Origin of the sequence: Lentzea rhizosphaerae (genome assembly GCF_042649515.1) — a bacterium.
Classification (GTDB): domain Bacteria; phylum Actinomycetota; class Actinomycetes; order Mycobacteriales; family Pseudonocardiaceae; genus Lentzea; species Lentzea aerocolonigenes.
The window spans coordinates 1-52,470 of sequence record NZ_JBHRZI010000025.1 but is presented as its reverse complement, the minus strand read 5'-3'; the positions used below and the strand labels follow the sequence as shown (position 1 = coordinate 52,470).

Genomic DNA, 52,470 nt, shown 5'->3' with positions numbered 1-52,470 from the left:
CGCGGTGACCTTGTGGCCGCGCAGCTTCCGGCCGAAACCGGCGTCGAGGCCGAGACCGCCGCCGAGGTGCACCTGGAAGCCCTCGACCTGGTTGCCCTGGTCGTCCGTGACGATCTGGCCCTTGAGCCCGATGTCCGCGGTCTGGATGCGGGCGCAGGAGTTGGGGCAGCCGTTGATGTGCACGGTGATCGGCGCGGTGACGCCGTCGACGATGTCCTTGAGGTTGGCTTCGAGCTGCGTGACGAGCTCGTTGGCGCGGGCCTTGGTCTCGACGATCGCGAGCTTGCAGAACTCGATGCCGGTGCAGGCCATGATGCCCCGGCGCCACGGCGACGGTTCGACCTGCAGACCCAGCTTGGCGAGGTTGCTCTTCAGCGTGGAGACCTCGGCCTCCGGCACGTCCAGCACGATGATCTTCTGCTGCGGCGTGAACCGGACGCGCTGCGACCCGGCCTGCTCGGCGATCTTCGCGACCTCGACCAGGATCGAGCCGGACACGCGGCCCGCGACCGGCGCGGCACCGACGTAGAACAGGCCGTCCTTCTGCTTGTTCACGCCGATGTGGTCGAGCTGCTGGTCGAGGACCTCGGGCGCCGGGCCGTCGATCATCTTGCGCTTGAGGTACTCGTCCTCCATGACCTGGCGGAACTTCTCGGGGCCCCAGTCGGCGACGAGGAACTTGATGCGCGCGCGGTGACGCAGGCGGCGGTAGCCGTAGTCGCGGAAGACGCTGATGACGGCTTCCCACACGTCGGGCACCTCGTCGAGCGGCACCCAGGCGCCGAGTCGCTTGCCCAGCATGGGGTTCGTCGACAGGCCGCCGCCGACCCAGAGGTCGAAACCGGGACCGTGCTCGGGGTGGTTCACGCCGACGAACGCGACGTCGTGGATCTCGTGCGCGACGTCCTGCAGGCCGGAGATGGCGGTCTTGAACTTGCGCGGCAGGTTCGAGAACCGCGGGTCGCCGATGTAGCGCTCGAGGATGGTGTCGATCGCCGGCTGCCCGTTGATCACCTCGTCCTGGGCGATGCCCGCGACCGGCGAGCCGAGGATGACGCGGGGGCTGTCGCCGCACGCCTCCATCGTCGTGAGCCCGACCGCTTCGAGCTTCTGCCAGATCGTGGGAACGTCCTCGATCTGGATCCAGTGGTACTGGATGTTCTGGCGGTCGGTGATGTCGGCGGTGTCCCGCGCGTACGTCTGCGAGATCTCGCCGAGGACCTTCAGTTGCTGCGTGGACAGCGCACCGCCGTCGCTGCGGACGCGCATCATGAAGTACTCGTCGTCGAGCTCTTCGGGCTCGAGCGTGGCCGTGCGGCCGCCGTCGATCCCGGGCTTGCGCTGCGTGTACAGGCCGTACCAGCGGAACCGGCCGCGCAGGTCAGCGGGGTCGATCGAGTCGAAACCGCGGTGGGCGTAGATGCCCTCGATGCGGGCGCGGACGTTGAGCGGGTTGTCGTCCTTCTTGCTCCGCTCGTTGGGGTTCAGCGGCTCTCGGTAGCCGAGCGCCCACTGTCCCTCGCCGCGACGCTGCTTGGCGCGCGGTGACGTCTGCGGCGGGACCATCGCCATCCTCCGGGTTTTCGAGGCGCTTCGTGCGCGTGCGAGCCCAGAGGTGCTTGTGGTGGGGGTCTCGTCAGCGCACCAAGCGCCGACGGGAACAAATCAGCGCGAGGTCATGCCGAACGACGGCACATCGCGCTGGAGACACGACGGAAGTCGACGTGGCGGCGGGCCACGAGGCGGACTCCGGTCGAATGCATGACCTCAGTGTGCCTGCCGTCCACGGCATGGTCCACCGCCAACCGCATGCTGGGATTTTGCTGGGGAAGTTGACATTCTCGGCCGGTTTCGCAGCGTAGTACTTCTGTCACAGACAGAGATGTGTCCTGGCTGGGCACCGCCGTTCGGGGCCCGTGGTGGACACTGAGCGTCATGCCCTCCGCTCTGCCCGAAGGCGAGCCCGCGCCCGCCGACGGTTCGCTCCCCGCTTCTTCGCTGTCCGGCCTCGGCTCCCGCCCGTTCGGCATCTACGTGCACGTGCCGTTCTGCGCGACGAGGTGCGGCTACTGCGACTTCAACACCTACACGCCCGGTGAGCTGGGTTCGTCGGCGTCGCCCGAGTCGTGGCTGGAGGGCCTGCGCCGCGAACTGGACCTGGCCGCGTCCGTCCTCGGGGCTCCTGTTCCTGCCTCCACGGTGTTCGTGGGCGGCGGCACGCCGTCGTTGCTGGGCGCCAAGGGGCTCAGCGATGTATTGGATGCGATACATCAGTCGTTCGGCCTAGCCCCCGGCGCCGAGGTGACGACGGAGTCGAACCCGGAGTCGACGTCCTCGGAGTTCTTCGCCGGTATACGGGATGCCGGCTACACCAGGGTGTCGCTCGGCATGCAGTCCGCAGCCCGTCACGTGCTGGCGGTGTTGGACCGCAAGCACACCCCCGGCCGTCCGGTGGACGCCGCCCGCGAGGCCCGCGCGGCAGGCTTCGAGCACGTGAACCTGGACCTGATCTACGGCACCCCGGGGGAACGCCCGTCGGACCTGGCCGCGTCCCTCGACGCCGTGCTGGAAGCGGGCGTCGACCACGTCTCCGCCTACGCGTTGATCGTGGAGGACGGCACGGGCCTGGCCCGGCGCATCCGCCGCGGCGACCTGCCGATGCCGGATGACGACGTGCTCGCCTCGTCCTACGAGATGGTCGACACGGTGTTGTCCGGTGCCGGCTTCTCCTGGTACGAGGTGTCGAACTGGGCGACGTCCGTCGAGGCGCAGTGCCGGCACAACGTCCTGTACTGGAAGGGCGCCGACTGGTGGGGCTTCGGACCGGGCGCGCACAGCCACGTGGGCGGCGTGCGGTTCTGGAACGTGAAGCACCCGGCGCGCTACTCGTCGCTGCTGGCGGAGGGTCAGTCGCCTGCAGCCGGACGTGAGGTGCTGTCGGAGGAGGACCGCCGGGTCGAGCGGGTGCTGCTGGAGCTGCGCCTGGCCGAGGGGCTGCCGGTCGACGTGCTGGACGAGGCAGGGCGTGAGGAAGCGAAGCGGGCGGTCGCCGACGGCTTGCTCGAACCGCTCGACGACCGTTGTGTGCTGACGGATCGGGGACGGTTGCTCGCGGACGCGGTGGTGCGGCGGTTGCTGCCGTGATCAGCGGGCGCGCACGTCGTGCTGGCTGCGCTCCTCGGTGACGACCTCACCGTTCTTGCGGTACGTGACGCTGGCCCACCACAGGCCGTCCGGGCGTCTCACCGGCTCCCAGACCAGCGTGCCTTCCCACCACTCGTCATCGCTGTGCACCAGGCACGGTTTCTCCTCCGGTGACGGCCCGTCGTCGGGTGGCCGGAGCCACCTCACGTTGTCCACGTTTGGACCCTAGCGACCTGCACCGACAAAAACGCGGGGCCGAACGGCTGACCAGCGGCTCGCATCCCGCTGGAGCGGACACCGGGCACGAAACCGGCTGGGTAAACTCGGGAGTAGCGGACACGGAGGTGAGCAGCGGTGAACGCCGATGAGCGTCGGTTCGAGGTCTTGCGCGCCATCGTTGCCGACTACGTGTCCAACCAGGAGCCCGTCGGGTCGAAGGCGCTGGTCGAGCGGCACAACCTGGGTGTGTCGAGTGCGACCGTGCGCAACGACATGGCTGCCCTGGAGGACGAGGGCTACATCGCCCAGCCCCACACCAGTGCCGGTCGCGTGCCGACGGACAAGGGCTACCGGCTCTTCGTCGACAAGCTCAGCGAGATCAAGCCGCTCTCGCAGGCCGAGAAGCGGGCCATCCGGAGCTTCCTCGACGGGGCGCTCGACCTCGACGACGTGATGCGCCGCAGCGTGCGGTTGCTCGCGCAGCTCACCAGGCAGGTCGCGGTGATCCAGGTGCCGACCCTGTCCCGCGCGGCCGTGCGGCACCTCGAGGTGCTGCCGATCACGCCGTCGCGGCTGATGCTCGTGCTGATCACCGACACCGGTCGCGTCGATCAGCGGATCGTCGAGCTCGGTGACGTGATCAGCGAGGAGCACACGGCCCAGCTGCGCGGCGTGCTGAACCAGGCGATGGCGGGCCAGCGCCTGGCCGACGCCTCGGCCAAGGTCGCCGAGCTGCCGGAGGAGGTTCCGTCGAACCTGCGCGATCCGATGCTGAGAGTCGCTACCGTGCTCATCGAGACGCTCGTCGAGCACCCCGAGGAACGGCTCGTGCTCGGCGGCACCGCGAACCTCACGCGCAACGTCGCCGACTTCCCGGGCTCGCTGCGGCAGGTGCTGGAGGCGTTGGAGGAACAGGTCGTCGTGCTCAAGCTGCTCGCCGCCTCCCGCGACCCCGGTCGCGTGCTGGTGCGCATCGGCGAGGAGAACGAGGCCGCTGAGATGCGCAGCACGTCCGTGGTGTCGATCGGCTACGGCAGCCGTGACAATCTGCTCGGGGGCCTCGGGGTCGTCGGACCGACGCGCATGGACTACCCCGGAACCATGGCGGCCGTCCGCGCGGTCGCCAACTACGTCGGTGAGATCCTGACCGGTCGTTGAAACCAGGAACTTTGCTCTGAAAGATGAACACGAAAGCGAACAAGGTGGCCAGGGATTACTACGGCATCCTCGGTGTTGCGCAGAACGCGACACAGGATGAGATCAAGCGCGCCTATCGCAAGCTCGCCAGGCAGCTGCACCCGGACGTCAATCCCAACGAGGAGGCCCGCTTCAAGGAGGTGACGGCCGCCTACGAGGTGTTGTCGAACCCCGAGAAGCGCCGCGTCGTCGACCTGGGCGGCGACCCGCTCGACTCCGGCGGCGGTGGCCGCGCGGGCGGTGACCCGTTCGCGGGCTTCGGCCTCGGCGACATCATGGACGCCTTCTTCGGCGCCACGTCCGGTGGCGGGCGTGGTCCGCGCAGCCGCGTGCAGCCCGGCTCCGACGCGTTGATCCGGCTCGACATGACGCTGGAGGAGTGCGCGGCGGGTGCTACCCGTGAGCTGACCGTCGACACGGCGATCCTGTGCGACCGCTGCCACGGCGCCGGTACCCAGAACAACTCCAAGCCCGTCCAGTGCGACACGTGCCACGGCCGCGGCGAGGTCCAGTCCGTGCAGCGCTCGTTCCTGGGCCAGGTCGTGACGTCACGTCCGTGCCCGGTGTGCCGCGGCTTCGGCGAGGTCATCCCCGACCCGTGCCAGCAGTGCGCCGGTGACGGCCGCACGCGGTCGCGCCGCACGATCTCCGTGAACATCCCCGCCGGTGTCGCCGAGGGCATGCGCGTGCGTCTCGCGGGCCAGGGCGAGGTCGGCCCCGGTGGTGGTCCGGCAGGCGACCTCTACGTCGAGGTCGAGGAGCACCCGCACGAGATCTTCGAACGCGACGGCGCCGACCTGCACTGCGTGGTGCAGATCCCGATGACCACGGCCGCGCTGGGCGCGACCCTGCCGTTGAAGACGCTCGACGGCGAGGAAGAGCTGCAGATCGACCCCGGCACGCAGCCGAACACGCAGCTCGTGCTGACGGGCCGCGGCATGCCGAAGCTGCGCTCCACCGGCCGCGTCGACGGCCGCGGCGACCTGCACGTGCACCTCGAGGTCGTCGTGCCCACCAAGCTCGACGCCGCCCAGTCCGCGTTGCTGCGCGACCTGGCCGAGATGCGCGGTGAGAGCGAGCCCTCGTTGTCCCACAACGGCAAGGGCGGCGGCGGGCTGTTCTCACGTCTGCGCGCCTCGCGCGGCAACCGGTGACCCTGCCGGTCTTCCTCGTCCCGGCGTTGCCGCCGGGCGAGGAGTTCGTGCTGGACGGACCGGAAGGCCGCCACGCCGCGACGGTGAAGCGGTTGCGCGTGGGCGAGGAGCTCGTGCTGTCCGACGGTTCCGGCGCCCAGGTGCGCTGTGCCGTCGTGGCGGTGGAGCGCGACGCCCTGTCGCTGCGGGCGGTCGAACGCTGGGTGGAGCCAGAGCAGACGCCCCGCGTGGTGCTCGCCCAGGCGTTGGTGAAGGGCGACCGCGGCGAGCTCGCGGTCGAGCTCGCCACCGAGGCCGGTGTGGACGGTGTGGTGCCGTGGCGCGCCGCCCGGTGCATCACCAAGTGGGAGGACGGCCCGCGCGGCGCGAAAGCGTTGGGGCGCTGGCGATCCACGGTTCGAGAGGCAGCGAAGCAGGCCCGGCGCTCGCGCGTGCCGTTCGTCGACGAACCGGTCTCGACCGCCCAGCTCGCCCAGCGCGTGTCGTCGTCGGCGCTGACGCTCGTGTTGCACGAAAGCGCGACGGAACGCCTCGCGGACGTCGAACTGCCGACCGCCGGGGACGTGCTGCTCGTCGTCGGTCCAGAAGGCGGAATCTCGCCGGAGGAACTCGACGCTCTGCGATCTTCGGGTGCCCGGATCGTCCGATTGGGCCCAACCGTTCTGCGTGCATCTACCGCCGCCGCGGTTGCTCTTGGTGCGCTGGGGGTACTCACCACCCGGTGGTGACCCCAGTCACTCGGAAGATGAACGGCTGATGGATTGGCTTGACGCAAGTTGTAGCGAATCCCAGGCAGTTGGGGTTACCCTTGCTACAGAGGGGCTCAATTGGTCTAGCCGTAAACGGAGTAGACGATTAGGCTCTTCTGACCAAAGGACTCGCCGGACACCTCCCCCCTCGGTCCGGCGTCGGCGCCTCGTGGCGAAGCGACCCCCAGGCTTCGGACCGCGAGGCGCCCCTTTTGGTTTTGGCCCTGGGTGCTCGGCGCTGGCGCGCCTTCGCTGCCTGGCCCAAAAGCGTGTCTTGTGGGGGCCGAGCCCCCACACCCCACGCCGGGGGCAAGCCCCCGGACCCCCGGCCGCCTCGCCTTCGGCATCGGCAGGCCCAATTCGAGTTGTCGGCTGGGTCCTCCCTCGTCTGTTCTCTCCGCGCTCGTCGTTGTGCCGGTGTTTTCGTTGTGTCGCGTAGGTTCTGCGTGTGCAGCGAATTGCTTACGGTGATCACGCCAGTCAGTTCGGCGAGCTTTACCTTCCTGAGGGTGTTACGCAGGGTGCTGTCGTTGTCATTCACGGTGGTTTTTGGCACCAGCGGTACGGACTGGAGCTGGGCCGGCCACTCGCGGATGTGCTGGTGGCTGACGGATTCGCCGTGTGGAACATCGAGTACCGGCGCGTGACCGGCGGTGGCGGGTGGCCGCAGACGGGCGAAGACGTTCTCGCGGCCATCGACGCCGTCGACATCGGTCCCGTGGTGACGCTGGGACACAGCGCCGGTGGTCATCTCGCCGTGTGGGCGGCCAAGCACAGTGCGCGAGTGGTGGGAGCCGTGGCGCAGGCGGCGGTGCTGGACTTCACGAAGCACATCACGCACCGGGCGTTGGAGCTGTGCACCGAAGAGCAGTTCGCGGACGCTTCGCCTGCTGCGCTGGTGCCGATCGGCAAGCCGGTGATCTGCGTGCACGGGGATCGGGACGAGGACGTGCCGGTCGAGCAGAGCACCGGGTTCTGCGCCGTGGAGCCGCAGGCCGAGCTCGTCGTGGTGGAAGGCGGCGGGCACATGGACGTGATCACGCCGGGCACCGAGTCGTGGGAGAGGTGTCGCGCGGCTGTCGGACGGCTTGCGCGCGGCTGCTAGAAAGGGCCGGTGCCGAAGGTTGTCGACCACGAGGAACGTCGTCGCGAGCTCGCCGAAGCGGTGTGGCGCATCGTGCAGCGCGACGGGATCGACCACGCGTCCGTGCGCGCGGTCGCGGCCGAGTCCGGGTGGTCGAGCGGGTCGTTGCGCCACTACTTCCCTACGCAGGACGCGTTGCTGGGCTTCGCGATGGAGCTCGCGTACCGGCGGTTCCTCACGCGACTGGAGAAGATCGGCACCCCGGTCGGCAACCGGGAACTGGTGAAGGCCATCGCGCACGAGATGCTGGCGCTGGACGACGAACGCCGGGTCGAGGCCGCGGTGCTGCTGTCGTTCCTGCCGCGGGCGATGGTCGAACCGTCGTTGCACGAGCTGGAGCGCTACGGCACGCGTCAGCTGTACGGCGAGGTGGCCCGCATTCTCGCTGCCGCCCAAGCGGCGGGGGAGCTGCGGGAGGGCGTCGTGCCGATGAAGGCGGCGCGGCGGCTCATCGTTCTGGTCGACGGGCTCAACATCCACCACGGGCTCGGGCCCGACGAGCTCACGGCCGACGACATGGTCGAGGCCGTCGACGAGCAGCTGGACGCCCTTTTCGCTTAGCTTGGGGCATGTCCTGCTTGTTCTGCCGGATCGTCGACGGTGAGATTCCCGCGACGATCGTGCACGAGACCAAGACGACGCTCGCGTTCCGCGACATCCACCCCAAGGCGCCGGTGCACGTGCTGATCATCCCGCGCGAGCACGTGCCCAACGCCGTCGACCTCGACGGTGCCCAGCTCGGCGACCTCTTCGCCGCCGCGAAGGAGATCGCAGAGGCCGAGGGCGTCTCGGCGAGCGGGTACCGGCTGCTGTTCAACACCGGGCCGGACAGTGGGCAGGAGGTCTTCCACGCTCACCTGCACCTGCTGGGCGGCCAGCGCCTTCAGCCCAGCGCCTGCAACAGCGGAGCGCGGTAACGGGTGCGGTCGCCTGGCAGTTGCTCGGCGCCCCGAACCATCCAGGTTGGCCGGCCCCACGACTCCAGTCCGTGCTCGCGGACGAACGCGATCAGCTCCGGGTCGTGCACGTCCACCCGCACGCTCGGGTTGCCGGCCGCGCAGTCGGCGATGAGGGCGCACGCGTCGGCGGGCGTGTCCGCGATGACCGGGCCGATGAGCATCCGCTCGTCGCGGACCTGCCACGAGCCCGCGACGCCGTGGTCGGAGATCCGCACGGTTCCCATCGCGAGCAACGACTCCCACAGGTACGGCCGCGTGATGCCGGTGACCTTGGTGTCGAGCGCGACGAGGTCGTCGAGGTCCGCAGCCGTCGCGATATCCGATATATCGGATGCGGGCCCGGTGAACCGGCCGGCGTGGATGTCGGTGAAGCCGACGGCGCGGAACCCCAGCTGTTCGTACAACGGCCGGCCCATCTCCGTCGCGAACAACGTCGACACACCGGTATCCAGTACATGGGACACGAGCCGGCGGGCGTGGCCCCGGCGTTCGGCGCGTTCGGCCACCAGCACCATGCTGACCGAGGCCAGTTCCGGGTAGCGCGTCACGATCGTCGTGCCCACGAGCCCTTGCTCGTCGAACAGTCCCCAGCCCTCGCCGTGCGCGAGCAGGAACTCCCACTTCTTCTCCTCGCGCGGCCACGACCGGCTCTCGGCCAGGTCGGAGCACGCGGAGATGTCGTCCAACGTCAGTCGTCGCAGTTCCACGTTTCCCCCAGAAATCTCATCCCAGAAAACACAAAACAGCAATCTCATCCCAGCGCGAGCGACGCGGGCGCGAAGTAGCGTGACCGGTCACCCGGCAACGTCTTCGCGCCGTGCACCATCACCGCGCAGCCGTAGCGCATCTCGAACCCGTTGTCCTTCAGGAAGGCGGCGACGTCCGCGTCGACGGTGTCGACGCGGAACGACCCCCGTCCCGCGACCACGTCGGAGATCATCGCGCACGCGTCGGCCGCGGTGGGCGCGATGAGCGGGCCCACCGCGGGACCGTTCGCGAGCTCGCGCGTGCCGATCAGGCCCAGCCCGCCTTCGAACTCCGCCGTGTGCAACGAGTACTGGGAAGGCGCGAAGTCCCAGAACCCGTCGCGTGAATAGCCGCTGACCTCGTGGTCCAACGCCCGGATCGCGGGCAGGTCGGCCGCGGTGACCGGACGTGTCACGCCGGCGGGTGTCCCGGTGAACACGCCGTGGAACTCACTGGTCGCCCCGACCGGGTGAAAGCCGAGCTTCGCGTACATCGGCTCACCCGCGGGTGTCGCGTACAGCACGGACACAGCCGACTCTCTGATATCCAATATGTTGGACATCAGTGCAGTCGCGACACCTCGGCGTTCGGCCCAGGTGCCGACCAGCACGCCGCTGATCGCCTGCGCCTCGGGATACGGCGTCGACAGCGCCGTGCCCAGGATCGTGCCGTGGTCAAAAGCGCCGAGGCCTGGACCGAGCGAGAGCAGGAGCTTCCACTGCTCAGGACGCCACGTCCAGTTCCGGTCCGTGATGAGCTTCATGCACTCGGGTATGTCGTCGACACCAAGCCTGCGGATCTCCACAGTTCGTGAGCACACACCGTGAGCAATCCGGTAGCCACTCATTTTCGGCCGGACTAGCATCGACGGCACCAGATCCGAGCGACAGGAAGCAGGCCGGGGCCACGTGGCCGAAGAAACACAGCAGAGCAACAAGGAAGGTCAGTCCCGGTTCGCCGTGCCCGATGGTGCGGTGCTCAGCCTGCTGGGGTCGCGCGACGAGAACCTCCGGCTCGCCGAGGAACTGCTCGACGCCGACGTCCACGTGCGCGGGAACGAGATCACCTTGTCCGGCGACCCCGCCGACGTGGCTTTCGCGGAACGCGTCTTCTCCGAGCTCGTCACCCTCGCCGCCCGCGGCCAGGCCGTCGACCAGAACACCGTCCGCCGCACCGTGGCGATGCTGAGCTCGAACACCGACGAGTCGCCCGCCGAGGTGCTCAGCCTGGACATCATCAGCCGCCGCGGCCGCACGATCCGGCCGAAGACGCTGAACCAGAAGCACTACGTGGACGCGATCGACAAGAACACCGTCGTGTTCGGCATCGGCCCCGCCGGCACCGGCAAGACCTACCTCGCCATGGCCAAGGCCGTGCAGGCGTTGCAGGCCAAGCAGGTCAACCGCATCATCCTCACCCGCCCGGCCGTCGAGGCCGGCGAGCGGCTCGGCTACCTGCCCGGCACGCTCTACGAGAAGATCGACCCGTACCTGCGCCCGCTCTACGACGCGCTGCACGACATGGTCGACCCGGAGTCGATCCCGCGCCTGACGCAGGCGGGGACGATCGAGGTCGCGCCACTCGCATATATGCGTGGAAGAACGCTTAATGACGCGTTCATCATCCTCGACGAGGCGCAGAACACCACGCCCGAGCAGATGAAGATGTTCCTCACCCGCCTGGGCTTCGGCTCCAAGATCGTCGTGACCGGTGACATCACCCAGGTCGACCTCCCCGGCGGCCAGCGCAGCGGTCTGAAGGTCGTCAAGGACATCCTCGAAGGTGTCGACGACGTGCACTTCTCGGTGCTGACCAGCCAGGACGTGGTGCGCCACCGCCTGGTCGGCGACATCGTCGACGCCTACGAGAAGTGGCAGGTCGAGCAGGACGTCATCGACCAGAACGGGCGACACCCTGGACCCGGTGCACGCCGGGGGAACCAGCGCCGGGGACGATAGGCGCCGTGAGCATCGAGATCGCCAACGAGTCGGGTGTCGGAGTCGACGAGGGTTCCATCGTCTCCGCCGCCCGCTTCGCGCTGGACCGCATGGGTGTGAGCCCGCTGGCCGAGCTGTCCGTCCTGCTCGTCGAGCTGGACGTGATGGCCGACCTGCACGAGCGCTGGATGGACCTGCCCGGTCCCACGGACGTCATGGCCTTCCCCATGGACGAGCTGGACTCGGCGCGCCGGCCCGACGCCGCGGGGCTCGGTCCCGCGCTGCTCGGGGACATCGTGCTGTGCCCGGCGTTCGCCAAGGACCAGGCCAAGAAGGCGGGCCACGGCCTGCTGGACGAGCTGCACCTGCTGACCGTGCACGGCGTGCTGCACCTGCTCGGCTACGACCACGCCGAGCCCGCCGAGGAGCGTGAGATGTTCACGCTGCAGAACCGCATCCTCGCGGACTTCCGCAACGCGCGCGACGAGGCCGAACGGGCCGCGCTCCAGCGCAGCACGGACGACAAGGTGCTCGGCGCCGTTGGCCTGGACGAGCAGAAGCCTGCCCAGCATCCCGAAGAAGACTGACGCTCATGAGCGAGAACCCAGCCAGTGTGATCGTGCTGGCCGTTCTGCTCGTGCTCGCTGCCGGCGTCTTCGCGTGTGTGGACGCCGCCCTCGGCACCGTGTCACGCGCACGGGTCGAGGCGCTGCAACGGCAGGGGCGCTGGGGCACCGGGCAGCTGCTGCAGGTCCTCAACGACCGTCCGCGGCACGTCAACCTGTTGCTGCTGCTGCGCCTGTTCTGCGAGCTGTCGGCGACGGTGCTCGTCACGGGCGTGTACCTGCAGTACGTGGACCAGGACTGGCTCGCCGTCCTGTACTCCTGCCTGAGCATGCTCGTCGTGTCGTACGTGCTCGTCGGCGTTGGACCGCGCACCATCGGCCGTCAGCACCCGTACGGCGTGAGCCTGCTGGCCGCGGGCACCGTGCGGCAGCTCGGCCGCGTGCTCGGGCCGCTCAGCAAGCTCCTGATCCTCATCGGTAACGCGATCACGCCCGGCAAGGGCTTCCGCGAGGGTCCGTTCAGCTCCGAGGTGGAGCTGCGCGAGCTGGTCGACATGGCCCAGGAACGCGGCGTCGTCGACGAGGGCGAGCGCGAGATGATCCACTCGGTGTTCGAGCTGGGGGACACGATCGCGCGCGAGATCATGGTGCCGCGCACCGAGATCGTGTGGATCGAGCAGACCAAGTCGCTGCGGCAGGCGCTCGCGCTGTCGTTGCGCACCGGCTACACCCGCGTCCCGGTGATCGGCGAGAGCGTCGACGACGTGCTCGGCGTGGTGAACCTCAAGGACCTCATGCGGGCCACGCTCGCCGAGGACGAGGACCCGAAGAGCGTCTCCGAGCTGATGCGCCCGACGAGCTTCATCCCGGACTCGAAACCGATCGCGGACCTCCTGCGCGAGATGCAGCTGTCGCGCAAGCACATGGCGATCGTGGTCGACGAGTACGGCGGCACCGCCGGCCTGCTGACCATCGAGGACATCCTCGAGGAGATCGTCGGCGAGATCACCGACGAGTCCGACACCGACGACCGCCCGCCCGTCGAGCACCTGGAGGACGGTGCGGTGCGGGTCAGCGCGCGGTTGCCGGTCGACGACCTCGACGCGCTGTTCGGCACCGAGCTCGACGACCACGAGGTCGAGACCGTCGGCGGCCTGCTCGCGCAACGGCTCGGGCGCGTGCCGCTGCCCGGCACCGAGGCCGAGATCGCGGGCCTGCGCATGCGTGCGGAGGGCGGCAAGGACGAACGTGGCCGCATCCGCGTGACGACCGTGCTCGTGCGCCCTGTGCAGAAGGAGAGCGAAGAGGATGACTGATGTGAACCCCGAGGACGCCAAGCTCGTGACGCTCGCGCGGTCAGTCCGCGCGCGCAACGGTGCCGCGGAGGGTGCGGCCGTGCGCGACCTCGACGGCCGCACGTACAACGCGTCCACCGTCGCGTTGCCGTCGCTGAAGCTGACCGCGCTCCAGGCCGCCGTCGCCGCCGCGGTGTCGAGCGGGGCGGAGGGCCTGGAGGCGGCGGTCGTCGTCACCGAGGCTGCGGATGCGGACGCGGCGTCGCTGGCCGCCGTGCGCGACCTCACGTCGTCCGCTCCGGTGTTCCTCGCGGACGCCTCCGGAGAGATCCGGAAACAGCTCTAGGCAGAGGCGCCCATCAGGCCGAGCTGCATCATCATGCCCGCGGCGTCCGGGTGGGTGTGGAACTCGGTGATCTTGCCGTTCTCGCACTTCATGAAGTAGGTCCCGCGGCTGGTCACGGCCTTGCCGGTCGCGGGGATCTCCATCCCGCCCATCGCGAGCGTGCCGGTGTTGGTGCCGGTGAACTCGAGCTCGCAGGCCATCTGGTCGTCGGCACAGACCTGGTTGGTCGTGCGGATGTGCATGTCCGGGAACGCGGTGAACCAGGCCTGGGTGTAGGCGCGGGCCTGGTCTCGTGTGCGCATCGGCTCCGGTGTGGTGTCGTCGATCCAGACGAAGTCGTCCGCGAGCAGCTTCACGAAGCCGTCGGGGTCGTGGCGGTCCCACGCGCCGATGCCTTCGTCGTTCAGGCGCTCCAGCTCTTCTCTTGACATGTCGCACTCTCCTTGTGCGCGAGGTACGAAGGGACGCGGGGGACGCGGCGGTCAGCCTGCGCCCGCCTCACCCGTCCGGACCAGTGCCGGAAGACCCCACGAAAGGCCCTATTCCGTGCGACCCAAAATGGGAAATCGCGGAGTGATCTGAATGCGCGATTGACCGTGCGCGCAATTCAGTCCTAGGTTCGGTCGCGGGGAGAAATTCGCGACCAACCCGAGGATGGTCATGAAAAAGCTCAGATCTGTTCTCGTCGTGCTGTCGTTGTTGTTCGCCGGTGTCGTCGCGGCGGCGCCGGCTCAGGCCGAAGTCCGGGCGGGAGCCACCACCGACCGCCTCACCGGCATGATCGTCGGCCATGAACGCGGTCTCACCACGCAGGCCTGGTCGGGCTGGGAGTCGCTGGGCGGCTACCTGATCTCGGCCCCTGCGGTCTCGTCCTGGGCGCCGGGCAGGCTCGACGTGTTCGCCGTCGGTCAGGACCACGCCCTGTGGCACAAGTGGTACGACGGCGGCTGGTCCGGCTGGGAGTCGCTCGGCGGCTATTTGACGTCCGCACCCGCGGCTGTTTCGTGGAGCAACGGAAGAATTGACGTCTTCGGCCGCGGCAGCGACAACTCGCTGTACCACAAATGGTTCCAGAACGGCTGGTCCGGTTGGGAATCACTCGGCGGCTATCTGACGTCGGCTCCCGGTGCTTCTTCGTGGAGCGCCGGACGACTCGACGTGTTCGGGCGCGGCAGTGACAACGCGCTGTGGCACAAGTGGTACCAGAACGGCTGGTCGGGCTGGGAGTCGCTGGGCGGCGTCCTGAGCACCTACCCGGCGGCCGTCTCGTGGGGTTCCGGACGCATCGACGTGTTCGCCGGCGGCACCGACTACGCGCTGTACCACCTGTGGTTCCAGAACGGCTGGTCCGCGTGGGAGTCGCTCGGCGGCACCGTCACCTCGGGTCCTGGCGCCTCGTCGTGGGCCTCCGGACGGCTCGACATCTTCGTCCGCGGCACGGACAACGCGATGCACCACAAGTGGTTCCAGAACGGCTGGTCCGGCTGGGAGTCGCTCGGTGGCGGGCTGATCAGCGGCCCAGCAGCGGTTTCGTGGTCGAACAACCGCATCGACACCTTCGTCGTGGGCACCGACAACGCGCTCTACCACAAGTGGTGGGCGTGATCGGCTAGCAGATTTCGGGACCGGCGACAACCTCGTCGCCGGTCCCAGGGACAATGGACTTCATGGATGGTTACCGCTCCGGGTTCGCGTGTTTCGTCGGACGCCCGAACGCAGGGAAGTCGACGCTGACGAACGCGCTGGTGGGCACGAAGGTCGCCATCACGTCGAACAAGCCGCAGACCACCCGCCACACGATCCGCGGCATCGTGCACCGCACCGACGGCCAGCTCGTGCTGGTCGACACGCCCGGTCTGCACCGGCCGCGCACGCTGCTCGGCCAGCGGCTCAACGACCTGGTGCGCGAGACGTGGTCGGAGGTCGACGTCGTCGGCTTCTGCGTGCCCGCCGACCAGAAGGTCGGTCCCGGCGACAAGTTCATCGCCGCCGAGCTCGAGAAGGTCGCCAAGCGCACGCCCGTGGTCGGCATCGTCACCAAGACCGATCTGGTGTCGCAGCAGCAGGTGATGGAGCAGCTGCTCGCGCTGCAGAAGGTCATGGAGTTCGCCGAGATCATCCCGGTCTCCGCGGTCGACGGCTTCCAGGTCGACAAGCTGAGCGACCTGTTGCTGCAGAAGCTGCCGGAGGGCCCGCAGCTGTTCCCGGACGGCGACCTGACCGACGAGCCCGAGCAGACGCTGGTCGCCGAGCTGATCCGCGAGGCCGCGCTCGAAGGCGTGCGTGACGAACTGCCGCACTCCATCGCCGTGGTGGTGGAGGAGATGCTTCCGCGCGAGGGCCGCGACGACCTGATGGACATCCACGCGTTCGTGTTCGTCGAACGGCCGTCGCAGAAGGCGATCATCCTGGGCCACCGGGGTGAGCGGCTCAAGCAGGTCGGCATGACGGCCCGCAAGCAGATCGAGGCGCTGCTGGGCACCCGCGTGTACCTGGACCTGCACATCAAGATCGCCAAGGACTGGCAGCGCGATCCGAAACAGTTGCGCCGCCTGGGGTTCTGATGGCGAACCTGTACCGCGACACCGGAATCGTGCTGCGCGTGCAGAAGCTCGGTGAAGCGGACCGGATCATCACGTTCCTGACGCAGCGGCACGGGAAGCTGAGAGCCGTCGCGAAGGGCGTGCGCAAGACGTCGTCGAAGTTCGGCGCGCGGCTGGAGCCGTTCTGCCACGTCGACGTGCAGTTCCACCCCGGCCGGTCGCTCGACATCATCACGCAGGTGCAGACGCTCGACGCGTTCGGCGTGGGGATCGTCAACGACTACCAGCGCTACACGGCCGCGTGCGCGATCGTCGAGACCGCCGACCGGCTCACGGCCGAAGAGGGCGAACCGGTCGTACGGCTCTATCTGCTCGTCACGGGTGCCTTGCGCGCGTTGTCCGCAGCAGAACGTGACCCGTCGCTGCTGCTGGACGCGTTCCTCATGCGTGCCATGGCATTCGCAGGGTGGGCGCCCGCGGTGAACGAGTGCGCCAAGTGCGGCACACCCGGCCCACACCGCGCGTTCAGCGTCCAGGCCGGCGGCACGTGCTGCCCGAACTGCCGCCCGCCCGGCTCCGCGTCGCCGTCCGCGGACACGCTGACGTTGCTCTCGGCGCTGCTGCACGGCCAGTGGGGCGTGGTCGACGAGATCCCGCACCTGGCCCGCCGGGACGCGAGTGGCCTGGTCGCGGCACACCTGCAGTGGCACCTCGAACGGCAGCTGCGATCGTTGCCCTTGGTCGAACGCAAGGCCAAGCCGGACGACGGCTAATCTGGCGGCCACCCGATCGCTGCCGAAAGGATGCCGAGCCTCATGCTGCGTCGCCGCCGCTCCGAACGCGAGAAGCGCGTCCCGCGCCCGCCGGAGCCGCACCCGTCCGGCGCGACGCCACCGGCGATCCCCGCCGAGTTCGTGCCGAAGCACATCGCGATCGTCATGGACGGCAACGGCCGCTGGGCCAACCAGCGCGGACTGTCGCGGGTCGAGGGCCACAAGCGCGGCGAGCAGGTCGTCGTCGAGGTCGCCAAGGGCGCCATCGAGATGGGCGTGAAGTGGCTGTCGCTGTACGCCTTCTCCACCGAGAACTGGCGCCGCAGCCCCGAAGAGGTCCGGTTCCTCATGGGCTTCTCGCGCGACGTCATCCACCACCGCACCGACGAGCTCGACGAGCTGGGTGTTCGCGTGCGCTGGGCGGGCCGCCGGCCGCGGTTGTGGCGCAGCGTCATCAAGGAGCTGGAGGTCGCGGAGGAGCGCACCCGCGACAACGACAAGCTCAACCTCGCGATGTGCATCAACTACGGCGGCCGCGCCGAGATCGGTGACGCCGCCCGCGAGATCGCCCGTCTCGCCGCCGCCGGCCAGCTCAACCCGGACAAGGTCGACGAGAAGACCATCGCGCGCTACCTCTACCAGCCCGAGATGCCGGACGTGGACCTGTTCATCCGGCCGTCCGGTGAGCAGCGCACCTCGAACTTCATGCTCTGGCAGTCCGCGTACGCCGAGCTGGTGTTCCAGGACATCCTGTGGCCGGACTTCGACCGCCGCGACATGTGGCGCGCCGTCGAGAAGTTCGCCGAGCGCGACCGCCGCTTCGGTGGTGCGATCGACAAGCCCGATTCGGAGGTGTCGTGAACGCGAGCGGTGAGGCTCTCGAGGCCGCGCGCAAGGCGCTGGAGCTGTTCCACGACGTTGCCGTGGACGACGACGGCGCACTGAGCTTCCGCCACGGCGACGTGCCGTGCGCGGTGCAGGGCATGGAGCTGTCCGAGGGCCTGACCGTGCTCTCGCTGACGTGCGTGGTCGCGTGGGACCTGCCGGGCGAGGCGGCGGTGTGGGTGGCCGAACGCGCCGGTCAGGGCCTGTTCGGCACGCTCGGTGTGATCGCTTCCGAACGTGGCACGGACGTGATGCTGCGGTACGCGTTCCCGGCGGACGGCCTCAAGCCGGAACCGCTGAGCACGTTGCTCATGCTGGTCGTGTCGACCGCCTCGCAGGTGCGCGGCGAGCTCCTCTCCCGCTTTTCCTAGAAAGGACCCCTCGATGGGTGGCGTGATCATTTACGAGCCGGAAGAGGACTCGGACGTCAACGAGTTCCCGTGGACCGTCACGTTCGAGCCGTCCGGCGGCGACGACTGGGACTCGTTCATCTGCGGCCCGTACGAGCGTGACCACGCCGTCGCGCTCGCCGAGGCAGTGGCTCTGGACGACGCCGAGGGCGGTGTGCTGGCCATCGTGAAGCCGATGCTGCCCGCGCTGTCGGCCGAGGACGTCTCGGCCACGATCGAGGAGCTCCGCGAGGCCGCCCTCGAAGAGGACGAAGAGGAGGAGACGGTCAACGGCACGCCCGTCGACTTCGACGACGAGGAAGACCTCGAAGAAGAAGAGGCCGAGTTCGCGGAGCCGCCGTCGCCCGAGGAGATCCGCGAGGGCATGGCGCGCACCTACCGCCGTCTGCTCGACCTGGACGCCGAATGACGATCACCGGCGAGATCCGGTCGTCGAAGCGGCGCTCAGGCCCGCCTCGTCTGAAGATCACGTCGTTGGAGGTGCTGTGCGGGATCCTCGTTCTCGCACTGCTCTTCCAGTCCAGGCTCGTCGACCTGCTCGACGTGCCGAAGCTGCGCACCGCGTCGACCGTGTTCGTGGCGATCTGCGTGCAGGCCATGCCGTTCCTGGTGCTGGGCGTGCTGATCTCCGGCGCGATCGCGGCGTTCGTGCCGGCGTCGGCACTGCGCCGGTTGCTGCCCTCGAAGACCGCTCTGGCCGTGCCCGTGGCAGGTGTCGCGGGTGTGGCCCTGCCCGGCTGCGAGTGCGCTTCGGTGCCCGTGGCGCGGCGGCTGATGCAGCAGGGCGTCGCGCCGGCGGTGGCGCTGACGTTCCTGCTGGCGGCGCCCGCGGTGAACCCGATCGTGCTGGTCTCGACGGCGGTGGCGTTCAACGACACCCCGATGATGGTCGTCGCGCGGTTCGTGGGGTCGTTGCTGACGGCGATGGTCATGGGCTGGCTGTGGGTGCGCTTCGGCAAGATGGAGTGGATCGCCGAACGTGCGTTGGCGCGCCTCGGTGACCACTCCGGCACGTCGAAGTGGGCGGTGTTCGCCGAGAGTGCGCGCCACGACCTCGTGGACGCCGGCGGGTTCCTGGTGCTGGGCGGGTTGTTCGCGGCGGCGTTCAAGACGTTCGTGCCGGTCGCGTGGATGCAGACTCTCGGCGGTCAGATCGTGCTGGGCGTGATCGTGATGGCGCTCCTGGCCGTGATCCTGGCGTTGTGCTCGGAGGCCGACGCGTTCGTGGCGGTGGCGTTCTCCGCGCTGCCGTTGCTGCCGCGGCTGGTCTTCCTGGTCGTGGGCCCCGCCGTCGACGTGAAGCTGATCGCGTTGCAGGCGGGTGCGTTCGGCAAGTCCTTCGCGTTCCGCTTCGCACCCGCTACCTTCGTGGTGGCGATCTTGTGCGCAGTCGTGACAGGGGTGGTGCTGTTGTGAGGCGGGAAACCCAGAACATCCTGCTGGTCCTGCTCGGCGGCGCGCTGCTGAAGATCAGCTTCTCGGGGCTGTACCTGCGCTACGTGCAGAAAGGCCTGCTGCCGCTGCTGATCGCGGCCGGGGTGATCATGATCGGGCTGGCGTTGTTCGCGATCATCCGCGACATCCGGCGCGGCAGGGCGGCCGACGAGCACGACCACGAGCACTCGCACTCGTCGCGCTCGACCTGGCTGATGCTGCTGCCGGTGATGGCGGTGTTCCTGATCTCGCCACCCGCGCTGGGCGGCGACGTCGTGAGCTCGGCCGCCGACACGAACCAGACGCAGCGGTCCCGCAACCTGCTGGGCGAGCTGCCGTCCGGCGACGTCATCCCGTTGTCCATGACGGAGTTCGTCACGCGCACGGCGTGGGACGAGTCCGGCACGCTGGACAACCGGCGCGTTCGCCTGACGGGGTTCCTCACGCGCGCGGAGGGCTCCACGTACGTGGCGAGGCTCGCGATCTCGTGCTGCGCCGCCGACGCACGGCCGTTGAAGGTCAAGCTGGCCGGAGACGTGCCGTCGCTGCCGGACGAGCAGTGGGTGGAGCTCAGCGGGCAGGTGGTGCCGAAGTCGGCGAACGAGAAGAACTCGTGGGTGCCGAGCTTCACGGTGGAGTCGTTCAACGCGGTGGCCGAACCGGCTGAGCCCTACGAGTCCTAGGAACCCCGATGCGCCACGGCGGCATGAGCTTCGGGCCGGGTGACGACGACTTCGGCTTTTTCGCGATCTTCGAGACGGGGTACCGGAACGCGGGCATCCACCCGGCGTGGATCCACGCCTTCCGGGAAACGAGGATCGTTCCGCGTTGGGACCTCAGCTTCCTCTCGGAGCCACAGCACCGCACGTGGCAGGACGCGGTCGACCAGTACATGCGGGACCACCCCGACGCGAGCCCGCCGGATCACCCGGACGAACTGGTGAAGTGGCGTGCGCACCAGATGCTGCAGCCGCTGCGGATGGCGGAGGCTGTGGACGACCCGGACGTGGTCGAGTGGATGCGGCAGCCGGAGGCGAACCACCGCAACCGCGGTCTCGCTCGTTTCCTCCTGGACACGAGGGAGGAACTGCTCGCCGAGTTCCGGACCGACGACCCGTTGCGACGCGGTGCCCTCGTGCTGGCGGAGCGCTGGGGAGGCCCGGAACTGGTGCGCGAGATCGAGGGCTGCCTGGACGTGGATGCCCCGGTCGGCCTCCCCGCGCTGACCGTCATCGCCGTCGCGCGGTTGCGGGTCAGGCCTGCTTGAGTTTCGCCGTGCACTCCGCGCACGTGCCGAAGATCTCGACGGTGTGGCTGACCTCGGAGAACCCGTTCTCGGCTGCCACCCGGTCCGCCCACTTCTCGACGGCGGGGCCCTCCACCTCCACCGTGCGGCCGCAGTGACGGCACACGAGGTGATGGTGGTGGTGGGCCGAGCAACGGCGGTAGATGGCCTCGCCCGAGTCGGTGCGCAGGACGTCGACCTGGCCCGCGTCCGCTAGAGACTGCAGGGTCCGGTAGACCGTCGTCAGGCCGATGCCCTCGCCGCGGCGGCGAAGTTCCTCGTGCAGTTCCTGGGCGCTGCGGAAGTCGTCCAGCTGGTCGAGCAGGTTCGACACCGCCGTGCGCTGCTTGGTGGACCTCAGTCCGGTCACAACTTCTCCTCGACGTGCGTCACAGCGTCCACGACGATGTGCGCCAAGTGTTCGTCTACCAGTCGGTACACGACCTCACGGCCATGTCGTTCGCCGTGCACCACGCCCGCGGACTTCAGCACGCGCAGGTGCTGGCTGATCAGCGGCTGGGCCACCCCGAGCGCCTCGACCAGTTCGTGCACGCAGCGGTCGTGTTCGCGCAGCTGCAGCACGATGGCGATGCGGACGGGGGCGGCGAGCGCGCGCAGCAGATCGCCGGCCTCGGCGAGGGTGCGGGCGGAGCGGGGTGGCGCGGGCGCGGGGGCCTCGCGTTCGGGGGAGTGCTCGCCGTGCAGTTGAGCAGTCATGGCGGCGCACCTCACCTGGTAGGGATTTTCACAACCAATTCTACGGTGATGATGACCAGTACCAGCAGGACCACCACGCGCAATGTGCGTTGAGCTGGGGAAAGCACCTTCCAGGTGGCCGCCAGGAGCACTCCTGCACCGATGATCAGCACGCCGAGCAGCGCCGCACCGACGGGGCCGCCGACTAAGACGCCCGTGATGAACAGACCGAGCACGAGCACGAACGCCACGACGGGGCGTACGCGCGCGAGTGGGCCGTCACCGGGCAGGAGAGGGCGCTTGGAGGTCACCGTGCCATCCTTGCACCGTGCTGCTGGTGTGCCGTTTCCGCGTATCCGACCCTGAGACGTTTACTGCCAGGGTCAAGCAGGCGTTAGAGCTTCTAACTGCCCAGAAGGGGTGTCACAAGGGCACGCTGGCGCGGTCCACCGACGAGGACGACCGGTGGGTGCTGACGGTCGAGTTCGAGTCCGTGGTGGCCTACCGGCGCGCGATGTCGCCGTTCCCCGTGCGCGAACACGTCATCCCGTTGCTGTCCGAGGCGCTGACCGACGAGCCCGCGATGTACGAGCCCACGCTGACCAGCGCCGGCGGCGAGGTCGAGGAGCACACGAGCCTGCTCGCCGAGGACGCGTTCACCGTGCGGCTCGGCGAGGCGGCCGGGCCTACGAACCCGCGGCGATAGCTTCCATCTCCTTGACCCACTCCTCGTGCGAGTCGTGGGGGAGGAGCTCCAGAGCCCTGCGCGCGGCCTCCGCGGCTTCCTCGGTGCGGCCCAGAGCGTGCAGCGTCTTGGCCTTGCCGCTCTCGGCGTAGGCCTCCGGCGTCTTCTCGAACGCCTCCAGCGCCTCGTCGAAGCGCCCGTTCTCGAAGTAGAACCAGCCGAGGTTGTTGTGCAGCGGACCGAGCCAGCGGCTGAGCTCGGGGTTCGCCTCGACCAGTTCGAGGCCCTGCTTCGTCCACTTCTCGGGGTCGTCGACCAGCGACGCCATGTGCGCGGCGTCGACGGCGAGCGACAGGTCACCGCGGGTCTTGGCCAGGATGAACGCCGCCACGAACAACGGCTGGGCGGCCTCGGGATCGCCGCCCGAGCGGTGCAGCCTGCCGCGTTCGAGCAGCACCCGCACCCGGCCCGTCGAGTCGGGCGCGACGAGCGCCTCCGCCTCGTCGACCAGGGCGTGACCAGCGGTGAAGTCGTCCCGCAGGCCCTCGACGCGGGCGAGCTGGGTCAGCACCTCCGCACGCTCGTCGTCGGTCTCCACGTTGGTCAGGAACGCGCGGAACCGCGCCTCGGTGCCGTCCAGGTCGGCGAAGTCCCACAGCTCTCGCAGCCGGTCTTCCATTCCTGCAGGGTAAGGCTCCGGTCGCCCGTTCGGGGCGCAACGTGACGGGCTAGGCTTGGGCCCCCGATTCTCATTCCCCCGATGGAGTTCCCCTTGCCCGCCGATCGCATCGAAACCGTTGTCAGCCTCTGCAAGCGCAGGGGGTTCGTCTACCCGTGCGGGGAGATCTACGGCGGCACCCGCTCGGCGTGGGACTACGGACCTCTCGGCGTGGAGCTCAAGGACAACATCAAGCGCCAGTGGTGGAACTTCATGGTCCGCGGCCGCGAGGACGTCGTGGGCCTGGACTCGTCGGTCATCCTGCCGCGTGACGTGTGGGTCGCCTCCGGTCACGTCGAGGCGTTCGTCGACCCGCTCGTCGAGTGCGAGTCGTGCCACAAGCGGTTCCGCGCGGACACGCTGTCCGAGGAGTACGCCGAGCGCACCGGCAAGGAGGTCGCGGAGGGCGACGTCTCGGACGTGCCGTGCCCGAACTGCGGCACGCGCGGCAAGTACACCGAGCCGAAGATGTTCAACGGCCTGCTCAAGACGCACCTCGGTCCGATCGAGACCGAGGAGGGCCTGCACTACCTGCGCCCGGAGACCGCGCAGGGCATCTTCACGAACTTCCTGAACGTGCAGACGACGTCGCGCAAGAAGCCGCCGTTCGGCATCGGCCAGATCGGCAAGTCGTTCCGCAACGAGATCACGCCGGGCAACTTCATCTTCCGCACCCGCGAGTTCGAGCAGATGGAGATGGAGTTCTTCGTCGAGCCGGGCACGGACGAAGAGTGGCACCAGTACTGGATCGACGAGCGCACCCGCTGGTACACGGACCTGGGCATCTCCAAGGAGAACCTGCGGCACTACGAGCACCCGAAGGAAAAGCTGTCGCACTACTCGAAGCGGACGGTCGACGTCGAGTACCGCTTCCAGTTCGGCGGCCAGGAGTGGGGTGAGCTCGAGGGCATCGCGAACCGCACGGACTTCGACCTCACCACGCACTCGAACCACTCGGGCGTCGACCTGTCGTACTTCGACCAGGCCACGAACTCGCGCTTCCGGCCGTTCGTCATCGAGCCGGCAGCCGGCGTCGGCCGCCCGATGATGGCGTTCCTGCTCGAGGCCTACACCGAGGACGAGGCCCCGAACGCCAAGGGCGGCGTGGACAAGCGCGTCGTGCTGAAGCTCGACCGCCGCCTGGCCCCGGTGAAGGTCGCCGTGCTGCCGCTGTCGCGCAACGCCGACCTCTCGCCCAAGGCCCGCGACCTCGCGACCGCGTTGCGCCGCAACTGGAACGTCGACTTCGACGACGCCGGTGCCATCGGCCGCCGCTACCGCCGTCAGGACGAGATCGGCACGCCGTTCTGCGTGACGGTCGACTTCGACACGCTCACCGACCTCGCCGTGACGGTGCGGGAGCGCGACACGATGTCGCAGGAGCGGGTGGCGATGGACCAGCTTGAGTCGTACCTGGCGGCTCGCCTGATCGGCTGCTGACAGGCGGTCCGCAGGCATCGGTGGGACGCTCGGCCGGTGATCGTCGTCGGCCGGGGCGAACCCCCGCAGTGGGTGTGGGTCTCGGCCGAGCGCGTTGAACGGATGCGTGCGCGCTCGGCAGTGGCCGGTCTGCCTGTGACCGGTCTGGCGTTGGTGAGCGGGATCGTGCTGGTCGCGGTGGGTCTCACGGTGCCGAGCGCCCGCAGCCCGATCAACGTCATCGGCGTCGTGGTGGCGGGGATCGGCGCGTTCTGGGTGCTGCTGTCCGGGTTGAGCCTGGTCAGCGCCCGGTCCTGTGCGCGGGACGCCTACGTCGACGTCAACGGGGTCCGGTTGGTCCGGCGCCTGCTCGGGGTGTGGTGGGGCGGTGCGATCTTCTGCGCGTTGGTTGCCGGGTTCGCCGAAGTGATGACGCTGAACGTGAAGACGCGGCCGGTGCCGTTCACGGTGGGGTCTGCGGTGTACCTCGCCCTGCTGGCCCTGCTCGTGGTGCTGGGCGGGGTCGCGTTCTTCACCGCGCGCCGGGTGCTGCGGGTGGGCTGAGGCAACATTTCGGGTCGTTTCTGCGTGTAAGAGGCATGAGGGGGATCCGGGGGCGCGGCTTCGTGCTGGCCGCGGTGGGGATGGTGCTCGCCGCCTGGGTGGTGGTGGTCGCGGCGACGGCCGACGTCGGGAACCCGCGAGTGCTCGTGGCCGCGGCGGTCTGCGGCGGGCTGGTCTGCCTGGGGCCGGTGGCGGGTGGCCTCGTGGCGGCGCGGATCGCCGACGTGGCGGCGGCTGGTCGGGTGCGGCACGTGTTCGTGGTGCTCGAAGGTGCCGCGCTGGCGATCTTCTTCCCGTTCTACTGGTTCACGTTCGGCGTCGAGCCCGTGGGGAAGCCGGGGGGCTTCCTGCTGGGGGTCGTGCTGGTGCTCGCGGTGCCGGTGGTCGCCGCGCTGCTGCTCACCACGTGGAGCAGCCGCACCGTGCACAGGATCGTCGTGGAGGACTCGGGGCCGATCGTGCCGGACTCCGGCGACGGTGCGCCGGCGCAGCGGGTGAGGGTTCTCGGCACCGTGCTCATCGTCGTGGGTGTCGTGCTGTCGGCCGGGGTGACCGCGGTGGCGTTCGCGGCGCCGTCGAACTGGTTGTTCCTGGAGATCTTCGGCCTGCTGGTGACGTTCACGCCGGTGTTGCTCGGGATCGCGCTGTCGCGGGTGAAGGACGTGTACTCGGCGCGGCGGCGCAACGTCGGCGCGTACTTCATCGTGCCGACCGCCAGCGGGTTCGCGGTGGCCAAGATCGGTTCCACGGGGGCGGAGCTCGGGATGCTGTTCGGCGCGCTGATCTTCGGCGCGGTCGTGCTGCTGGTGATCGCGCTCCTGGTGGTGCGGGAGTACACCGGCGAGTGGGACCGGCCGTGGCGTGAGCAGAGGCGGGCCGTCAGCCGTTGACGCCCATCTTGGTCAGGAGCGCCTTGGTGACGGCGTTGATCGACTGCCTGGCGGTGGTCCAGGAGCCGCTCGGGTTCGTGGTGAGCACGGCGACGGCGTAACGGTCGTCGAGGACACCCGCGCTGTGCAGGTAGACGTCGCTGGGCAGGTAGTACATCCAGCCCTGCTTGGCGTAGAAGCCGGTGACGCCGAGCAGGCCGAACGCCTGGTCGAAGCCGTCGGCTGCGGTGTCGGGGGCGGAGGACAGCGCCGCGACGATCGTGTCCCGCTCCGGTGAGCCGAGGATGTACTGGTAGAGCCGGACCATGTCGTTCGCGGTGATGACGACCTCTCCCCACTGCGACGGGTCGTCCGGCGCGTGGGTGCCGGTGAGGCCCGCTTCGGCGGCGACCCGGCCGATGGCGTCCATGCCGTCGAACCTCGTCCACAGCACGTCCATGGCGTCGTCGTCGCTGACGCTCAACGCGCGGTGGATCAGGTCGAGGTCATCATCGGACAACGGCTGTTGCAGCGCGTCGACGGCGAGGATCAGCTTCGACAGCGACGCCGAGTAGAACGGCTGGTCGCCCTGCTGCGAGACGACCTGACCGGTCTCCAGGTCCATCACCGCGACGCCGACGTCGGAGTTGCCGCCCGCCGCGGCGATATCCGATATATCAGCAGCTGATATATCGGATACGGCGGAAGGCTCGCCGGTAACCGATATATCAGGACTGGTATGCGATATATCGCCTTCGGGGGCGTCTGCAGCGGCGTCATCGGTGGGGTCGCCCGTATCCACTACATCGGGGCCACGCGATACATCAGTGGCCGACGACCTCGCGTGCGCGTTGCACGGCGAGGCGTCCGGGACCACGAAAACGGCCGCCGTGAGGAGGAGGATCAGAGCCCAGCGCACACATCCAAGGTCCGTCTCACAGGAGCCGGGTGTCGAGCTTTTCCTCCTGAGCGGTTGCTGAAGAATCCTCCCTGACCACCACGTATGCGCCGGAACCCCGCCGTTCCGTCACCGCCTCGACGAGCTCGGTGCCCCGGTACAGCAGGCCGACGCCGTCGTCGGTGCAGTAGGTCGTCGGCAGCACTCCGGCGGCCACTGCCTCGTGGATCTTCGGGCGGCGCTGCTCCTCCGAGTCGTAGTGCACGCCGTTGCCGTAGGGCAGGAAGCCCAGTCCGTTCGTGACGATCCTCAGGTCCGGGCCGAACGAGTCCGTCGCGCCACCCGCGTGCCAGCAGAGCGAGCCCGCGGACACACCGCTGAGCACCACACCGGCCTCCCACGCCTTGCGGAAGATCGGGCCGAGCCCGTGCACCTCCCACACCGCGAGCAGGTTCGCGACCGACCCGCCGCCCACCCACACGACGTCGTGGGAGAGCACGAAGCTCTCGATGTCGTCGGTCGGCGGCATCGTGAACAGGTTCAGCACCGACACGTCGACGCCCGCGATGCCGCCCGCTTCCATCATGTTCGCGTTCATGTACCGCTGGTCGCCGCCCGCGGTGCCGACGTGGCAGAGCCGCGGCTTGCGGCCTTGCACCCCGGACAGGTCCAGCGCGAAGTGGATCAGCTTGCCGAATTCGAGGAAGGTCCGGTGACCGGAGCGCAGGCCCCCGGAGGTGGCGAGGATGGTGGGCTGCTCAGCAGGCATGATGGTGATCCTCGCAGGGGCGTCAACGCGAACCCCGCGCGGTCTGGGAGCATGCAGGGTGTGCGGACCACGCCCCTCAAACCATTCGCCAGGATTCGCCGGATCGTGTTGCGCCTCGTCTTCGGGGCGTTGGTCGTCGGTGTGCTCGTGGTGGGCGGCACGGCGTTCCGCGTGTGGCAGGTCGCGCGCGTGGACGACTGGACGAAGGCCGACGTGGCGGTCGTCCTCGGTGCCGCGCAGTACAACGGCGTCCCGTCCGACGTGCTCGAAGCCCGGCTCCAGCACGCGCTGGGCCTCTACAACAAGGGCGTCGTCGGCTACATCGCCACGACCGGCGGCCGTCAGCCCGGCGACAACTTCACCGAGGGCCAGGTCGGCAAGATGTGGCTGGTCAAGCGCGGTGTGCCGGAGGACCACGTCCTTCAGGTCGGCGAAGGCGCGGACACGCTCGGCTCGTTGCGGGCCGTGGCGTCCGTGGCGCACGAGCGCGGCCTGAAGACCGCGGTGATCGTCAGCGACCCGTGGCACTCGCTGCGCGCCCGCACGATGGCCGAGGACGCCGGGCTGGAGGCGTGGACGTCACCGACGCGGGTCGGGCCGAACGTCCAGACGCGCGAGACGCAGTGGTTCTACATCAAGCGCGAGACCGGAGCCTTGCTGTACTACCGCCTGATGAAGGCTCACGCCGGCGTGTTCGAGGAGCTCAACCTCCCTAAAATCGGGTGATGGGATACACCGGCCACGACGCGGAGCGCCTGCTCCCGGAAGAACCGAAGAGCGCCGCGCTGCCGGGTGCCCGCACCGACACCCGCACACCGTTCTCCCGTGACCGCGCCCGCGTGCTGCACTCCGCGGCCCTGCGCCGGCTCGCGGGCAAGACCCAGGTCGTCGGTCCTGGCGAGGGTTCCGAGGTCACCGGTGTGCCGCGCACGCGCCTGACGCACTCGCTGGAGGTCGCCCAGATCGGCCGCGGCATCGGGGACGAGCTCGGCTGCGATCCGGACATCGTCGACACGGCCGGTCTCGCGCACGACATCGGCCATCCGCCGTTCGGGCACAACGGCGAGAGGGCGCTCAACGAGCTCGCCGGACCGTGCGGTGGCTTCGAGGGCAACGCGCAGACGTTCCGCATCCTCGCGCGCCTCGAACCCAAGTCCGCGCACGGGTTGAACCTCACGCGCGCGGTGCTCGACGCGTCGACGAAGTACCCGTGGAAACGCACGCCGGGAACGGTGAAGTTCGGCGTGTACGACGACGACCTCGAAGTGTTCGAGTGGATGCGTGCGGGTGCACCGGACCGTGAGCGGTGTATCGAGGCACAAGTGATGGACTGGTCCGACGACGTGGCGTACTCGGTGCACGACGTCGAGGACGGCGTGCTGGCCCACCGGATCAGCCTCGGCGCGCTGGCCCGTCCCGACGAACGCGCCGCCATCGCGTCGCTCGCCGCCAAGACGTTCTCCGACGAGTCCGAGTCGGCCCTCGAAGCCACCGCGGAGGAACTGCTCACGCTGCCGGTGATCGCGTACTGGACCGAGCACGAGTACGACGGCTCGCTGGGCGCGCAGGTGGCGTTGAAGAACCTCACCAGCGAACTGGTCGGCCGGTTCGCGAGTGCTGCCGTCACCGCGACCCGCGAGGTGCACGGCGAGGGCGCGCTCACCCGCTACAACGCGTCGCTGGAGATTCCACGGCAGGTGGCGGCGGAAGTGGCTCTGCTCAAGGCGATGGCCGTCCGGTACGTGATGAGCGACCCCGCCCGCCTGGCCATGCAGGCCGCGCAACGCGAGCTGATCGCCGACCTCGTCACCCGTCTGATGGAGCGCCCGACGCTGCTCGACCCCGCGTTCCGCCCGGTGTTCGCGGCCGCTTCCTCTTATGCCGCAAGGCTTCGCGTTGTCGTCGACCAGGTCGCGCTGCTCACCGACGCGCAGGCCGTGGCCTGGCACCGCGCATCGGCGTAGCTTCGAAGGCGTGGCGGACGAGTCCAGACCGCCAGGCCGACCGTGGCCGTGGCGGAGACCGAGCAGGGAAGCCGTTCCCGTGGGCTTCGACGACATGGGGGACGACGACGGTTCCGCAGGTGTGCGCGAACCCCGTCACCCGAAACCACTCGGGCCGATGGGAGGTGCGGGGGAGCGGCCCGTCCCGGAAGATCCGATCGTGATGTCACTGCCAGATCCACGCCAATAGGGAGTCCACGTGACCGATCAGGCCGACTTCGCTCTGACCGTGCACCGCGTCGCCGTACCTGATCCGTCCTCGAACGCGTGCTGGTCACCGTTCTCGGTGGCCAGTGCGCTCGCGCTGGCCCGCGAGGCCGGTCGCGGCGAGACCCGCGCCGAGCTCGACGGCCTCCTGCGGGACTTCGACGCGTCGGACGCGCTCGACGTGCCGGAGCTCGCCGTCGCGAACACGCTGTGGGCGGACGACCACCTGACGCTGAACCCGGACTTCTCTCTCGCCTCCTCGGTGCGCCGCACGGCGTTCTCCGACCCGACGACCGTCCGCAAGCTCGTCAACACCGACGTCGCCGAGACCACCCGCGGCCTGATCCCCGAACTGCTGGCGAGCCCGCCGCCACCGGACGCCGCGGCGATCATCGTCAACGCCCTGTACCTCAAGGTGGGGTGGCTCAACCCGTTCACCGCGTGGGACACCGCGGACAAGCCGTTCCACGCGCCCGGCGGCGACGTGGACGTGCCGACGATGAAAGTCACCGAGAAGTTCCGCTACGCCCGCCACGAGGGCTGGCAGACGATCGTGCTGCCCGCCGCGTCCGGCGTCGAGGCCGTGATCCTCCTCCCGGACACCTCGCTGGAGCAGCCGTTCGACCCGTCGCTGCTCACGGCCCAGAACTACACCCGGCTCGAACTGTCACTGCCCAAAGTGGACGTACGGGCGAAGTTCAACCTGAAGAGCACGTTGCGGCAGCTCGGGGTCGAGCGCATGTTCACCCGCGAGGCCGACTTCTCCGGACTCTCCCCCGACGAGCGGATGTTCGTCGACGACGTGGTGCACGAGGCCGTGCTGCGCGTGGACGAGGAGGGCCTCGAAGGCGCGGCGGCCACCGCGATCACGTTCCGCACGGTGTCGATCGAGATCCCGGTGGACCCGATCGTGATCACCGTGGACCGGCCGTTCCTGCTCGCCGTCCGCCACGCCCGCTCCGGCGCGATCTACTTCCTCGCCCAGGTAGCCCGTCCGTAACCACCATTCGCCCTGACGGGCGAGCGTTTCGCGCGGCGAGATCATGATCATGCCTTTACCGTTCCAGGCATGACCCAGCACGGTGCCGGCGAGCAGCTCGTCGTGCTCGCCGCGGCCGGCGCCACGCAAATCACCTGCTTCAGCGGCGTCACCATCCCCGTCCTCCTGCGCACCGAGTGCTACGCGAAAGCCCTGGCAGAAGCGCTGGGACTCACACCGGCGCCGGAGCTGCAGAGCGACGGGGTGCTGCCGCGGTGCGTGTTCTTCATCCACGAGTACGCGCTGCGCACCGTCGTCGGGAACGACCGGCTGATGGAGGACCAGGTCCTGCACCTGCTGTTCCACGCGCCGTCGATCAGGATCGTGCCGGCCAGCGCGGGCGGGGCGGCGGCGGTCGGCCTGGACTACGCGCTGATCCAGTACGAGCACGAGCCGCCGCTGGTGTACCTCGCGAACTGGGCGCTCGTCAGCGACGCGGCGACCGTGGACCGGGCCGTGCTGATCTTCCAGCGCATGCACGCCGTCGCACTCGACAACGAGCGGTCGCGCGACCTGCTCATGGAGTACGTGGCGGTCTACGACCGTTAGTTCGGTGTGTTGCGGCGCAGGAACAGCCGCATGCCGTCCTCGCCGGGCAGCGCGCACAACAGCAGCCGGACGTTCTGGTGCCGCACCGGGACCGCGCACGAGTCGCCCGCCAGCAGCGTTCCCGCCAGCAGGCCGGCCGACTCGTGATCGATGTCCAGCACGAAGTCGTTGCTCATGGATGGACCCTATGAGCTGGCCGCCCCGCAACCCAGTCACCCAAAGGTGTCACGTTCTGGCGAGCTGTCTCGTCCACAGGGCATGACGAGGATCAACGGAGTCACCAAGAAGGACGCGGGCTGGCTGACCAAGGCCCTGTACTGGTTCGCGCGGCGCGAGTTCGGGGCCGTGCCCGAGCCCGTCACGGTCATGGCGCACCACCCGAAGCTGCTGATCGCGAGCGGCCGCCACGAGCTGGCGGTCAAGAAGGCCGTTCACGGGCCGCTGTTCGAGCTCTGCGTCTACCGCACGGCCGTGAAGCTCGGCTGCTCGTGGTGCGTCGACTTCGGCGCGATGCTGATGAAGCACGCGGGTCTGGACATCGAACGGTTGAAGCACATCGACTCGTATGCCACGTCAGAGCTCTTCACCGACCTCGAACGCAAGGCGCTCGCCTACGCCGACGCGATGACCGACACACCCGTCAGCGTCACCGACGAGCAGGTCGCCGAGCTGGAGGAGCTGCTGGGACGCAAGGAACTCGTCGCGCTGACCTACCAGATCGCGCTGGAGAACCAGCGTGCGCGGTTCAACAGCGCGTTCGAGATCAAGGACCAGGGATTCACCAGTGGTGACGCCTGCCGCGTCCCGACACACTAGAACCGTGGAGAAGATCACCCTAACGGGTGCCCAGGAGACCATGCTCGCCACGTTGTACGGCCGGGCGCTCGACAGCGAGCGCCCCGTCTCCGTGCTGCACGACGACGAGGCCAAGCGTGCGGTCGACCGCATCGACTACGACTTCGGCAAGACCGGGATGAACCTGACGTCGGCGGTGGGTGTCGCCATACGCGCGCGGGTGCTCGACGACTGGACGCGTGAGTTCCTCCAGCGCCACCCGTCCTGCACGGTGCTGCATCTCGCGTGTGGCTTGGACACCCGCGCGCACAGGCTCGAACGGCCGGACACCGTGCGGTGGATCGACGTCGACATGCCGGACGTCGTCGCGTTGCGGCACAAGCTGTTGCCAACGCCTGAAGGCGACTATCGGCTCGTGGCGTCGTCTGTCACCGAGAACGCGTGGCTCGACGACGTGCCCGCCGACCGTCCGACGGTGGCCGTGTTCGAGGGTCTGTCGATGTACCTCACACAGGCAGAAGGTCACGCGTTGATCAGAAGGATCACCGAACGGTTCACGAGCGGTGAGCTGCTGTTCGACGTGTACGGCTCGTGGGGAATCAAGCTGCAGAAGCTCGTTCCCGCCGTGCGCAACGCCGGTGCGACCTTGCACTGGGGCGTCGACGATCCGCGCGAGATCGAGGCGCTGCACCCCGGACTGACCACTGTGGACGCCTGGCGCAGCGTGGACCTGCCGCACCTGGACGCGTTGCCCAGGTCCGGCAGGATTCAGATGAAGGTCGTCAGCGCGATCCCGAAGCTCCGCGACGTCGGGAAGGTTCTGCGACTGCGTTGGTGATCAAGCCTTGCCGACGATGTCGAACTTGGCGGTTTGACGTGCTCCTCGCCGTGAACGGCGAGGATTCTCGTCCGTGTCGCTCGCGTGGCACCTCGATGGCTTCCTGCTTCATCGACCTGTGCCCAACTGCTCGGTCTTACCTGGTCTCCACAGGCGTCTTCTGTCTCCGCCCGCCCCGGCGGCGACTGTCACGCTGAGCGGCCGCACCGGTCGCGAGGAACGCCCGGCGTGAGGGGGCTCCGGTGGTTGCAACCCGCGGCAGGGGGCTTGGGCTGGACCAACTGGCGCAACGTTAGCCACGAAACGATCCCGGAACCAGTTACGGTCTAGACCAAGAAGTCCACGTGGCCGAGCTTGTCCGGGTTCGCGATGTCGTACACCGCGAGGACCTTGCCGTCGTGCACGGTGAACGTGGTGACGCGCTCCGCCACGTCCCCCTGGGCCGCCATGACGACGCCGAGGTCGCCGTTGACGAGCGCCGGCCGCATCTGCGGGTAGCCGTACTTGCGGACGAGGCCGAAGAAGAACCGGGCGACCTTGTCGGCGCCGGAGACCGTGTTGACGGCGGTGCGGGCCTTGCCGCCGCCGTCGCCGATCATCACCGCGTCCGGGTGCAGCAGGCCGAGCACGGCCTCGACGTCACCGCTCGACATGGCCGCGAGGAACTTCTCGAGCACCTCGCGCTGCTCGTCCAGCGCCGCGCGGGGCGGTGGCGCCGAGCCGGTGACGATCTTGCGGGCCCGTGACGCGTGCTTGCGCGCCGCCGCCTCCGAGACGCCCAGCACGTCCGCGATCTCGCTGAACGGCAGGGCGAACGCGTCGTGCAGCACGAACGCCACGCGCTGGTCGGGGGTGAGCTTGTCGAGCACGACCAGCGCCGCCATCCGCACGCCGTCGGACCGCACGACGCTCGCCAGCGGGTCGTCGTCCTCGCCGGTCGTGATCAGCGGCTCCGGCAGCCACGAGCCCACGTACGTCTCACGGCGCACGGCGGCGGAGCGCAGGCGGTCGAGGCAGATGCGGCTCACCACGGTCGTGAGCCAGCCGCGCACGTCCTCGATCCCCTCGGCCTTCGCGAACCGCGGCCACGCCTCCTGCACGGCGTCCTCGGCGTCGGCGATGCTGCCGGTCAGCCGGTAGGCGACGCCGATGAGGTGCGTGCGGTGGAGTCCGAAGTCCTCGGCCGTGGTCACGGTTGGCAGTTTGCCAAAGGATTAGACTCGGCGACGTGGCAGGACGCATCAGGGAGAGCGACATCGCGTTGGTGCGTGAGCGCAGCCGCATCGACGAGGTCGTGGGGGACCAGGTCTCGCTCAAGAGGGCCGGCGGGGGAGCGTTGAAGGGGTTGTGCCCCTTCCACGACGAGAAGACGCCTTCGTTCAACGTGCGCCCGTCGCACGGCACGTTCCACTGCTTCGGCTGCGGCGAGGGCGGCGACGTGATCGCCTTCGTGATGAAGGTCGAGCACCTCTCGTTCGTCGAGGCCGTCGAGCGGCTCGCGGACAGGGCGGGCATCCAGCTCACCTACGAGGGCGGCGGCGTCACGATCCAGCGCGACCGCGGCACCCGCAGCAGGCTCATCGAGGCGCACAAGCAGGCCGCCGAGTACTACGCGGAGCAGCTCGCCTCACCGGAGGCGCAGGCGGCGCGGGAGTTCCTGGCGGAGCGCGGGTTCGACGAGGCGGCGGCACGGCAGTTCGGTTGCGGTTTCGCGCCCGGCGGCTGGGACAAGCTGACCAAGCACCTGCTGGGCCGCGGGTTCGAGCTCACCGAGCTGATCAAGGCGCAGCTCACCAAGGAAGGCCGTCAGGGGCCGATCGACCGGTTCCACCGGCGGCTGCTGTGGCCGATCAAGGACATCGGCGGCGAGGTCGTCGGGTTCGGTGCGCGGCGGATCTTCGACGACGACCCGATCCAGGCGAAGTACCTCAACACCAGCGAGTCGATGATCTACAAGAAGTCGCAGGTGCTGTTCGGGCTCGACCAGGCCAAACGGGAGATCGCGAAGCGCAAGCAGGCGGTCATCGTCGAGGGCTACACCGACGTCATGGCGATGCACCTGGCGGGCGTGCCGACGGCGGTCGCGTCCTGCGGCACGGCGTTCGGCGTCGACCACATGAACGTGCTGCGCAGGCTGCTGATCGACGACGACGTGAACGGTGAGGTCATCTTCACCTTCGACGGCGACGAGGCGGGCCAGAAGGCCGCGCTGAAGGCGTTCGAGGGGGAGCAGCAGTTCTCCGCGCAGACCTACATCGCGGTGGCGCCGGACAACATGGACCCGTGCGAGCTGCGGCAGGCCAAGGGCGACGTGGCGGTGCGCGACCTGGTGGCGCGGCGCACGCCGTTGATCGAGTTCGCGATCAAGGCGCAGCTCAAGGCGTACGACCTCGACTCCGTGGACGGGCGCGTCGAGGCGTTGAAGAAGATGGTGCCGTTCGTCGCGCAGATCAAGGACCGCGCCAAGCGGGACGGGTATGCGACGCGGCTCGCGTGGTGGGTCGGCTGGGACGACGAGGCGATGGTCGTGCGCCGGGTGCGCCAGGTCTCCGGGGGCAAGACGCCGGTCGTGGCTGCTCAGCGCGTCGACCCGAACCAGATGGCGCTCGGCGTGGACGTCGACGGCCCGCCGCGGCCGAACCCGCGCGACCCGCGGCTGGTACCCGAACGCGAGGTGCTCAAGGTCGCGCTGCGGCTGCCCGAGTACGCCGGGCCGCTGTACGACTCGCTGCCCGACGAGGCGTTCACCGATCCCGCGTACGTGGCGCTGCACCGCGCGATCCGTGACGCCGGTGGTGCGTCCTCGGGGCTCGCCGGAACCGCGTACCTGGACGCGATCTCGCAGGCGTGTTCGCACGCGTCGGTGCGGTCGGTGCTGACCGAGCTCGCGGTGGAGCCGTTGACCGTCAAGCAGAACGACGAGTTCCGCTACGTGTCGATGGTGATCGCGCGGCTGCAGGAGGTGCAGGTCGGCAAGCAGGTCGAGGACGTGAAGTCGCGGCTGCGGCGGCTGTCCCCGATCAAGGACGCCGACGAGTACCGGGCGCTGTGGGGCGACCTGGTGGCGCTGGAGGAGTACCGCAAGGCGCTCCTGCAGCAGAGCGCTGGAGTGCTGTAGTGGGACTGTTCCGCCGGTTGTTCGGCAACGGTGCGCCGGACGGGTTCACCGGGGAGCTGGAGCCGGACGAGACCGTGATCGCTCACGCACCCGTGCGGGACGGTCATCTCGTCGTCACGTCGCTCGGGCTGTGGGTGCCGGGTCCGCGCCGCATCGGCTGGCACCTGATCAGCAAGGTGAAGTGGGAGGGCGCGCTGCGGGTCGTCGAGGCGTCCGAGGCCTCCGCCGAGGGCCCTGTCGTGCTGCTGGAAGACCTTCCCGCGCAACGGTTCGCGGTCGACGAGCCCCGTCGTGTGCTGCGCGCGATCAGCCAGCGCGTGGAGGGCTCCATCCGCCACCGGGAGCGCGTCGAGTCGCCCGGGGTGTGGATCCTGCAGCGCAAGATTCCCGGCCGGGACGGCTTCGTGTGGCAGGCGCGCGGGGACGCCGGGGTGGAGCTGGAGGCCGTGCGGGCGGCCGTTTCCGCGTTCGCTTCGAGGCTTGCGGGCTAGCAGTACGCGTGTACTGTTAGTCGTATGTGGGATCCGGCGCAGTACCTGGCCTTCGCCGATCACCGGGGGCGGCCGTTCTACGAGCTCGTGGCACGCGTGAGGGCTTCGGAGCCCCGGCGCGTGGTGGACGTGGGCTGCGGCCCGGGCAATCTGACGGTGTCGTTGTCCTCGCGCTGGCCGTCCGCCGTGGTCGAGGCGTTCGACTCGTCTCCCGAGATGGTCGAGGCGGCGCGGGCGGCGGGTGTCGATGCGCGCGTGGACGACGTGACGACGTGGGAACCGTTGCCGGACACCGACGTCGTGGTGTCCAACGCGGTCCTGCAGTGGGTTCCGTCACATCCCTCGATCGTGGAGAAGTGGGCCGCGGTGCTGCCGTCCGGCGCGTGGCTCGCGTTCCAGGTGCCCGGCAACTACGCCGACCCCTCGCACCGGTTGATCCGCGAGGTCGCAGGTCCCGGCCTGGCGCACGTCTTCCGTGCGGAGAAGCCGGTGCTGGAGCCCGTGGAGTACGCCGACCTGCTGGCGGACTGCTCCTCTGTGGACGCCTGGGAGACCACGTACGTGCAGCGGTTGTCCGGACCGGACCCCGTGCTCGACTGGGTGCACGGCACGGCGTTGCGGCCCGTGCGCGCGGCACTGTCCTCATCGGACTGGGACGCGTACGTCGCGGAACTGGCGCCGCGGCTGCGCGAGGCCTACCCGGAGCGGGCCGACGGCACGACGTGGTTCCCCTTCAGGCGGATCTTCGTGGTGGCTCAGGTGTGAAGATCGTCACGTGCGAGGCGTGACCGGCGGCGTGACGGGCCGGCCGTTGGCTTCCTCCTGGTGCCGCCACGGAGCCTTCTCCGCGGCCTTTTCCGCAGCGTCCGCGGCCAGATCCTTCGCCTGGTGGGCGGCTTCGAACGCCTTGTCCTTGGCCTGACTGGCCGTCTTGCGCACCGTCGGGTTCTCGATGAACCGGTGCCAGAGGCGCACGATCTGGTCGTAGCGCTCACGTCCGGCCTTCGCGCCGAGCACGTAGCCGATCGCCGCGCCGACCAAGATGCCCTTCATGCGGCTTCTCCTCTCACATCGTGGCAGGTCAGAGCCCATGTTCCCGCAAAGTGGGGGGTGCCTGCAGAACCCGTTTTGCGGCTCATGTAGAGTTACCCACTGTCAGGAGGAACCAAGCCTGACAGGCAGAACAACAGAACATTCCCCCATAGCTCAATTGGCAGAGCATGCGACTGTTAATCGCAGGGTTACTGGTTCGAGTCCAGTTGGGGGAGCTTACCGATGAGGCTCCATCCACTCCGGATGGGGCCTCTTCTCGTTTCACGCTCGTTTCCCGCGGAGCAGCACTGTGCGCATGATCTCGGTGATCACCCCCGTCCACAGCCCGGAGCCCGGCCACCTGACCGAGGCGTACCGGTCGCTCGCGGCCCAGGAGCTCCCCGACGGGTGGGCGTGGGAGTGGCTCGTGCAGGAGGACGGCCGCACCGGCGTCGCCGAGGAGCTGCTGCCGTCCGACGAGCGCATCAGCCACGGTTCGGGCCGGCACGGCGGGGTGGCGATCACGCGCAACCTCGCGTTGTCGCGTGCGCGGGGTGAGCTGGTGAAGAACCTGGACCAGGACGACGTGCTGATGCCCGGCGTGCTGGCCCGCGACATCGCCGCGATCACCGGGAACGACCGCGTCCGGTGGACCACGTCGCGCGTGCTCGACCTCCTGCCCGACGGCGAGCTGGTCGGCTTCGACGGCGACCCGCCGCACGGGCCGCTGGAGCCGGGCGTGGTGCTCGACCACTGGCGCCGCAACGACTTCCGCCTGCCCGTGCACCCCACGACGTTGTGCATCGAACGCGATCTCGCGGTGATGCTGGGCGGGTGGATGGCCGTGCCCGGCAGCGACGACACGGGCCTGCTGATCGCCGCGAGCGTCCTCACCCCCGGCTTCTTCGACGCGACGGTCGGGCTGCACTACCGCAAGTGGCCGGGGCAGGGGTCCGCCGCGGGGAGCGAGCACTACGAGACGGTCGAGTGGAACGCGCGGATGAAGCTGATCGACGAGCGCGCGGCGGCACTGCAGTCGTTGACCTAGTTCGCACATCTGGGGCCTGGCGCTTTGCCGTCTGGTCGGTCAGCTTGGGTGCATGGCCCGCTTCGCGAACCTCCGCCGCATCACGTCGCTGGACCCCGTCACCGACCACGAGGAGATCATGCGGATCTCCGCGGGCCTCGAGTTCCCGTGGGACTACGAGAAGTCGCTGCAGATGGCCCTGTTCAGCACGTACTGCGTCCCGACGATCTCGGGCCTGCTGGAGCGCACCGGCGAGTTTGAACGCCGCCCGCAGAAGCGCTACGACGACACCGCGGTCCTGATGGCCGAGCTCGTCGAACACGGCTACGACTCACCGCGCGGGCGTGAGGCGTTGCGCGTGGTGAACCGCCAGCACGGTCGCTACGACATCTCCAACGACGACATGCGCTATGTGCTGGCGACGTTCATCTACAACCCGATCGAGTGGCTTTCCCAGTACGGCTGGCGTCCGTTGACGCGGACCGAGCAGCTGGCGGCGTTCTGGTTCTACCGAGCGGTCGGCGCGCGAATGGGAATCCGCGACATCCCGGAGTCCTTCACGGAGTTCCGCGAGTTCAAGGAGGCTTACGAACGGTCGCACTTCGTGTTCGCGCCGTCGAACCGCAGGATCGGCCAGTACACGCTGGACCTGTTCTGCTCGTGGTACCCGTCGATCGCCCGCCCCGTGGTCTCCCGCGCCGTGGTCGCGATGCTGAACCCGCACATGGTCCGCGCGTTCGGCTTCACAGCACCGCCCGCCTGGGTGGGAACGCTGGGACGGCTGGCGTTGCGGGCGCGGGCCCAGGTGGTGCGCCGGATGCCGGTGCGACGCACGCTGAAGCTGACCAACTCCCGCAACCGCACCTACCCGGGCTACCCGCGCGGCTACCGGCCGTCGGACCTCGGCGCGATCTCCAGCACGGCGCCCTGACCGTTGAGCGTGAAGCCCATGGCCTTGAGGAACTCGTTGCCGGGCTCGAAGCCGTCGAGCCGGACGTGCACGTGCGTGATCAGCGGGTAACGCTCGGCGAGCGCCCTGGCCATCTCCCTGCCGATGCCCCACCGCCGAAGGTCCTTCGGCACCAGGAAGAACCCGATGCTGGCGTGCTTGGGCGCCGGGTGGTCCAGCACGAGGTCGACGAACCCGATCATGCCCTCGGCCTGCGCGACCAGCAGCTGCTTCTGCTCGAACGCGGCCCCCTCCGGCAACGCGTAGAAGAGACTCTGCACGTCACCGGGCCCGGACGGGTGACCCGTGGCAGCCTGGAACCAGTCGTCGCAGTCGGCGAACAGCCGCAGCACCTCGGGCTCGTCCGCCGGGGTGAAGTCGCGGAGGGTCAAACGCACGGGTGCAGCCTATGTGTCGCTCGCCACGGGGGCGCGCAAGGGCCGTTCGGGGTGATCGGTATCCTCCACCACGCAGCGTCAGCGGGTCGCGTCCGCCGCTGCGAGGGGGCAGTAGCTCAACCGGTCAGAGCAGCAGACTCATAATCTGTCAGGTTGTCGGTTCGAATCCGACCTGCCCCATCCGCTCGTGGGTGGGGTGTGCCGGTGGAAAGCACCGGCCGCCTCGCTCCTCGTGTCTTCTGGGGGACGACCCCCAGACCTCCGTGAGCTCGGGCGCTGTGCGTCCTCACGAGTTCCGAGCGGCCACGCCCTCCAGGTAGATGGACAGGAAGCGGCGCCACCCGTCCGGTACGTCCCTGATCACCTGGGCCATCGCCCTGGTCAGCGCGGCCATGTCCGCGATCGAGTAGTCGGCGCGCAGCACGCCGGCCTCGACGGCGCGCTCGATCAGGGTTCCCGCGTGGCCGGCGCCGCGGTGGCAGGCCGAGACCACCTCGGGTGCGTTCGGCAGGTCTCTCGCCAGGATGTCGTTGAGGCCGCGGTCCTCTGCCTGCAGGGCGTACAGGTCTTCGAGGTAGCCGGCGAACGCGTGCCACGGGTCCGGGTCGCCCAGGGCCTTCTCGCCGATGGCGTCCAGTGCGGCGAGGCGTTCGGGGAAGATCGCCCCGACGAAGTCGTCGCGGGTCGGGAAGTGCTTGTAGAGCGTGCCGATGCTGACTTCCGCCCGGCGCGCGATGTGTTCGAGCGGCACGTCGAGGCCGCGTTCCGCGAACAGTTCCGCGGCCGCTGCCAGCAGCTTCTCCCGGTTGCGTGCCGCGTCCGCACGCAGGGGCCTCGACGCGGTGACCATGGGCCGGATCCTACTCAGCGGCTAAGTCGAGGGTCCCCTCGAATTCTGTGGTAGCGTCGGGCGAGGTAAGTCGAGGGTGGCCTCGAATTGGCTACGGAAGGGTGAAATCCATGTCTCCCACCGCACTTGTGGTCGGTGTCGGTCCTGGGCTCGGCATGTCCGTCGCGCACCGGTTCGGGCGCGAGGGCTACGACGTCGTGCTGATCTCGCGTCGCGCTGAGCGGCACGCCGGTTACCTGGCCGCGCTCGCCGAGGCCGGTGTGCGGGCTCGGGCGTTCGCCGCCGACGTGCGCGACCGCGAGCAGTTGCTGTCCACATTGGACTCGATCGGGGCCGTGGACGTCCTCTACCACGGGCCGGGTGCCACCGATCTCAGCGAGGTACCCGTGGAGATCACGAAGATCACCTCCGACGACGCCCGTGACGCCGTGAGCTGGCTCTACCCGGCCGTCGACGTGGTCGGGCACGTGTTGCCGAGCGTGCTGGAACGCGGCGGCGGGCTGTTGTTCGCCGGCGGGCTCAGCGCGGTTCAGCCGATGCCGGTGCTCGGCGCGCTCGCCCTCACGTCGGCGGCGTTGCGCAACTACGCGCTGACGCTCAACGCGGCGCTCGCGGACAAGGGCGTGTACGCGGGCACGCTCACCATCGGCGGTGTCGTCGAGCGGGGTGACATCCACGAGATGGTCGCGAGCAGGCCCGAGCGGTTCGGGGACCTGGCCGGGCACACGCTCGACCCCGACGACATCGCCGAGGTCGCGTGGCAGATGTTCGTCAAGCGCGACCGTGCGGAGGAGGTGTTCTCCGTGCTCTAGCGGTACGAACCGGGGGTGTGGCGGAGCGAGCGGCGGAAGACGTCGATGAACGCGCTCGAGGTGGCGAACCCGCACCGCTGCGCCACGGCGGTGACGGGCTGTCCTTCCGCGAGCAGGCGCAGGGCGTGGTAGAGCCGCAACTGCGTGCGCCACTGGGGGAAGGTCATGCCGGTGTCCTCGCGGAACAGCCGGGTCAGCGTCCGGCCGCTCGCGCCCGCCTCCCGGCCGAGTGCTTCGAGACCGCGTGTGTCCGAGGGGTCGGTCTCGAGCACGGCGCAGACGGCCACGAGCCGCGGGTCACGGGCGGCCGGCACGCGCACCGGTCGTTCGGAGGCGGTGGTGAGCTGGTCGAGCAGTACGGCGCGCATTCGTTTGCCCGCAGGGGTTTCGCGGTCGTCCAGCTCTGTGTAGGCGATCAGCAGTTCGCGCAGCAGAGGGGACACAGCGAGCGCGGTCGGTTCGCGGAGCTTCAACGGATTGCGTGTGAGGCCGAGGAAGTGCAGCCGCGTGACGCCGTACGCGCGGTGTGCATGCACTGTGCCGGAAGGGATCCACAGCGCGCGGTGCGGGGGAACGATCCACCGGGACGCCTCGGTGTGCACGGCCACGACGCCGCGGCTGGCGTAGACGATCTGGTTCTCGTCGTGCCAGTGCGCAGCCACCCCACTGGCGGCCGCCAGGTCGCGGCTCGTGGTCGGTGCCGCCGGCAGATGGCGAGAATTCGACATACATCGGCAGAATATCGGAATCGCGAACGGCCTGGGACGTCCGACGATCGGTGCGTGAACACCTCTCGATGGCGGATGACGGTCCTCGTCGCCGGCCACGCGGTGGACGACCTCTATCAAGGGGCCGTTCCCGCCGTGGTGCCGTTCCTCGTCGCTGAACGCTCCTACAGCTACCTCGCCGCGGCCGGCATCACGGTCGCCGCGACGTTGCTCTCGTCGGTCGTGCAGCCGTTGTTCGGCGTGCTGACCGACCGCCGTCCGCTGCCGTGGTTGGTCCCGGCGGGCATGACGGTGGCAGGGGCGGGCATCGGTCTGTGCGGCCTGGGCGACTCGTACCTGCTGACCTGGCTGGCGATCGCGTTGTCGGGCCTGGGCGTCGCCGCGTACCACCCGGAGGCGGCCAGGCTCGCCCGCCGCGTCGCGCGTGACGGTCACGTCGGGATGAGCTGGTTCGCGGTCGGCGGCAACGCGGGGTTCGCGCTGGGACCGGTGCTCGTCACGCCGGTTCTCGCTCTGGGCGGCCTCGGCGCGAGCCCGTTGCTGATGATCCCCGCTCTGATGGGCGGGGTGGTGACGCTGGTGGCGATGCGCGGCGTGCGGGGCGCGGACGCCGTCGAGGCGCGTGTCGGACAGGACGACTGGCGCCAGTTCGGCCGGCTGACGGTCGTAGTCATCGCACGGTCGATGGTGACGTTCGGCCTGAGCACGTTCCTCGCCCTGTGGGTGGCGCAACGGGCAGGAGGCCTCATCGCGGGTTCGGTCGCGTTGGTGCTGTTGTTCGGCATCGGCGCGTTGGGCACGCTCCTCGGTGGCGTGCTCGCTGGCCGGTGGGGCCGCATCCGGGTCGTGCGGGTGTCGTACGCGCTGGCGGTGCCTTCTGTCGCAGGAATCGCCATCGCACCAGGACCAGCCGTCTACCTGTTCGTCGCCCTCGCCGCGTTGACGTTGTACGCGCCGTTCTCCCTGCACACGACACTCGGCCAGGACTACCTGCCGAACCGCCTGGGCACCGCCAGCGGCATGACGCTGGGCCTGGCGGTCAGCGTCGGAGGGCTCGCGGCACCGGTTGTCGGCGCGCTCGCCTCCGCGACCACGCTGCAGTGGGCCCTGCTGTCGTTGCTGGTGCTGCCGGTGGTCGCGTGGGTGGCAGCCAGAGGACTGGCAGAACCTGCTCGATGCGCGTTCTAGGCGCGATGGCTACGGTTGGGTGCGTGCGAGTGGCGACCTGGAACGTGAACTCCGTCAAGCAACGCGTGCCGAGGCTCCTGCCGTGGCTCGACCAGCGCAAGCCCGACGTCGTGTGCCTGCAGGAGACCAAACTGGCCGACGACGCCTTCACCGCGCTGCTCAGCGAGCCCTTGAAGGAGCGCGGCTACGAAGTCGCCGTGTTCGGCGAGACCCAGTGGAACGGCGTGGCGCTGCTGTCCCGTGTGGGCCTGGACGACGTCACGGTCGGAGTGGCCGGCGCACCGGGCTTCCCCCATGTAGAAGCTCGTGCCGTGGCCGCCACGTGCGGCGGAGTGCGCGTGCATTCGCTGTACGTGCCCAACGGCCGTGAGCCCGAATCAGACCACTACAAGTACAAGTTGGAGTGGCTGGCCGCGCTGCGCGACGTGCTCCAGACCGGCCCAGCGGACGCCGTGGTGTGCGGCGACATCAACATCGCCCCCACCGACGCCGACGTGTTCGACCCCGAGGCCTACATCGGCCAGACACACGTCACCGAACCCGAGCGAGCGGCGTTGCAGGCCATCGAGGCGTTGGGGTTCCACGACGTCGTGCGGCAGCGGTGGCCCAACGAACGCATCTTCAGCTACTGGGACTACCGAGCCGGCATGTTCCACCGCGACCTGGGCATGCGCATCGACCTGATCCTCGCCTCCACGTCCGTCGCGCCGCGGGTGAAGGCGGCGTGGATCGACCGCCACGCGCGCAAGGGAACCGGGCCGAGCGACCACGCGCCGGTGATCGTGGACCTGGACGAGGCGCCGGACGGGGACATCGGGCCCGTGGTGCCGCCGCCGTCGTCGCCTGGAGGGAAGAAGAAGGTCAAGCTGCCCCAGGCGAAGTAGGCCGCATCTGCTCCCAGTGCTTGCGCAGCCACTCGCGCTGCGCCGCGGTCAGCCTGGGGCGCAACGGCTTGTCGTGCAGCCTCGTGTACTCCTCGTAAGACGAGAGGTCCGGGTGCACGTCGATGTGGAACGTGTCGGGGTGAACGGCGAGGAAGCCCAGGTCGAAGAGCCGGTGGACGTCGCGGCGCATCAGCAGGCCGCCGTCGTCGTGGTGCGTGCCGGTGGCGGCGTAGCTGTAGAGGTGCGCCGCCTCCAACGCGTCGACGGGCATGCGACCGGTGAACGCGCACTCGTCGCCGTACTTGGCCAGAAGCGCGCTGCGGAACGGACCCTGCCCTCGTCGCACCCGTACGTACGCCTCGCGGTGGCCGCTTTCCACGTACCTCACCGCCGCCTCCAGCGGTGCCAACGTGGTGGGGGTGGGCACCTCGTCGATGGCGGCGCGGAAGCGGTCGTAGTCGAGCGGTCGCAGGCTCAGCTGCGACTTGGGGCTGACGCACAGCTCCCTGAGCTGAGCGCCGGTCAGCCGACCCGCGAGGTCCACCCATCCCGCACCGTGTCGGGTGCGGAAGGTGTCGACGATCTCCGTGCGCGTGCTGGGCTGGTCGAACTCGTGACCGCAGCTGTAGCACTTGATGCGGGGCAGGAGCGTGGTCCGGAACTCGATCCGCGCCTTGCCGCACTGCGGACAGCTGTGCATGTCCTTGGACGCGCGACCGGGCTCGACCTCCTCGATCACCGAAGCGCCCAGCAGGTACTTCTTGTCCCACAGGACGATGACGTGACCCTTGTCAGGTCCGGCGTGGTTCGGAACCGTGCTGTCCCAGCTGTAGTGCGACGACGGGTCGTCGTCGTACCCGTCGTTGCTGGCACGCGCTCGATCCGCCCCTGCCGCCAACATCAGCCACGCGGTCGTGTCCCCCATGGTGGACTGATCGTGTTGTCACCCGATCGTGTTAGCCGGTGGCGGCAGCGTCACGGTGAAGGCCGCCCCTCCCTCCGCCGCCGGCCCCGCCGCGATCGTCCCGCCCATCCGCGTCACCAGCCCGTGCACCAGCGCGAGGCCCACCCCGGTCCCGACCGGCCGCGACTCCTGGTACCTGGCGTGCAGCACGCCCCGGTCGAACGCCACCGGGTAGTCCTCCGGGGCCAGGCCCGGTCCACCGTCGCGCACTTCCAGGACCGACGACAGCGCGAGCACCACCGGGCGGCCTGCGGGGGTTACGCGCAGGGCGTTTTCCATCAGGCCGTCTATGACTTGGCGCAGGCGGCGTGCGTCTGCCCACACGACCGGGGACGACGACACCTGCAGGGAGAACTCGACCCCGCGCGCGTGGCAGCGGGCGTGCCAGACCTCGGCTGCTGAGCGGACTACGGGTTCCAGTGCCACGGCCGCCATGTCCAGGCGGAAGTCGTCGGCGCCCAGTCTGGCCAGGTCCAGCAGGTCCGTGACCAGGCGGTCGAGGCGGCGGGCCTCGTCCAGGATCACCGTGCCGACCGGTGCCACCTGTGAGCCGGACACCACGCCGTCCGCCAGGGACTCGGCGAAGCCCGTCACGGCGGTCAGCGGGGTGCGGAGCTCGTGGGAGACGGACAGGAGGAAGTCGCGCTGGCGGGACTCGCTGCGTTGCAGGGCGTCCGCCAGGGAGTTCACGGACGCGGCCACCTCGGCCAGTTCGGACGGGCCCGTCACCGGTACGCGGAGGTCTCGGCGGCCCGCGCTCATCGAGTGGGCCACGGAGGCCACCCTCCGCAGCGGGCGGGCCAGCCCGACGCCCAGGGCGAGGCCTGCCAGACAGGCGACCACCAGGCCCACGCCCAGGGCGAACATGATGTTGCGGACCAGCTTGCGGTAGGTGTTGCTGGTTTCGGTCTCCTGGACCAGGGCGAAGCCGCCCGCCCCCGACGGACGGGCTTCCACGTTCAGACGGCCGCTCACCCCGGACACAGGAGAACCCGACAACACCTGTCCTGCCTTGACTTCACGTGCGGCGCGGACCGCGGCGCGATCGGAGCCCGTCACCTCGCCTGAGGCCGAGATTCGCACGATCGCGATGCCCTGGCCCTCGAGGATCTGCTCCACGCGGTTGTTGGCGATCTGGCCCGCCACCACGTCGGCCTGGGAGCGCAGGATCTCGCGGCTCACCTGTTGCGAGGTCGAGAGCACCAGGCGCGTCGACACGAAGCCCGCCACCAGCACGGCGACGAACGCGACTCCCAGGCACAGCAACGCGATCCGGGCAGCGAGGTTCACGACGCGTCCGCCGAGTAGCCGACGCCACGCACCGTCCGAATTGGACTCGACGCACCGAACTTGGCGCGCAGCTGGGCGATGTGGACGTCAACGGTTCGTGTGCCTGCCACGGAGGAGTAGCCCCACACTGCGCTCAAGAGCTGCTCACGTGAGAACACCTGCCGTGGATGCTTCATCAGATACGACAGCAACCCGAACTCCGTTGACGTCAACGAAACCTCGTCAGCACCGGCGAACGCACGCCGTTCGCCGACATCGAGCCGTACCGAACCCACCTGCAGGACATCCGACACACCACCAGAAGAACGTCGTAGGACCGTGCGAACGCGTAGAGCGAGCTCGCGCGGACTGAACGGCTTGGTGATGTAGTCGTCGGCGCCCAGTTCCAGGCCCAGCAGGCGATCCACCTCGTCGTCGCGAGCCGTCACGAACAGCACCGGCGTCCAGTCGCCGGCCGCACGCAACGCGCGGCAGACCTCGATGCCGTTCATGCCGGGCAGACCGACGTCCAGGACCACCGCCACGGGCGACAGCGACCGGACCGCGGCCAGTGCCGCGTCCCCCGAGGACTCCAGGTGCACCCCGAAGCCGTCGCGCCGCAGGTACAGCGCGACGAGCTCGGCGATCGCCGGTTCGTCCTCCACGACGAGCACCAGGCCACGTTCCACGCGTTCACCCCGGCTGGTTGATGTCCGACTCGATGCTGTTCAGCGTTGATTCCACATCATCGAGGTCCGACACCGGCGCCTCACCCCGGCACGCCGTCAGCGACACGAGCAGAACCAGCGCCGCAACCCACCTCACTTCGACCCGCAGTGCTCGGACTTGAACTTGGCGATCCGCTCGCCCGCCTTCGCCAGCTTGACGAGTTGCGCGTCACGCAGCTTCAGCCGTGCGTCCAGAACGTCCGCACGCGCCGTGTTGCCGGCCTTGCGCGCGTCGGCGGCCTTCTGCTCGATCCACTTCTTTGAGCCCAACGTCTCCGGGCTCCCGTTGATCTTGTCGGTCAGCGCCTTGACCTTGGCCTCGACCCTGGGGACGCGGTTCGAGCAGATCTGCTGCACCTTCTCCGGGCTGATCGTGATCGGTTCCTGTGCCGACGCGGTTCCCGCGCCCAGCAGCAACATCCCCGCCACGAGCCCACCGATTCGCGAAATGTTCATGGCACAGAACGATGACCGCCCACGATCAGAAGCGGGTCCGCCGAATGTTCGGGTTCTGCAAAGATCACTACCGCAGCGACACCCCACGTGCTGCCGCGGCCTGCATCATCGGCCGCAGCCGGTCCCACACCCGTTCCGACCGCAGTCCCTCCGCGGCGGCGACGGCCTGGGCCCCGACGGCCTGGCCCTCGTCGACGTCGCCGTCCAGGAAGTGGCACGAGGCGAGCGCGATCAGGCAGAACGTCCAGCTCCGCGCCATCGCCGGGCCGAACCGCTCGATCGCGGACGTCAACGCGGGAATCGCGCGCCGGGTGTCCCCGAGCTCGGCGTGGACCGTGCCGACCATCGCGGTCAGGTCGGTCTCGTCGCGGAACCGCGCCCAGTCCGGCACGTGCGCCAAATCCGCCCGTGCGAACGCTTCCTCCGCTTTCCCCAATTCGAGCAACGCCTCACGAGCGCGCGCCTGCCGTGCATAAGCCCAGGCCGCGTTGGAATGCATGATGCTTGCCGCCAACGGCGCGACAGCACCCCTCTGGAAGTACGCCAACGCATCACCCGGTGCGCCGTGATGCAGGTGCACGCGCCCACGGCGGTACACGATGTTGGTCGTCAGGTCCTCGTCGTGTCGCGCGAAGTCCAACGCACGGTCGAAGTGGTGGTACGCCGCGCCGACCTGTCCGCTGTCGAACGACGTCCACCCGGCCAGGTTGTGCAGATCCGCCACGGCCGACAGCAGGCGTGCCTGCACGGCATCCGTCGCCTCGGCCGCGAGCAGCTGCTGAGCCCAGTAGATCCGCACCACGACGGCGTCGCGGCACGCGCCACCGCCGTACTGGTAGTCGACCGACCTGAGCGAATGCGTCTGCGCCTCCAGCTGTTCCACATCGCTCATCCCGATGCGGGCGGAGTGCGGGGGAGGGAAATAAGCAGGATCTGCCATGTGGAATACCTCTGCGCCGCGCCGTCTGAATGTGAGCGTAAGGCGCTCGCCGCAGGGTGAGAAGAGTGTTCCGTGCCAGGTGGAATTCGAACGAAAGCGCGATTAAACAGGTACTAATGCGGGTATACCTGTGTCGTCGGGCGGAGCATGGTTCTCCCCATGAGGCGACGTGCGCACCTGCGGCTGGTGACCTCCTGCGAGGCCGAGGACACGACCCTGACGGCGGTTCTCAGCGCCGAGGACCTGGCGGAGGAGCTCGGTCTCGACCCCCACGCCCGCGTCACGTGCGGCCTGCATCGTTGCTGGTTGCACCAGTGCGTCGCCTCGCCGGACCACGTCATCCCCGTGACGGGCCATCGCTGGTGCCGTCCGTGCAGCCGCCCTCTCGAGGTGTTCGTCGACGAGACGACTGCACGCCTGTTCTGTCCCAGGTGCGGTACCGGAACGCCCGACACGGCGGCGAATCGCCAGGTCGTCAGGGCGTGTCGAACCAGCATTGCCGCGATGTACGCGCAGTAGAACGACCCGGAAGCGTTAAGCCTGGTGGGTGAAGACGGTGGCCTCCGGGAGATAGCTCGGGGGCCGCTGGCTGTCGGCCGGCACGTCGAGCAACGCCCAGATGATGTTCCGCCCACCTCCCGCAGGCGTTTCTCCCATGGAGAAGTTGCACACGGCGATGGACGCGACGTTGCGCCGCATGATGTGCCACTGCCTGAGGTCGAAGCGTGCGGTCGTGCGCACCGCAACGGACAACTTGTCACCGCGCATGCGCAGCAGCAGTGCGAGCGGACTGTCGTCCTCGATGTGTGACACCAGCTCAACGGCCACTTGCGGTGCGACGTCGAGCATGGACTGGACGCCCCACCGTTCGCAGGCGCGTTCGGTGATCCGCTCGGCGACGTGCGGCAGGCAGCGGCACGTCGGCAGCGCCGCGTCCACCCGGTCCTCGTGCCGCAGCCGCACCACGGCGGCCACCGCGGACGTCGTGGTCAGGTGCATCGGGATGTGCCGGGGCAGACCGCGCGACTCCAGCGTCGAGCGCAGCTGGTGGTCGCTGACGACGAGGCTCAGCGAGATGCCGGGCCAGCGCGCCGCGGACAGCCACACGACATCGAACACCACGAGCAACGCGGGTGACTCCGCGACAAGGCCGTCGAGCTCCACCACCACGCCGACGAGCTCCTTGGTGGCGCAGTCGAGCAGCACGTCCTGCACACGTAGGTAGGTCGACCAGTCGAGTTGTCCGCTGAACCGGACCACGAGGACGCCGTTCTGCTCCCGGACGTTCACGTCGAGGCTGTCACCGGCCATGATCCGTCCCCTCCCACTGGCACGACCCGGCGTTCCACCATGGCGACGTCACCGCGGGAGCCCTAGGGGGTAACTACCCGTGTTTCGGCGTTGGTGCCTCCGGGGGACCGCGTTGCAGCGGGAGATCGAGCCGACCTAGGGTGCCGCTGTGGGCGGTTTGCTTTCCCCAGGACGCAAAGGCAATTTGCCTGCTGACACAACTACTTTCGTCGGGCGCAGGCACGACGTCGCCGAGGTCAGGAGACTGCTGTCCGAGTCCCGCCTCGTCACCCTGACGGGTGTCGGTGGCGTCGGCAAGACTCGGCTCGCGTTGCGGGCGGCGGCGGAGACACACCGGGCGTTCCGCGACGGTGTGTGGTTCGTCGAACTGGGCGGCGTCGTCGACCCGGAACTGGTCGTGCACACGGTCCTGGAGCAGCTGGGCGTCCACGACGACACGGTCCGCAAGCACCGCACCGTTCTGGTGGAACACCTGCGCGACCGGCAGATGCTGATCGTTCTGGACAACTGCGAACACGTCGTCGGGGCGACCGCCGAGCTCGTGGACGCGTTGCTGCGCAGGGTCCGCGGTCTGCGCGTGCTCGTGACCAGCCGCGAACGCCTGGGCGTCGACGGCGAACACCTCTGGCAGGTCGCGCCGCTGCCGCAGGACCCGGCGCTGGCGCTGTTCGCCGAACGTGCCGCGGCCGTCGAACCCGGCTTCGCGCTCGGCCCGCACAACCACGAGAAGGTCCAGCAGATCTGCGCGCTCCTGGGCGGAATCCCGCTGGCCGTCGAACTGGCCGCGGTGCGGCTGCGCGTGCTCACGCTCGACCACCTCCTGTCCAGATTGGACAACACGTTCCGGGTGCTCGTCGACGGCAAACGCGGCGGCGACCCGCGCCACCAGACGCTGCACGCCGCAGTGGACTGGAGCTTTCACCTGTGCACGCGCTCGGAGCAGATCCTGTGGGCGAGGGCGTCGGTGTTCTCCGGTTCGTTCGACCTCGAGGCCGCGGAACGGGTCTGCTCCGGTGACAGCGTCGCGCGCGACGACGTGATGCACGCTCTCACCGGCCTGGTCGACAAGTCGGTCGTGGTGTCGGAGCAGCACCCGTGCGGCACCCGGTTCCGGCTGCTGGAGCCGTTGCGCCAGTACGGTCTGGAGAAGCTGCGCGCCGCCGGACGCGAGCAGGTGATGCGCGAACGGCACCGCGACTACTACATCGAGTGGGCCGAACGGCGGGAGAAGGAGTGGTTCGGCCCGGCCCAGCCACAGATCTTCACCCTCACCCGCCTGGAACACGCGAACCTGCGGTCAGCGCTGGACTTCTGCTTCGACCACGAGGGCGACGACGGCGTGCACCTCGCCGGCACGCTGTGGTTCTACTGGGCCGGGTGCGGGATGCTCGGCGAGGGCCGGCACTGGCTCGACCGCGCGCTGGCGAGGGCGCCGGAGGGCCCGTTGCGGGCGAAAGCGCTGTGGGTCAACGGTTATGTCGCGACGTTGCAGGGCGATCTCACCGCCTCCGTGCGGATGCTGGAGGAGTGCCGCGAGTACGCCGAGCGGACGGGGGACGCGGCCTCGCTGGCCTACTCGACCCACCGCCTCGCCTGCACTCATCTCGTCGGCGACGACCTCGACCTGGCGGACGGCCTGTTCGAGGAGGCGGTGTCGCTCTACCGCTGCCAGGGCACGGTCAACAGCCACACCATGCTGGCCGGCATCGAGCTGGCGATCTCGGCGACGTTCCGGCACGACTTCGAGGCGGCGGAACGGCTCTGCGTCGAGGCCAAGTCCGTCGGTGAGGAGCACGGCGAACTCTGGGCGCAGGCGTACGCGATCTACGTGCTGGCGTTGTGCGCGTGGGTCAGCGGCGACTTCGCGCGGGCCGACCAGTTCGGCAGGGAGTGCCTGCGGATCAAGCGGACGTTCCACGACCTGCTCGGCATCGTGCTCGCGATCGAGGTGCTGGCCTGGATCGCCGCCTCGCAGGGCGACACGGCACGGGCGGCGACGTTGCTCGGCGCCACCAGCGAGATCTGGCAGTCGGTCGGCTACCCCATGTTCGGGTCCCGGTACTTCGGCGCCCCGCACGGCGAATGCGAGGCCACGGCCATCTCCTCGCTGGGGGACCAGGAGTTCCGCGCGCTGTTCCGCAAGGGCATGGACCTGGAGCTGGAGGACGCCATCACGTTCGCCATCGGTGAGGAGCTGGAGGAGCCGCCGCAGCCGATCGTGGCGGCGCCCACGCCGTTGACCCGGCGGGAGCAGCAGGTGGCCGACCTGATCGCCGGTGGCATGTCGAACAAGGAGATCGCGGCTCGGCTGGTGATCGCCCGCAGGACCGCGGAGGGGCACGTCGAGCGGATCCTGCAGAAGCTCGGGTTCAGCTCACGCGCACAGATCGCCACTTGGGTGACCGAGCGCCGCAACTAGCGCCTGTATCGAACTAGAGCAACTCAGACATACCAGACATGTTTTTTGGCGCGAAAAGCACGTTCGGGCC

The 52,470-nt window shown here is 69.0% G+C and carries 64 protein-coding genes and 2 tRNA genes (1 of these 66 only partly in view); 42 read left to right on the top strand and 24 right to left on the bottom strand.

What is annotated here, in order from left to right; translation table 11 throughout:
* Positions 1 to 1,566 carry the 5' portion of a nitrite/sulfite reductase gene (locus ACFOWZ_RS29305; RefSeq protein WP_382377125.1) on the bottom strand. The gene continues 114 nt to the left of window position 1, outside the view, so the window shows 1,566 of its 1,680 coding nt (coding positions 1–1,566); the start codon lies at positions 1,564 to 1,566; its stop codon lies off the left edge, out of view.
* Between the two features lie 369 nt (positions 1,567 to 1,935).
* On the opposite strand from ACFOWZ_RS29305, the gene hemW reads away from it, so the two are divergent.
* Positions 1,936 to 3,144 (top strand): radical SAM family heme chaperone HemW, encoded by a 1,209-nt coding sequence (gene hemW / locus ACFOWZ_RS29300; RefSeq protein ID WP_382377124.1) that lies wholly within the window; start codon positions 1,936 to 1,938, stop codon positions 3,142 to 3,144.
* Here the strand turns inward: hemW and ACFOWZ_RS29295 are convergent, their stop codons facing one another.
* A complete protein-coding gene (locus ACFOWZ_RS29295) occupies positions 3,145 to 3,360 on the bottom strand; it encodes a hypothetical protein (RefSeq protein WP_382377123.1) in 216 nt (71 codons plus the stop codon).
* Positions 3,361 to 3,498: 138 nt separating this feature from the next.
* Between ACFOWZ_RS29295 and hrcA the strand changes: the two genes are divergently transcribed.
* From hrcA to ACFOWZ_RS29265, 6 genes are all read left to right on the top strand, one after another.
* Positions 3,499 to 4,521, top strand: coding sequence for a heat-inducible transcriptional repressor HrcA (gene hrcA / locus ACFOWZ_RS29290; protein ID WP_030472084.1), 1,023 nt, complete (start codon positions 3,499 to 3,501; stop codon positions 4,519 to 4,521).
* Between the two features lie 44 nt (positions 4,522 to 4,565).
* Complete coding sequence (gene dnaJ / locus ACFOWZ_RS29285) at positions 4,566 to 5,714, top strand: molecular chaperone DnaJ (RefSeq protein WP_030472085.1); 1,149 nt, start codon at positions 4,566 to 4,568, stop codon at positions 5,712 to 5,714.
* Positions 5,711 to 6,442 (top strand): 16S rRNA (uracil(1498)-N(3))-methyltransferase, encoded by a 732-nt coding sequence (locus tag ACFOWZ_RS29280; protein WP_382377122.1) that lies wholly within the window; start codon positions 5,711 to 5,713, stop codon positions 6,440 to 6,442. The genes dnaJ and ACFOWZ_RS29280 overlap by 4 nt, the downstream gene beginning before the upstream one ends.
* A 469-nt stretch (positions 6,443 to 6,911) precedes the next feature.
* Entirely contained in the window at positions 6,912 to 7,568 is a 657-nt protein-coding gene (locus ACFOWZ_RS29275; RefSeq protein ID WP_382377121.1) for an alpha/beta hydrolase, read from the top strand.
* A gap of 9 nt (positions 7,569 to 7,577) precedes the next feature.
* Entirely contained in the window at positions 7,578 to 8,168 is a 591-nt protein-coding gene (locus tag ACFOWZ_RS29270; protein WP_382377120.1) for a TetR/AcrR family transcriptional regulator, read from the top strand.
* Between the two features lie 8 nt (positions 8,169 to 8,176).
* Positions 8,177 to 8,524 (top strand): histidine triad nucleotide-binding protein, encoded by a 348-nt coding sequence (locus ACFOWZ_RS29265; protein WP_382377119.1) that lies wholly within the window; start codon positions 8,177 to 8,179, stop codon positions 8,522 to 8,524.
* On the opposite strand, the gene ACFOWZ_RS29260 is transcribed toward ACFOWZ_RS29265, so the two are convergent.
* Both ACFOWZ_RS29260 and ACFOWZ_RS29255 read right to left on the bottom strand, forming a co-directional pair.
* Complete coding sequence (locus ACFOWZ_RS29260) at positions 8,491 to 9,273, bottom strand: GNAT family N-acetyltransferase (RefSeq protein ID WP_382377118.1); 783 nt, start codon at positions 9,271 to 9,273, stop codon at positions 8,491 to 8,493. The two genes, ACFOWZ_RS29265 and ACFOWZ_RS29260, sit on opposite strands and share 34 nt — an antisense overlap.
* A 44-nt stretch (positions 9,274 to 9,317) precedes the next feature.
* Complete coding sequence (locus tag ACFOWZ_RS29255) at positions 9,318 to 10,076, bottom strand: GNAT family N-acetyltransferase (RefSeq protein WP_382377116.1); 759 nt, start codon at positions 10,074 to 10,076, stop codon at positions 9,318 to 9,320.
* A gap of 145 nt (positions 10,077 to 10,221) precedes the next feature.
* Between ACFOWZ_RS29255 and ACFOWZ_RS29250 the strand changes: the two genes are divergently transcribed.
* From ACFOWZ_RS29250 to ACFOWZ_RS29235, 4 genes are read left to right on the top strand one after another with little or no spacing between them, the layout of a single operon-like run.
* Positions 10,222 to 11,271 (top strand): PhoH family protein, encoded by a 1,050-nt coding sequence (locus ACFOWZ_RS29250; RefSeq protein WP_382377115.1) that lies wholly within the window; start codon positions 10,222 to 10,224, stop codon positions 11,269 to 11,271.
* Between the two features lie 5 nt (positions 11,272 to 11,276).
* On the top strand, positions 11,277 to 11,837 hold the full coding sequence (gene ybeY, locus ACFOWZ_RS29245; protein ID WP_382377113.1) for an rRNA maturation RNase YbeY: 561 nt from the start codon (positions 11,277 to 11,279) through the stop codon (positions 11,835 to 11,837).
* A gap of 5 nt (positions 11,838 to 11,842) precedes the next feature.
* On the top strand, positions 11,843 to 13,132 hold the full coding sequence (locus tag ACFOWZ_RS29240; protein WP_382377112.1) for a hemolysin family protein: 1,290 nt from the start codon (positions 11,843 to 11,845) through the stop codon (positions 13,130 to 13,132).
* Positions 13,125 to 13,457 carry a cytidine deaminase gene (locus ACFOWZ_RS29235; protein ID WP_382377110.1) on the top strand — a complete coding sequence of 111 codons (333 nt, stop codon included), beginning with the start codon at positions 13,125 to 13,127 and terminating at the stop codon, positions 13,455 to 13,457. The genes ACFOWZ_RS29240 and ACFOWZ_RS29235 overlap by 8 nt, the downstream gene beginning before the upstream one ends.
* On the opposite strand, the gene ACFOWZ_RS29230 is transcribed toward ACFOWZ_RS29235, so the two are convergent.
* Positions 13,454 to 13,888: an ester cyclase gene (locus ACFOWZ_RS29230; RefSeq protein ID WP_030472096.1), complete on the bottom strand. Its 435-nt coding sequence runs from the start codon at positions 13,886 to 13,888 to the stop codon at positions 13,454 to 13,456. The genes ACFOWZ_RS29235 and ACFOWZ_RS29230 overlap by 4 nt on opposite strands.
* 229 nt (positions 13,889 to 14,117) lie before the next feature.
* On the opposite strand from ACFOWZ_RS29230, the gene ACFOWZ_RS29225 reads away from it, so the two are divergent.
* The 9 genes from ACFOWZ_RS29225 to ACFOWZ_RS29185 all read left to right on the top strand — a co-directional run bounded on the left by ACFOWZ_RS29225 (position 14,118) and on the right by ACFOWZ_RS29185 (position 20,769).
* A complete protein-coding gene (locus ACFOWZ_RS29225) occupies positions 14,118 to 15,062 on the top strand; it encodes a carbohydrate-binding protein (RefSeq protein ID WP_382377108.1) in 945 nt (314 codons plus the stop codon).
* Between the two features lie 62 nt (positions 15,063 to 15,124).
* Positions 15,125 to 16,021, top strand: a complete 897-nt coding sequence (gene era / locus ACFOWZ_RS29220) for a GTPase Era (RefSeq protein WP_030472098.1) — start codon at positions 15,125 to 15,127, stop codon at positions 16,019 to 16,021.
* Positions 16,021 to 16,773 carry a DNA repair protein RecO gene (gene recO, locus ACFOWZ_RS29215; RefSeq protein ID WP_382377107.1) on the top strand — a complete coding sequence of 251 codons (753 nt, stop codon included), beginning with the start codon at positions 16,021 to 16,023 and terminating at the stop codon, positions 16,771 to 16,773. Before era ends, recO begins: the two co-directional genes overlap by 1 nt.
* A 42-nt stretch (positions 16,774 to 16,815) precedes the next feature.
* Positions 16,816 to 17,634: an isoprenyl transferase gene (locus ACFOWZ_RS29210; protein WP_382377106.1), complete on the top strand. Its 819-nt coding sequence runs from the start codon at positions 16,816 to 16,818 to the stop codon at positions 17,632 to 17,634.
* Positions 17,631 to 18,029, top strand: coding sequence for a YbjN domain-containing protein (locus ACFOWZ_RS29205; RefSeq protein ID WP_030472101.1), 399 nt, complete (start codon positions 17,631 to 17,633; stop codon positions 18,027 to 18,029). Before ACFOWZ_RS29210 ends, ACFOWZ_RS29205 begins: the two co-directional genes overlap by 4 nt.
* 22 nt (positions 18,030 to 18,051) lie before the next feature.
* Positions 18,052 to 18,477 (top strand): hypothetical protein, encoded by a 426-nt coding sequence (locus ACFOWZ_RS29200; protein ID WP_382377105.1) that lies wholly within the window; start codon positions 18,052 to 18,054, stop codon positions 18,475 to 18,477.
* On the top strand, positions 18,474 to 19,484 hold the full coding sequence (locus tag ACFOWZ_RS29195) for a permease (protein ID WP_382377104.1): 1,011 nt from the start codon (positions 18,474 to 18,476) through the stop codon (positions 19,482 to 19,484). The genes ACFOWZ_RS29200 and ACFOWZ_RS29195 overlap by 4 nt, the downstream gene beginning before the upstream one ends.
* Complete coding sequence (locus tag ACFOWZ_RS29190; RefSeq protein WP_030472104.1) at positions 19,481 to 20,185, top strand: TIGR03943 family putative permease subunit; 705 nt, start codon at positions 19,481 to 19,483, stop codon at positions 20,183 to 20,185. The genes ACFOWZ_RS29195 and ACFOWZ_RS29190 overlap by 4 nt, the downstream gene beginning before the upstream one ends.
* An 8-nt stretch (positions 20,186 to 20,193) precedes the next feature.
* Positions 20,194 to 20,769, top strand: coding sequence for a hypothetical protein (locus ACFOWZ_RS29185; protein WP_382377103.1), 576 nt, complete (start codon positions 20,194 to 20,196; stop codon positions 20,767 to 20,769).
* On the opposite strand, the gene ACFOWZ_RS29180 is transcribed toward ACFOWZ_RS29185, so the two are convergent.
* Genes ACFOWZ_RS29180 through ACFOWZ_RS29170 form a run of 3 tightly spaced genes read right to left on the bottom strand, consistent with a single transcriptional unit; the run spans position 20,756 to position 21,794 of the window.
* A complete protein-coding gene (locus ACFOWZ_RS29180; protein ID WP_045310969.1) occupies positions 20,756 to 21,157 on the bottom strand; it encodes a Fur family transcriptional regulator in 402 nt (133 codons plus the stop codon). The two genes, ACFOWZ_RS29185 and ACFOWZ_RS29180, sit on opposite strands and share 14 nt — an antisense overlap.
* Positions 21,154 to 21,504, bottom strand: a complete 351-nt coding sequence (locus ACFOWZ_RS29175; RefSeq protein WP_030472107.1) for an ArsR/SmtB family transcription factor — start codon at positions 21,502 to 21,504, stop codon at positions 21,154 to 21,156. Before ACFOWZ_RS29175 ends, ACFOWZ_RS29180 begins: the two co-directional genes overlap by 4 nt.
* A gap of 11 nt (positions 21,505 to 21,515) precedes the next feature.
* Entirely contained in the window at positions 21,516 to 21,794 is a 279-nt protein-coding gene (locus ACFOWZ_RS29170) for a hypothetical protein (RefSeq protein WP_382377102.1), read from the bottom strand.
* Positions 21,795 to 21,811: 17 nt separating this feature from the next.
* On the opposite strand from ACFOWZ_RS29170, the gene ACFOWZ_RS29165 reads away from it, so the two are divergent.
* Positions 21,812 to 22,189 carry an antibiotic biosynthesis monooxygenase gene (locus ACFOWZ_RS29165; protein ID WP_382377101.1) on the top strand — a complete coding sequence of 126 codons (378 nt, stop codon included), beginning with the start codon at positions 21,812 to 21,814 and terminating at the stop codon, positions 22,187 to 22,189.
* Here ACFOWZ_RS29165 and ACFOWZ_RS29160 read toward each other — a convergent pair.
* A complete protein-coding gene (locus ACFOWZ_RS29160; protein WP_382377100.1) occupies positions 22,170 to 22,847 on the bottom strand; it encodes a tetratricopeptide repeat protein in 678 nt (225 codons plus the stop codon). The two genes, ACFOWZ_RS29165 and ACFOWZ_RS29160, sit on opposite strands and share 20 nt — an antisense overlap.
* A 93-nt stretch (positions 22,848 to 22,940) precedes the next feature.
* Between ACFOWZ_RS29160 and ACFOWZ_RS29155 the strand changes: the two genes are divergently transcribed.
* Genes ACFOWZ_RS29155 through ACFOWZ_RS29145 form a run of 3 tightly spaced genes read left to right on the top strand, consistent with a single transcriptional unit; the run spans position 22,941 to position 25,759 of the window.
* A complete protein-coding gene (locus tag ACFOWZ_RS29155; RefSeq protein ID WP_030472111.1) occupies positions 22,941 to 24,326 on the top strand; it encodes a glycine--tRNA ligase in 1,386 nt (461 codons plus the stop codon).
* 36 nt (positions 24,327 to 24,362) lie between these two features.
* Positions 24,363 to 24,869, top strand: coding sequence for a hypothetical protein (locus tag ACFOWZ_RS29150; RefSeq protein ID WP_382377099.1), 507 nt, complete (start codon positions 24,363 to 24,365; stop codon positions 24,867 to 24,869).
* A 35-nt stretch (positions 24,870 to 24,904) separates the two neighbouring features.
* Positions 24,905 to 25,759 (top strand): hypothetical protein, encoded by an 855-nt coding sequence (locus ACFOWZ_RS29145; RefSeq protein WP_382377098.1) that lies wholly within the window; start codon positions 24,905 to 24,907, stop codon positions 25,757 to 25,759.
* Here the strand turns inward: ACFOWZ_RS29145 and ACFOWZ_RS29140 are convergent.
* Both ACFOWZ_RS29140 and ACFOWZ_RS29135 read right to left on the bottom strand, forming a co-directional pair.
* On the bottom strand, positions 25,749 to 26,657 hold the full coding sequence (locus tag ACFOWZ_RS29140) for a serine hydrolase (protein ID WP_382377097.1): 909 nt from the start codon (positions 26,655 to 26,657) through the stop codon (positions 25,749 to 25,751). The genes ACFOWZ_RS29145 and ACFOWZ_RS29140 overlap by 11 nt on opposite strands.
* A 16-nt stretch (positions 26,658 to 26,673) precedes the next feature.
* Positions 26,674 to 27,405, bottom strand: a complete 732-nt coding sequence (locus ACFOWZ_RS29135) for a Type 1 glutamine amidotransferase-like domain-containing protein (protein WP_382377096.1) — start codon at positions 27,403 to 27,405, stop codon at positions 26,674 to 26,676.
* A 60-nt stretch (positions 27,406 to 27,465) separates the two neighbouring features.
* Between ACFOWZ_RS29135 and ACFOWZ_RS29130 the strand changes: the two genes are divergently transcribed.
* The 4 genes from ACFOWZ_RS29130 to ACFOWZ_RS29115 all read left to right on the top strand — a co-directional run bounded on the left by ACFOWZ_RS29130 (position 27,466) and on the right by ACFOWZ_RS29115 (position 31,203).
* Complete coding sequence (locus tag ACFOWZ_RS29130) at positions 27,466 to 28,131, top strand: YdcF family protein (protein ID WP_253728452.1); 666 nt, start codon at positions 27,466 to 27,468, stop codon at positions 28,129 to 28,131.
* Complete coding sequence (locus tag ACFOWZ_RS29125; RefSeq protein WP_382377095.1) at positions 28,131 to 29,369, top strand: deoxyguanosinetriphosphate triphosphohydrolase; 1,239 nt, start codon at positions 28,131 to 28,133, stop codon at positions 29,367 to 29,369. The genes ACFOWZ_RS29130 and ACFOWZ_RS29125 overlap by 1 nt, the downstream gene beginning before the upstream one ends.
* 238 nt (positions 29,370 to 29,607) lie before the next feature.
* The gene (locus ACFOWZ_RS29120; RefSeq protein ID WP_382377094.1) at positions 29,608 to 30,615 is read left to right on the top strand and encodes a serpin family protein; all 1,008 of its coding nucleotides are present in this window, start codon (positions 29,608 to 29,610) and stop codon (positions 30,613 to 30,615) included.
* Between the two features lie 69 nt (positions 30,616 to 30,684).
* Positions 30,685 to 31,203 (top strand): Scr1 family TA system antitoxin-like transcriptional regulator, encoded by a 519-nt coding sequence (locus tag ACFOWZ_RS29115; protein WP_382377093.1) that lies wholly within the window; start codon positions 30,685 to 30,687, stop codon positions 31,201 to 31,203.
* Here ACFOWZ_RS29115 and ACFOWZ_RS29110 read toward each other — a convergent pair.
* A complete protein-coding gene (locus tag ACFOWZ_RS29110) occupies positions 31,200 to 31,379 on the bottom strand; it encodes a hypothetical protein (protein ID WP_030472123.1) in 180 nt (59 codons plus the stop codon). The genes ACFOWZ_RS29115 and ACFOWZ_RS29110 overlap by 4 nt on opposite strands.
* An 82-nt stretch (positions 31,380 to 31,461) precedes the next feature.
* On the opposite strand from ACFOWZ_RS29110, the gene ACFOWZ_RS29105 reads away from it, so the two are divergent.
* Together ACFOWZ_RS29105 and ACFOWZ_RS29100 are read left to right on the top strand one after the other, a co-directional pair.
* Positions 31,462 to 32,019, top strand: a complete 558-nt coding sequence (locus ACFOWZ_RS29105; RefSeq protein WP_382377092.1) for a carboxymuconolactone decarboxylase family protein — start codon at positions 31,462 to 31,464, stop codon at positions 32,017 to 32,019.
* A 4-nt stretch (positions 32,020 to 32,023) separates the two neighbouring features.
* Positions 32,024 to 32,836 carry a class I SAM-dependent methyltransferase gene (locus ACFOWZ_RS29100; RefSeq protein ID WP_382377091.1) on the top strand — a complete coding sequence of 271 codons (813 nt, stop codon included), beginning with the start codon at positions 32,024 to 32,026 and terminating at the stop codon, positions 32,834 to 32,836.
* Between the two features lie 326 nt (positions 32,837 to 33,162).
* On the opposite strand, the gene ACFOWZ_RS29095 is transcribed toward ACFOWZ_RS29100, so the two are convergent.
* Positions 33,163 to 34,029: a sigma-70 family RNA polymerase sigma factor gene (locus tag ACFOWZ_RS29095; protein ID WP_382377090.1), complete on the bottom strand. Its 867-nt coding sequence runs from the start codon at positions 34,027 to 34,029 to the stop codon at positions 33,163 to 33,165.
* 35 nt (positions 34,030 to 34,064) lie between these two features.
* Between ACFOWZ_RS29095 and dnaG the strand changes: the two genes are divergently transcribed.
* The 3 genes from dnaG to ACFOWZ_RS29080 are packed head-to-tail and all read left to right on the top strand — an operon-like array spanning position 34,065 to position 37,210.
* Positions 34,065 to 35,954, top strand: coding sequence for a DNA primase (gene dnaG, locus ACFOWZ_RS29090; protein ID WP_382377089.1), 1,890 nt, complete (start codon positions 34,065 to 34,067; stop codon positions 35,952 to 35,954).
* A complete protein-coding gene (locus tag ACFOWZ_RS29085; protein ID WP_382377088.1) occupies positions 35,954 to 36,445 on the top strand; it encodes a hypothetical protein in 492 nt (163 codons plus the stop codon). The genes dnaG and ACFOWZ_RS29085 overlap by 1 nt, the downstream gene beginning before the upstream one ends.
* 24 nt (positions 36,446 to 36,469) lie before the next feature.
* Positions 36,470 to 37,210, top strand: coding sequence for a trans-aconitate 2-methyltransferase (locus ACFOWZ_RS29080; protein WP_382377087.1), 741 nt, complete (start codon positions 36,470 to 36,472; stop codon positions 37,208 to 37,210).
* Positions 37,211 to 37,216: 6 nt separating this feature from the next.
* On the opposite strand, the gene ACFOWZ_RS29075 is transcribed toward ACFOWZ_RS29080, so the two are convergent.
* Entirely contained in the window at positions 37,217 to 37,498 is a 282-nt protein-coding gene (locus ACFOWZ_RS29075) for a YtxH domain-containing protein (RefSeq protein WP_382377086.1), read from the bottom strand.
* A gap of 142 nt (positions 37,499 to 37,640) precedes the next feature.
* Between ACFOWZ_RS29075 and ACFOWZ_RS29070 the strand changes: the two genes are divergently transcribed.
* The 3 genes from ACFOWZ_RS29070 to ACFOWZ_RS29060 all read left to right on the top strand — a co-directional run bounded on the left by ACFOWZ_RS29070 (position 37,641) and on the right by ACFOWZ_RS29060 (position 39,435).
* Positions 37,641 to 37,713, top strand: a tRNA-Asn gene (locus ACFOWZ_RS29070).
* A gap of 80 nt (positions 37,714 to 37,793) precedes the next feature.
* Positions 37,794 to 38,525 carry a glycosyltransferase family 2 protein gene (locus ACFOWZ_RS29065; protein ID WP_382377085.1) on the top strand — a complete coding sequence of 244 codons (732 nt, stop codon included), beginning with the start codon at positions 37,794 to 37,796 and terminating at the stop codon, positions 38,523 to 38,525.
* 52 nt (positions 38,526 to 38,577) lie between these two features.
* Positions 38,578 to 39,435 carry an oxygenase MpaB family protein gene (locus ACFOWZ_RS29060; protein ID WP_382377084.1) on the top strand — a complete coding sequence of 286 codons (858 nt, stop codon included), beginning with the start codon at positions 38,578 to 38,580 and terminating at the stop codon, positions 39,433 to 39,435.
* Here the strand turns inward: ACFOWZ_RS29060 and ACFOWZ_RS29055 are convergent.
* Positions 39,390 to 39,851, bottom strand: coding sequence for a GNAT family N-acetyltransferase (locus tag ACFOWZ_RS29055; protein WP_382377083.1), 462 nt, complete (start codon positions 39,849 to 39,851; stop codon positions 39,390 to 39,392). The genes ACFOWZ_RS29060 and ACFOWZ_RS29055 overlap by 46 nt on opposite strands.
* Positions 39,852 to 39,956: 105 nt before the next feature.
* On the opposite strand from ACFOWZ_RS29055, the gene ACFOWZ_RS29050 reads away from it, so the two are divergent.
* A tRNA-Ile gene (locus ACFOWZ_RS29050) sits at positions 39,957 to 40,031 on the top strand.
* A gap of 106 nt (positions 40,032 to 40,137) precedes the next feature.
* On the opposite strand, the gene ACFOWZ_RS29045 is transcribed toward ACFOWZ_RS29050, so the two are convergent.
* Positions 40,138 to 40,701 carry a TetR/AcrR family transcriptional regulator gene (locus ACFOWZ_RS29045; RefSeq protein ID WP_382377082.1) on the bottom strand — a complete coding sequence of 188 codons (564 nt, stop codon included), beginning with the start codon at positions 40,699 to 40,701 and terminating at the stop codon, positions 40,138 to 40,140.
* A 110-nt stretch (positions 40,702 to 40,811) separates the two neighbouring features.
* On the opposite strand from ACFOWZ_RS29045, the gene ACFOWZ_RS29040 reads away from it, so the two are divergent.
* Entirely contained in the window at positions 40,812 to 41,513 is a 702-nt protein-coding gene (locus ACFOWZ_RS29040; RefSeq protein WP_382377081.1) for an SDR family NAD(P)-dependent oxidoreductase, read from the top strand.
* Here the strand turns inward: ACFOWZ_RS29040 and ACFOWZ_RS29035 are convergent.
* Positions 41,510 to 42,241, bottom strand: coding sequence for an AraC family transcriptional regulator (locus ACFOWZ_RS29035; RefSeq protein WP_382377080.1), 732 nt, complete (start codon positions 42,239 to 42,241; stop codon positions 41,510 to 41,512). The two genes, ACFOWZ_RS29040 and ACFOWZ_RS29035, sit on opposite strands and share 4 nt — an antisense overlap.
* 54 nt (positions 42,242 to 42,295) lie before the next feature.
* On the opposite strand from ACFOWZ_RS29035, the gene ACFOWZ_RS29030 reads away from it, so the two are divergent.
* Together ACFOWZ_RS29030 and ACFOWZ_RS29025 are read left to right on the top strand one after the other, a co-directional pair.
* Positions 42,296 to 43,429, top strand: coding sequence for an MFS transporter (locus ACFOWZ_RS29030; RefSeq protein WP_382377079.1), 1,134 nt, complete (start codon positions 42,296 to 42,298; stop codon positions 43,427 to 43,429).
* 23 nt (positions 43,430 to 43,452) lie between these two features.
* Entirely contained in the window at positions 43,453 to 44,313 is an 861-nt protein-coding gene (locus tag ACFOWZ_RS29025; RefSeq protein ID WP_382377078.1) for an exodeoxyribonuclease III, read from the top strand.
* Here ACFOWZ_RS29025 and ACFOWZ_RS29020 read toward each other — a convergent pair.
* The 6 genes from ACFOWZ_RS29020 to ACFOWZ_RS28995 form a co-directional block, all read right to left on the bottom strand.
* Positions 44,291 to 45,238: an HNH endonuclease gene (locus ACFOWZ_RS29020; RefSeq protein ID WP_382377077.1), complete on the bottom strand. Its 948-nt coding sequence runs from the start codon at positions 45,236 to 45,238 to the stop codon at positions 44,291 to 44,293. The genes ACFOWZ_RS29025 and ACFOWZ_RS29020 overlap by 23 nt on opposite strands.
* 18 nt (positions 45,239 to 45,256) lie before the next feature.
* Positions 45,257 to 46,567: a HAMP domain-containing sensor histidine kinase gene (locus ACFOWZ_RS29015; RefSeq protein ID WP_382377076.1), complete on the bottom strand. Its 1,311-nt coding sequence runs from the start codon at positions 46,565 to 46,567 to the stop codon at positions 45,257 to 45,259.
* The gene (locus ACFOWZ_RS29010) at positions 46,564 to 47,235 is read right to left on the bottom strand and encodes a response regulator transcription factor (protein ID WP_382377075.1); all 672 of its coding nucleotides are present in this window, start codon (positions 47,233 to 47,235) and stop codon (positions 46,564 to 46,566) included. The genes ACFOWZ_RS29015 and ACFOWZ_RS29010 overlap by 4 nt, the downstream gene beginning before the upstream one ends.
* A gap of 4 nt (positions 47,236 to 47,239) precedes the next feature.
* On the bottom strand, positions 47,240 to 47,371 hold the full coding sequence (locus tag ACFOWZ_RS29005) for a hypothetical protein (RefSeq protein WP_330270197.1): 132 nt from the start codon (positions 47,369 to 47,371) through the stop codon (positions 47,240 to 47,242).
* Complete coding sequence (locus tag ACFOWZ_RS29000; protein ID WP_030472142.1) at positions 47,368 to 47,730, bottom strand: hypothetical protein; 363 nt, start codon at positions 47,728 to 47,730, stop codon at positions 47,368 to 47,370. Before ACFOWZ_RS29000 ends, ACFOWZ_RS29005 begins: the two co-directional genes overlap by 4 nt.
* A gap of 67 nt (positions 47,731 to 47,797) precedes the next feature.
* Positions 47,798 to 48,670: a hypothetical protein gene (locus ACFOWZ_RS28995; RefSeq protein ID WP_382377074.1), complete on the bottom strand. Its 873-nt coding sequence runs from the start codon at positions 48,668 to 48,670 to the stop codon at positions 47,798 to 47,800.
* Positions 48,671 to 48,829: 159 nt separating this feature from the next.
* Here ACFOWZ_RS28995 and ACFOWZ_RS28990 point away from each other — a divergent pair, with 159 nt between their 5' ends.
* Positions 48,830 to 49,189 carry a hypothetical protein gene (locus ACFOWZ_RS28990; RefSeq protein ID WP_382377073.1) on the top strand — a complete coding sequence of 120 codons (360 nt, stop codon included), beginning with the start codon at positions 48,830 to 48,832 and terminating at the stop codon, positions 49,187 to 49,189.
* A 15-nt stretch (positions 49,190 to 49,204) separates the two neighbouring features.
* Here the strand turns inward: ACFOWZ_RS28990 and ACFOWZ_RS28985 are convergent, their stop codons facing one another.
* Positions 49,205 to 49,981: an STAS domain-containing protein gene (locus tag ACFOWZ_RS28985; protein ID WP_382377072.1), complete on the bottom strand. Its 777-nt coding sequence runs from the start codon at positions 49,979 to 49,981 to the stop codon at positions 49,205 to 49,207.
* Between the two features lie 184 nt (positions 49,982 to 50,165).
* Between ACFOWZ_RS28985 and ACFOWZ_RS28980 the strand changes: the two genes are divergently transcribed.
* Positions 50,166 to 52,400 (top strand): ATP-binding protein, encoded by a 2,235-nt coding sequence (locus ACFOWZ_RS28980; RefSeq protein WP_382377071.1) that lies wholly within the window; start codon positions 50,166 to 50,168, stop codon positions 52,398 to 52,400.
* Positions 52,401 to 52,470 lie beyond the last annotated feature (70 nt).

What these genes read in the sequence shown, in the direction of transcription:
- hemW (WP_382377124.1), top strand. Translation starts at nt 1,936, where the DNA reads ATGCCCTCCGCTCTGCCCGAAGGCGAGCCCGCGCCCGCCGACGGTTCG.
- ACFOWZ_RS29265 (WP_382377119.1), top strand. Translation starts at nt 8,177, where the DNA reads ATGTCCTGCTTGTTCTGCCGGATCGTCGACGGTGAGATTCCCGCGACG.
- ACFOWZ_RS29255 (WP_382377116.1), bottom strand. Translation starts at nt 10,076, where the DNA reads ATGAAGCTCATCACGGACCGGAACTGGACGTGGCGTCCTGAGCAGTGG.
- ACFOWZ_RS29240 (WP_382377112.1), top strand. Translation starts at nt 11,843, where the DNA reads ATGAGCGAGAACCCAGCCAGTGTGATCGTGCTGGCCGTTCTGCTCGTG.
- ACFOWZ_RS29235 (WP_382377110.1), top strand. Translation starts at nt 13,125, where the DNA reads ATGACTGATGTGAACCCCGAGGACGCCAAGCTCGTGACGCTCGCGCGG.
- ACFOWZ_RS29230 (WP_030472096.1), bottom strand. Translation starts at nt 13,888, where the DNA reads ATGTCAAGAGAAGAGCTGGAGCGCCTGAACGACGAAGGCATCGGCGCG.
- ACFOWZ_RS29225 (WP_382377108.1), top strand. Translation starts at nt 14,118, where the DNA reads ATGAAAAAGCTCAGATCTGTTCTCGTCGTGCTGTCGTTGTTGTTCGCC.
- era (WP_030472098.1), top strand. Translation starts at nt 15,125, where the DNA reads ATGGATGGTTACCGCTCCGGGTTCGCGTGTTTCGTCGGACGCCCGAAC.
- recO (WP_382377107.1), top strand. Translation starts at nt 16,021, where the DNA reads ATGGCGAACCTGTACCGCGACACCGGAATCGTGCTGCGCGTGCAGAAG.
- ACFOWZ_RS29210 (WP_382377106.1), top strand. Translation starts at nt 16,816, where the DNA reads ATGCTGCGTCGCCGCCGCTCCGAACGCGAGAAGCGCGTCCCGCGCCCG.
- ACFOWZ_RS29195 (WP_382377104.1), top strand. Translation starts at nt 18,474, where the DNA reads ATGACGATCACCGGCGAGATCCGGTCGTCGAAGCGGCGCTCAGGCCCG.
- ACFOWZ_RS29185 (WP_382377103.1), top strand. Translation starts at nt 20,194, where the DNA reads ATGCGCCACGGCGGCATGAGCTTCGGGCCGGGTGACGACGACTTCGGC.
- ACFOWZ_RS29175 (WP_030472107.1), bottom strand. Translation starts at nt 21,504, where the DNA reads ATGACTGCTCAACTGCACGGCGAGCACTCCCCCGAACGCGAGGCCCCC.
- ACFOWZ_RS29160 (WP_382377100.1), bottom strand. Translation starts at nt 22,847, where the DNA reads ATGGAAGACCGGCTGCGAGAGCTGTGGGACTTCGCCGACCTGGACGGC.
- ACFOWZ_RS29145 (WP_382377098.1), top strand. Translation starts at nt 24,905, where the DNA reads ATGAGGGGGATCCGGGGGCGCGGCTTCGTGCTGGCCGCGGTGGGGATG.
- ACFOWZ_RS29135 (WP_382377096.1), bottom strand. Translation starts at nt 27,405, where the DNA reads ATGCCTGCTGAGCAGCCCACCATCCTCGCCACCTCCGGGGGCCTGCGC.
- ACFOWZ_RS29125 (WP_382377095.1), top strand. Translation starts at nt 28,131, where the DNA reads ATGGGATACACCGGCCACGACGCGGAGCGCCTGCTCCCGGAAGAACCG.
- ACFOWZ_RS29115 (WP_382377093.1), top strand. Translation starts at nt 30,685, where the DNA reads ATGACCCAGCACGGTGCCGGCGAGCAGCTCGTCGTGCTCGCCGCGGCC.
- ACFOWZ_RS29110 (WP_030472123.1), bottom strand. Translation starts at nt 31,379, where the DNA reads ATGAGCAACGACTTCGTGCTGGACATCGATCACGAGTCGGCCGGCCTG.
- ACFOWZ_RS29105 (WP_382377092.1), top strand. Translation starts at nt 31,462, where the DNA reads ATGACGAGGATCAACGGAGTCACCAAGAAGGACGCGGGCTGGCTGACC.
- ACFOWZ_RS29080 (WP_382377087.1), top strand. Translation starts at nt 36,470, where the DNA reads ATGTGGGATCCGGCGCAGTACCTGGCCTTCGCCGATCACCGGGGGCGG.
- ACFOWZ_RS29075 (WP_382377086.1), bottom strand. Translation starts at nt 37,498, where the DNA reads ATGAAGGGCATCTTGGTCGGCGCGGCGATCGGCTACGTGCTCGGCGCG.
- ACFOWZ_RS29065 (WP_382377085.1), top strand. Translation starts at nt 37,794, where the DNA reads ATGATCTCGGTGATCACCCCCGTCCACAGCCCGGAGCCCGGCCACCTG.
- ACFOWZ_RS29060 (WP_382377084.1), top strand. Translation starts at nt 38,578, where the DNA reads ATGGCCCGCTTCGCGAACCTCCGCCGCATCACGTCGCTGGACCCCGTC.
- ACFOWZ_RS29045 (WP_382377082.1), bottom strand. Translation starts at nt 40,701, where the DNA reads ATGGTCACCGCGTCGAGGCCCCTGCGTGCGGACGCGGCACGCAACCGG.
- ACFOWZ_RS29040 (WP_382377081.1), top strand. Translation starts at nt 40,812, where the DNA reads ATGTCTCCCACCGCACTTGTGGTCGGTGTCGGTCCTGGGCTCGGCATG.
- ACFOWZ_RS29035 (WP_382377080.1), bottom strand. Translation starts at nt 42,241, where the DNA reads ATGTCGAATTCTCGCCATCTGCCGGCGGCACCGACCACGAGCCGCGAC.
- ACFOWZ_RS29020 (WP_382377077.1), bottom strand. Translation starts at nt 45,238, where the DNA reads ATGGGGGACACGACCGCGTGGCTGATGTTGGCGGCAGGGGCGGATCGA.
- ACFOWZ_RS29000 (WP_030472142.1), bottom strand. Translation starts at nt 47,730, where the DNA reads ATGAACATTTCGCGAATCGGTGGGCTCGTGGCGGGGATGTTGCTGCTG.
- ACFOWZ_RS28995 (WP_382377074.1), bottom strand. Translation starts at nt 48,670, where the DNA reads ATGGCAGATCCTGCTTATTTCCCTCCCCCGCACTCCGCCCGCATCGGG.
- ACFOWZ_RS28990 (WP_382377073.1), top strand. Translation starts at nt 48,830, where the DNA reads ATGAGGCGACGTGCGCACCTGCGGCTGGTGACCTCCTGCGAGGCCGAG.
- ACFOWZ_RS28985 (WP_382377072.1), bottom strand. Translation starts at nt 49,981, where the DNA reads ATGGCCGGTGACAGCCTCGACGTGAACGTCCGGGAGCAGAACGGCGTC.